The organism is Citrobacter sp. CRE-46 (assembly GCF_059615875.1).
The window spans coordinates 5170195-5227865 of record NZ_CM184341.1 but is presented as its reverse complement, the minus strand read 5'-3'; the positions used below and the strand labels follow the sequence as shown (position 1 = coordinate 5227865).

The 57671-nt window shown below is 52.5% G+C and carries 48 protein-coding genes, 3 tRNA genes and 3 rRNA genes (2 of these 54 only partly in view); 26 read left to right on the top strand and 28 right to left on the bottom strand.

Translation table 11 applies throughout. The features are described 5' to 3' along the window. From pstS to asnC, 16 genes are all read right to left on the bottom strand, one after another. On the bottom strand, window positions 1–488 hold the 5' portion of the coding sequence (gene pstS, locus AC534G_RS25325) for a phosphate ABC transporter substrate-binding protein PstS (protein WP_038635764.1). The gene continues 553 nt to the left of window position 1, outside the view; the window shows 488 of its 1041 coding nt (coding positions 1–488); it begins with the start codon at window positions 486–488; the stop codon falls past the left edge of the window. Window positions 489–822: 334 nt separating this feature from the next. Beyond that, entirely contained in the window at window positions 823–2652 is a 1830-nt protein-coding gene (gene glmS, locus AC534G_RS25320; RefSeq protein WP_038635767.1) for a glutamine--fructose-6-phosphate transaminase (isomerizing), read from the bottom strand. A 225-nt stretch (window positions 2653–2877) separates the two neighbouring features. Beyond that, entirely contained in the window at window positions 2878–4248 is a 1371-nt protein-coding gene (glmU, locus tag AC534G_RS25315; RefSeq protein WP_042311407.1) for a bifunctional UDP-N-acetylglucosamine diphosphorylase/glucosamine-1-phosphate N-acetyltransferase GlmU, read from the bottom strand. A 652-nt stretch (window positions 4249–4900) separates the two neighbouring features. Then, a complete protein-coding gene (locus tag AC534G_RS25310; RefSeq protein ID WP_003023809.1) occupies window positions 4901–5320 on the bottom strand; it encodes a F0F1 ATP synthase subunit epsilon in 420 nt (139 codons plus the stop codon). Window positions 5321–5340: 20 nt separating this feature from the next. Further along, on the bottom strand, window positions 5341–6723 hold the full coding sequence (gene atpD, locus AC534G_RS25305) for a F0F1 ATP synthase subunit beta (RefSeq protein ID WP_006687764.1): 1383 nt from the start codon (window positions 6721–6723) through the stop codon (window positions 5341–5343). A 26-nt stretch (window positions 6724–6749) separates the two neighbouring features. Beyond that, window positions 6750–7613 (bottom strand): F0F1 ATP synthase subunit gamma, encoded by an 864-nt coding sequence (gene atpG, locus AC534G_RS25300; RefSeq protein WP_006687765.1) that lies wholly within the window; start codon window positions 7611–7613, stop codon window positions 6750–6752. Window positions 7614–7663: 50 nt separating this feature from the next. Continuing rightward, the gene (atpA, locus tag AC534G_RS25295) at window positions 7664–9205 is read right to left on the bottom strand and encodes a F0F1 ATP synthase subunit alpha (RefSeq protein ID WP_003023802.1); all 1542 of its coding nucleotides are present in this window, start codon (window positions 9203–9205) and stop codon (window positions 7664–7666) included. Window positions 9206–9217: 12 nt separating this feature from the next. Beyond that, window positions 9218–9751 carry a F0F1 ATP synthase subunit delta gene (gene atpH, locus AC534G_RS25290; protein ID WP_006687767.1) on the bottom strand — a complete coding sequence of 178 codons (534 nt, stop codon included), beginning with the start codon at window positions 9749–9751 and terminating at the stop codon, window positions 9218–9220. Window positions 9752–9765: 14 nt separating this feature from the next. Then, window positions 9766–10236 (bottom strand): F0F1 ATP synthase subunit B, encoded by a 471-nt coding sequence (gene atpF, locus AC534G_RS25285; RefSeq protein WP_003023796.1) that lies wholly within the window; start codon window positions 10234–10236, stop codon window positions 9766–9768. A 59-nt stretch (window positions 10237–10295) separates the two neighbouring features. Continuing rightward, window positions 10296–10535 (bottom strand): F0F1 ATP synthase subunit C, encoded by a 240-nt coding sequence (gene atpE, locus AC534G_RS25280; protein WP_003023794.1) that lies wholly within the window; start codon window positions 10533–10535, stop codon window positions 10296–10298. A gap of 46 nt (window positions 10536–10581) precedes the next feature. Next, window positions 10582–11397 carry a F0F1 ATP synthase subunit A gene (gene atpB, locus AC534G_RS25275; RefSeq protein WP_006687768.1) on the bottom strand — a complete coding sequence of 272 codons (816 nt, stop codon included), beginning with the start codon at window positions 11395–11397 and terminating at the stop codon, window positions 10582–10584. A gap of 7 nt (window positions 11398–11404) precedes the next feature. After that, on the bottom strand, window positions 11405–11785 hold the full coding sequence (gene atpI, locus AC534G_RS25270) for a F0F1 ATP synthase subunit I (RefSeq protein ID WP_042311402.1): 381 nt from the start codon (window positions 11783–11785) through the stop codon (window positions 11405–11407). A 614-nt stretch (window positions 11786–12399) separates the two neighbouring features. After that, on the bottom strand, window positions 12400–13023 hold the full coding sequence (gene rsmG / locus AC534G_RS25265; RefSeq protein WP_110496392.1) for a 16S rRNA (guanine(527)-N(7))-methyltransferase RsmG: 624 nt from the start codon (window positions 13021–13023) through the stop codon (window positions 12400–12402). 102 nt (window positions 13024–13125) lie between these two features. Beyond that, on the bottom strand, window positions 13126–15015 hold the full coding sequence (mnmG, locus tag AC534G_RS25260) for a tRNA uridine-5-carboxymethylaminomethyl(34) synthesis enzyme MnmG (protein ID WP_038635780.1): 1890 nt from the start codon (window positions 15013–15015) through the stop codon (window positions 13126–13128). Window positions 15016–15387: 372 nt separating this feature from the next. Continuing rightward, window positions 15388–15837: an FMN-binding protein MioC gene (mioC, locus tag AC534G_RS25255; protein WP_038635783.1), complete on the bottom strand. Its 450-nt coding sequence runs from the start codon at window positions 15835–15837 to the stop codon at window positions 15388–15390. Between the two features lie 88 nt (window positions 15838–15925). Next, a complete protein-coding gene (gene asnC, locus AC534G_RS25250) occupies window positions 15926–16384 on the bottom strand; it encodes a transcriptional regulator AsnC (protein ID WP_003023780.1) in 459 nt (152 codons plus the stop codon). A 151-nt stretch (window positions 16385–16535) separates the two neighbouring features. Here asnC and asnA point away from each other — a divergent pair, with 151 nt between their 5' ends. Continuing rightward, window positions 16536–17528, top strand: a complete 993-nt coding sequence (gene asnA, locus AC534G_RS25245; protein WP_069323645.1) for an aspartate--ammonia ligase — start codon at window positions 16536–16538, stop codon at window positions 17526–17528. Window positions 17529–17531: 3 nt separating this feature from the next. Here the strand turns inward: asnA and viaA are convergent, their stop codons facing one another. Both viaA and ravA read right to left on the bottom strand, forming a co-directional pair. After that, the gene (viaA, locus tag AC534G_RS25240; RefSeq protein ID WP_110496390.1) at window positions 17532–18983 is read right to left on the bottom strand and encodes an ATPase RavA stimulator ViaA; all 1452 of its coding nucleotides are present in this window, start codon (window positions 18981–18983) and stop codon (window positions 17532–17534) included. After that, window positions 18977–20473: an ATPase RavA gene (gene ravA / locus AC534G_RS25235; RefSeq protein ID WP_038635792.1), complete on the bottom strand. Its 1497-nt coding sequence runs from the start codon at window positions 20471–20473 to the stop codon at window positions 18977–18979. Before ravA ends, viaA begins: the two co-directional genes overlap by 7 nt. 329 nt (window positions 20474–20802) lie before the next feature. Here ravA and kup point away from each other — a divergent pair, with 329 nt between their 5' ends. From kup to rbsR, 7 genes are all read left to right on the top strand, one after another. Further along, window positions 20803–22671, top strand: coding sequence for a low affinity potassium transporter Kup (gene kup / locus AC534G_RS25230; RefSeq protein WP_042311390.1), 1869 nt, complete (start codon window positions 20803–20805; stop codon window positions 22669–22671). 192 nt (window positions 22672–22863) lie between these two features. Next, complete coding sequence (gene rbsD, locus AC534G_RS25225; RefSeq protein ID WP_038635798.1) at window positions 22864–23283, top strand: D-ribose pyranase; 420 nt, start codon at window positions 22864–22866, stop codon at window positions 23281–23283. A gap of 7 nt (window positions 23284–23290) precedes the next feature. Continuing rightward, window positions 23291–24796, top strand: a complete 1506-nt coding sequence (rbsA, locus tag AC534G_RS25220; protein ID WP_016157825.1) for a ribose ABC transporter ATP-binding protein RbsA — start codon at window positions 23291–23293, stop codon at window positions 24794–24796. A 5-nt stretch (window positions 24797–24801) separates the two neighbouring features. Continuing rightward, window positions 24802–25767 (top strand): ribose ABC transporter permease, encoded by a 966-nt coding sequence (gene rbsC, locus AC534G_RS25215; RefSeq protein WP_003023762.1) that lies wholly within the window; start codon window positions 24802–24804, stop codon window positions 25765–25767. A gap of 24 nt (window positions 25768–25791) precedes the next feature. Beyond that, the gene (gene rbsB / locus AC534G_RS25210; RefSeq protein WP_006687780.1) at window positions 25792–26682 is read left to right on the top strand and encodes a ribose ABC transporter substrate-binding protein RbsB; all 891 of its coding nucleotides are present in this window, start codon (window positions 25792–25794) and stop codon (window positions 26680–26682) included. Between the two features lie 140 nt (window positions 26683–26822). Beyond that, a complete protein-coding gene (gene rbsK / locus AC534G_RS25205; protein ID WP_038635803.1) occupies window positions 26823–27752 on the top strand; it encodes a ribokinase in 930 nt (309 codons plus the stop codon). A 3-nt stretch (window positions 27753–27755) separates the two neighbouring features. Further along, window positions 27756–28748, top strand: a complete 993-nt coding sequence (gene rbsR / locus AC534G_RS25200; protein ID WP_087857265.1) for a ribose operon transcriptional repressor RbsR — start codon at window positions 27756–27758, stop codon at window positions 28746–28748. Here the strand turns inward: rbsR and mdtD are convergent. Next, entirely contained in the window at window positions 28714–30141 is a 1428-nt protein-coding gene (mdtD, locus tag AC534G_RS25195; RefSeq protein ID WP_038635809.1) for a multidrug transporter subunit MdtD, read from the bottom strand. The genes rbsR and mdtD overlap by 35 nt on opposite strands. 1 nt (window position 30142) lies before the next feature. Further along, window positions 30143–30847: a FadR/GntR family transcriptional regulator gene (locus tag AC534G_RS25190; protein ID WP_038635812.1), complete on the bottom strand. Its 705-nt coding sequence runs from the start codon at window positions 30845–30847 to the stop codon at window positions 30143–30145. A gap of 454 nt (window positions 30848–31301) precedes the next feature. Between AC534G_RS25190 and AC534G_RS25185 the strand changes: the two genes are divergently transcribed. From AC534G_RS25185 to AC534G_RS25160, 6 genes are all read left to right on the top strand, one after another. Then, window positions 31302–32841 (top strand): 16S ribosomal RNA (locus tag AC534G_RS25185). A gap of 85 nt (window positions 32842–32926) precedes the next feature. Then, window positions 32927–33002: transfer RNA gene (locus tag AC534G_RS25180), tRNA-Glu, on the top strand. A 209-nt stretch (window positions 33003–33211) separates the two neighbouring features. Further along, window positions 33212–36116 (top strand): 23S ribosomal RNA (locus tag AC534G_RS25175). 98 nt (window positions 36117–36214) lie between these two features. Continuing rightward, window positions 36215–36330 (top strand): 5S ribosomal RNA (gene rrf / locus AC534G_RS25170). Together the 16S, 23S and 5S rRNA genes with 3 tRNA genes alongside form the textbook arrangement of a ribosomal RNA operon. Before the next feature lie 54 nt (window positions 36331–36384). Continuing rightward, a tRNA-Asp gene (locus AC534G_RS25165) sits at window positions 36385–36461 on the top strand. 52 nt (window positions 36462–36513) lie between these two features. Next, window positions 36514–36589, top strand: a tRNA-Trp gene (locus AC534G_RS25160). A 99-nt stretch (window positions 36590–36688) separates the two neighbouring features. On the opposite strand, the gene hdfR is transcribed toward AC534G_RS25160, so the two are convergent. Then, window positions 36689–37534 (bottom strand): HTH-type transcriptional regulator HdfR, encoded by an 846-nt coding sequence (hdfR, locus tag AC534G_RS25155; protein WP_087856748.1) that lies wholly within the window; start codon window positions 37532–37534, stop codon window positions 36689–36691. A 106-nt stretch (window positions 37535–37640) separates the two neighbouring features. Here hdfR and maoP point away from each other — a divergent pair, with 106 nt between their 5' ends. Next, the gene (gene maoP, locus AC534G_RS25150) at window positions 37641–37979 is read left to right on the top strand and encodes a macrodomain Ori organization protein MaoP (RefSeq protein ID WP_003018025.1); all 339 of its coding nucleotides are present in this window, start codon (window positions 37641–37643) and stop codon (window positions 37977–37979) included. Window positions 37980–38003: 24 nt separating this feature from the next. Here the strand turns inward: maoP and AC534G_RS25145 are convergent, their stop codons facing one another. Next, on the bottom strand, window positions 38004–39524 hold the full coding sequence (locus AC534G_RS25145; RefSeq protein WP_110496388.1) for a YifB family Mg chelatase-like AAA ATPase: 1521 nt from the start codon (window positions 39522–39524) through the stop codon (window positions 38004–38006). Window positions 39525–39876: 352 nt separating this feature from the next. Here AC534G_RS25145 and ilvL point away from each other — a divergent pair, with 352 nt between their 5' ends. The 6 genes from ilvL to ilvA all read left to right on the top strand — a co-directional run bounded on the left by ilvL (window position 39877) and on the right by ilvA (window position 46527). After that, entirely contained in the window at window positions 39877–39975 is a 99-nt protein-coding gene (ilvL, locus tag AC534G_RS25140) for an ilv operon leader peptide (protein WP_001311244.1), read from the top strand. Between the two features lie 139 nt (window positions 39976–40114). Next, window positions 40115–41761: an acetolactate synthase 2 catalytic subunit gene (ilvG, locus tag AC534G_RS25135; protein WP_110496386.1), complete on the top strand. Its 1647-nt coding sequence runs from the start codon at window positions 40115–40117 to the stop codon at window positions 41759–41761. Then, entirely contained in the window at window positions 41758–42021 is a 264-nt protein-coding gene (ilvM, locus tag AC534G_RS25130) for an acetolactate synthase 2 small subunit (RefSeq protein WP_038634609.1), read from the top strand. Before ilvG ends, ilvM begins: the two co-directional genes overlap by 4 nt. A 17-nt stretch (window positions 42022–42038) precedes the next feature. Further along, window positions 42039–42968, top strand: coding sequence for a branched-chain amino acid transaminase (locus tag AC534G_RS25125; RefSeq protein WP_003829030.1), 930 nt, complete (start codon window positions 42039–42041; stop codon window positions 42966–42968). A 158-nt stretch (window positions 42969–43126) separates the two neighbouring features. Then, window positions 43127–44977 (top strand): dihydroxy-acid dehydratase, encoded by a 1851-nt coding sequence (gene ilvD, locus AC534G_RS25120; RefSeq protein WP_110496384.1) that lies wholly within the window; start codon window positions 43127–43129, stop codon window positions 44975–44977. Between the two features lie 5 nt (window positions 44978–44982). Beyond that, entirely contained in the window at window positions 44983–46527 is a 1545-nt protein-coding gene (gene ilvA, locus AC534G_RS25115; RefSeq protein WP_038642902.1) for a threonine ammonia-lyase, biosynthetic, read from the top strand. Between the two features lie 62 nt (window positions 46528–46589). Here ilvA and fabV read toward each other — a convergent pair whose 3' ends face one another. Together fabV and ilvY are read right to left on the bottom strand one after the other, a co-directional pair. After that, on the bottom strand, window positions 46590–47783 hold the full coding sequence (gene fabV, locus AC534G_RS25110; RefSeq protein WP_038634603.1) for an enoyl-ACP reductase FabV: 1194 nt from the start codon (window positions 47781–47783) through the stop codon (window positions 46590–46592). A 175-nt stretch (window positions 47784–47958) separates the two neighbouring features. Beyond that, a complete protein-coding gene (gene ilvY, locus AC534G_RS25105; protein WP_038634600.1) occupies window positions 47959–48861 on the bottom strand; it encodes an HTH-type transcriptional activator IlvY in 903 nt (300 codons plus the stop codon). 275 nt (window positions 48862–49136) lie between these two features. Between ilvY and ilvC the strand changes: the two genes are divergently transcribed. Next, window positions 49137–50612, top strand: coding sequence for a ketol-acid reductoisomerase (ilvC, locus tag AC534G_RS25100; RefSeq protein ID WP_069325102.1), 1476 nt, complete (start codon window positions 49137–49139; stop codon window positions 50610–50612). Window positions 50613–50743: 131 nt separating this feature from the next. Here ilvC and ppiC (AC534G_RS25095) read toward each other — a convergent pair whose 3' ends face one another. Together ppiC (AC534G_RS25095) and ppiC (AC534G_RS25090) are read right to left on the bottom strand one after the other, a co-directional pair. After that, window positions 50744–51025: a peptidylprolyl isomerase PpiC gene (gene ppiC / locus AC534G_RS25095; protein WP_003017999.1), complete on the bottom strand. Its 282-nt coding sequence runs from the start codon at window positions 51023–51025 to the stop codon at window positions 50744–50746. 49 nt (window positions 51026–51074) lie between these two features. Beyond that, entirely contained in the window at window positions 51075–51356 is a 282-nt protein-coding gene (gene ppiC, locus AC534G_RS25090; RefSeq protein WP_038634595.1) for a peptidylprolyl isomerase PpiC, read from the bottom strand. A 194-nt stretch (window positions 51357–51550) separates the two neighbouring features. Between ppiC (AC534G_RS25090) and AC534G_RS25085 the strand changes: the two genes are divergently transcribed. From AC534G_RS25085 to rep, 4 genes are all read left to right on the top strand, one after another. Then, window positions 51551–52255, top strand: coding sequence for a Crp/Fnr family transcriptional regulator (locus tag AC534G_RS25085; RefSeq protein WP_110496382.1), 705 nt, complete (start codon window positions 51551–51553; stop codon window positions 52253–52255). A 25-nt stretch (window positions 52256–52280) separates the two neighbouring features. Further along, complete coding sequence (locus AC534G_RS25080) at window positions 52281–53030, top strand: nucleoside phosphorylase (protein WP_038634590.1); 750 nt, start codon at window positions 52281–52283, stop codon at window positions 53028–53030. Continuing rightward, window positions 53030–53758, top strand: a complete 729-nt coding sequence (gene pnuC, locus AC534G_RS25075) for a nicotinamide riboside transporter PnuC (RefSeq protein ID WP_038634587.1) — start codon at window positions 53030–53032, stop codon at window positions 53756–53758. The genes AC534G_RS25080 and pnuC overlap by 1 nt, the downstream gene beginning before the upstream one ends. 103 nt (window positions 53759–53861) lie before the next feature. Next, complete coding sequence (gene rep / locus AC534G_RS25070) at window positions 53862–55886, top strand: DNA helicase Rep (protein ID WP_110496380.1); 2025 nt, start codon at window positions 53862–53864, stop codon at window positions 55884–55886. A 37-nt stretch (window positions 55887–55923) separates the two neighbouring features. On the opposite strand, the gene gppA is transcribed toward rep, so the two are convergent. Further along, on the bottom strand, window positions 55924–57405 hold the full coding sequence (gene gppA, locus AC534G_RS25065) for a guanosine-5'-triphosphate,3'-diphosphate diphosphatase (protein ID WP_110496378.1): 1482 nt from the start codon (window positions 57403–57405) through the stop codon (window positions 55924–55926). Window positions 57406–57538: 133 nt separating this feature from the next. Next, window positions 57539–57671 carry the 3' end of an ATP-dependent RNA helicase RhlB gene (gene rhlB, locus AC534G_RS25060; RefSeq protein ID WP_110496376.1) on the bottom strand. Its footprint extends 1136 nt past the window's final position, so 133 of the gene's 1269 nt are visible here — the last part of the coding sequence; its start codon lies beyond the right edge, outside the window; the stop codon is at window positions 57539–57541.

The window sequence follows — 57671 nt, the reverse complement described above, 5'->3', positions numbered from 1 at the left end:
CCGTCAGCACGACGCACAACGGCGATGTTCTGCGAAGGCAGTTTCAGACCCGGGTTCAGTTTGGTGATGGCTTCATCATCCCACTTCTTAATTTTACCGAGGTAGATGTCGCCCAGCGTTTTACCGTCAAGCACCAGCTCGCCGGATTTCAGGCCAGGGATATTCACCGCCAGCACCACACCGCCGATCACGGTCGGGAACTGGAACAAGCCTTCTTGATTGAGTTTTTCGTCAGACAGCGGCGCATCTGAGGCACCGAAATCAACGGTATTCGCAGTGATTTGTTTTACACCACCGGAGGAGCCGATACCCTGGTAGTTTACTTTGCTACCAGTCTCTTTCTGATAGGTATCTGCCCATTTGGCATACACTGGCGCAGGAAAAGTTGCACCTGCACCTGTCAGGCTCGCTGCGGCAAAGGCAGAGAACGCGCTCATGGATAAGGTCGCGGCGACAACAGTTGCGACAGTGGTACGCATAACTTTCATAATGTCTCCTGCACGGTTTTCGTAAATTGTTGTTTGAGTTGCTACTGTGAGCAAAATAGGACAAACAGGTGACAGTTAAATGTACGAAATATGACAGTTTTATGACAATGAAAAATAATGCGCCAGGAACAATTAAAAACAGTATAAAAACAAAAGGTTAATTGATTATGTGACAATCATATTTCGGCAAAATTTTCTTTTTATGACACTGAAAACAGTAGCTGAAGATGACGGTTTGTCACATAAAACAGGCGGGATAATTGATTAAAAACAGAACAAGCTTAAAAAAATGCCCCGCTTTAAGCAGGGCATTTTCAGTTCAGCGGGGTTCGGCTTATTCCACGGTAACCGACTTCGCCAGGTTACGCGGCTGGTCCACGTCGGTGCCTTTAATCAGCGCCACGTGATACGCCAGCAGCTGCAGCGGAACGGTGTAGAAGATCGGTGCAATCACCTCTTCCACATGCGGCATCTCGATGATGTGCATGTTTTCGCTACTGGTAAAGCCAGCATCCTGATCGGCAAAGACGTACAGTTGACCGCCGCGGGCACGAACTTCTTCAATGTTGGATTTCAGTTTTTCCAGCAGTTCGTTGTTCGGTGCGACCACGATAACTGGCATATCGGCATCGATCAGCGCCAGCGGACCGTGCTTCAGTTCGCCTGCGGCATAAGCTTCAGCGTGAATATAAGAGATCTCTTTCAGCTTCAGCGCGCCTTCCAGCGCAATCGGATACTGATCGCCACGGCCCAGGAATAGCGCATGGTGCTTATCAGAGAAACCTTCCGCCAGAGCGGCAATGCGTTTGTCCTGGGAGAGCATCTGCTCAATACGGCTCGGCAGCGCCTGCAGACCATGAACGATCTCTTGCTCAATAGACGCATCCAGACCTTTCAGACGAGACAGCTTAGCCACCAGCATCAGCAGAACGGTCAACTGAGTGGTAAAGGCTTTCGTCGAGGCCACACCGATTTCGGTACCGGCATTGGTCATCATCGCCAGGTCGGATTCACGCACCAGAGAGGACCCCGGTACGTTACAGATAGCCAGCGAGCCCAGATAACCCAGCTCTTTAGACAAACGCAGACCCGCCAGGGTATCCGCCGTTTCACCAGACTGGGAAAGGGTGATCATCAGGCTGTTACGACGCACGGCAGATTTGCGATAGCGGAATTCAGAGGCGATTTCGACATCACAAGGAATACCGGCCAGCGACTCAAACCAGTAGCGGGACACCATACCGGAGTTGTATGACGTGCCACAGGCGATAATCTGGATATGCTCAACCTGAGACAGCAGCTCATTAGCACGCGAACCCAGCTCGCTTAAATCCACTTCACCGTGGCTAATGCGCCCGGTCAGCGTATTTTTAATCGCATTCGGTTGTTCGTAGATCTCTTTCTGCATGTAGTGGCGATAAATACCTTTTTCGCCCGCGTCATATTGCAGATTCGATTCGATATCCTGACGTTTCACTTCCGCGCCAGACTTGTCGAAAATAGAGACCGAACGACGGGTCACTTCCGCGATGTCACCCTCTTCCAGGAAGATAAAGCGACGGGTTACCGGCAGCAGCGCCAGCTGATCGGAAGCAATAAAGTTTTCACCCATACCCAGACCAATCACCAGCGGGCTACCAGAACGAGCCGCCAGCAGCGTTTCCGGGCTACGGGTATCCATGATCACCGTCCCGTAGGCACCGCGCAGTTGCGGAATAGTACGCAGTACGGCTTCACGCAGCGTCCCACCCTGTTCCAGCTCCCAGTGCACCAGGTGAGCAATCACTTCGGTATCGGTTTCAGAAACAAAGGTGTAACCACGCGTTTTCAGCAGTTCACGCAGCGGTTCATGGTTTTCAATGATGCCGTTATGCACCACGACAATGTGTTCAGAAACATGGGGATGCGCGTTCGCTTCTGAAGGTTCTCCGTGGGTCGCCCAACGGGTATGAGCGATACCGGTACCGCCATGCAGCGGATGTTCTTCCGCTGCAGCAGTCAGCATCTGCACTTTACCCAGACGACGCAGGCGAGTCATATTGCCTTCAGCATCGACAACGGCCAGACCAGCAGAGTCATAACCACGATATTCCAGACGACGTAAACCTTCGAGAAGGATTTCAGCTACATCACGCTGCGCGATAGCGCCAACAATTCCACACATATTTTTTGATTCCGAATTTAGGCATTGTGCCTGTCGTTGTCGCTGACCTGTATTTGCCCTTTCCGGGCGCCCCGAGCCTTGTAGAGAGTGGGGTTATTTTTATGGTACTGCTTGTTGAGCGGAGGATTATGTTATCCCCTCGTCTCTGGTCTGCCTGATGGCGCTCACGCTTATCAGGCCTACAGAACGTCACCGCACGCAGGCCGCCATCCGGCAAAAACTGAATTACTTTTTCTTCACCGGGCGCTGCCAGCCTTGTTTATGGACCTGAGGCACACGGCTTAATACCAGTTCGTTATCGGCAACATCGCGAGTTACGGTCGTCCCCGCCGCGATGGTGGCGCCTTTACCCACGGTGACAGGTGCCACCAGCTGAGTATCGGAACCGACAAACACATCATCGCCAATAATGGTTTTAAATTTATTCGCGCCATCGTAGTTGCAGGTGATCGTACCGGCGCCGATGTTTACGTTATCGCCAATTTCCGCATCGCCCAGATAGGTCAGGTGACCCGCTTTAGAGCCTTTACCCAGACGCGCTTTTTTCATTTCGACGAAGTTACCCACGTGTGCGCCTTCCTGCAGCTCTGCACCCGGGCGCAGACGCGCGAAAGGACCGATGGTGCATGCTGCTTCCAGATGCGCATCTTCCACCACGCTGTACGGACTTAGCTCACAACCATCACCAATCACGCTGTTTTTGATGATGCAGCCAGCGCCAATCTTGACGCGATCCCCAACGGTTACGTTACCTTCAATGATAACGTTAGTATCAATTTCGACATCGCGCCCGTGAATAAGCGTACCGCGAAGATCAAAACGTGCCGGATCGCGCAGCATCACGCCCGCCAACAGCAGTTTTTCTGCCTGCTCGGACTGATAAACACGCTCCAGACGAGAGAGCTGAAGACGGTTGTTCACCCCTTCCGTTTCACTGATTCGTGCCGGATGTACCGCAGCAATTTCGCGCCCTTCCTGATATGCCATCGCAATGATATCGGTGATGTAGTATTCACCCTGCACGTTGTTGTTGGTCAGTTTGGACAGCCAGCGCTTCAGGTCTGCGCCGTTGGCAATCAGGATGCCGGTGTTGATTTCCTGGATTTGACGCTGCTCGTCAGTGGCATCCTTATGTTCAACAATGCCTGTGACTTTACCGTTATCACGCGTAATTCGCCCATAACCCGATGGGTCGTCCAGTTTAACCGTTAACAAGCCGATTCCCCCCTGCGGTTTAGCATCACGCAGGCGACGTAGTGTTTCGGTGGAGATCAGCGGCACATCGCCATAGAGCATTAAAATGTCTTCGTCATCACTAAAGAATGGTGCCGCCTGTTGCATTGCATGACCGGTACCCAACTGCTCGGCCTGCAGTACCCAGTTCAGGTTGCCATCTTTCAGCGTCTGCTTAAGCAAATCACCACCGTGTCCGTAGACCAGATGTACGTGAGTCGCGCCTAATTCGTTAGCGGCATCAATGACATGCTGCACCATCGGTTTTCCTGCGAGGGTATGCAGCACTTTAGGGAGATCGGAATACATACGCGTGCCTTTGCCTGCGGCAAGGATCACGACGCTCATAGCATTATTCAACATACACGTCCTGACTGTAATTTGAGAACGAATTTATACCGTTTCACATTGAAAATACTACATTTTTTTCATCGTGAAATGGACCGAAGATAAAACGTTCAATCGGGGAAATTCCCCATCTGATAACTGTCTATTTTCGTCTATATCTACGTGTTTTGTCTCCCCAAAACCAGCTGTCTGCTCTTATTAAAGCCTTAGGTGGATGTTTTTGCTATTTTTTTGCCGCATAAATAAAGAATGACATTAGCGAAGGTATGATTTTAGGCATGCAATTCAGTGGGAAGCAGAAAAGGTAAACACGACAATACAATGTGAAAGAAAAGAGCAGGAGGGGGGGAATTTAACAAATGGCGCTAGCTGATAAACTGCATTACGCATCGCGCCACAGAACAGGCAGGGAAGACTAAAAACTCATATTGCTGAACAGGGCGATGATTTTGTTGATCAATTTCATGTTGGTATCTCTTTTTTATCTGAGTTTATTATGTGATATACATCACAAAAAAGAGTCTACGCCTCAATTTTTGACCAATCAATATTTTTTTGATCTAAATCACGAAATAATAAAACTGCTTTTTATTTCCATTTTTCCTGAAACAAAGCGAAAAAAAAGCCAGCCTGGAAACCAGACTGGCCTTGTGTTTTCAAGCCGGTGTTACATCGCTTTTTTGGTCAACTCGATAACGCGTAGTTTCGCGATCGCTTTGGCCAGTTCCGCAGATGCCTGAGCGTAATCCACGTCACCATGAGAGCTCTTGATATGCTCTTCAGCCTTACGCTTCGCTTCCAGGGCTCTCGCTTCATCGAGATCCTGTCCGCGAATCGCGGTGTCAGCCAGTACGGTCACGCTGCCAGGCTGCACTTCGAGAATGCCGCCGGACAGGTAGATAAACTCTTCATGACCGAACTGTTTAACGATGCGGATCATACCAGGCTTAATGGCGGTGAGCAGCGGAGCGTGACCCGGGAAAATACCCAGTTCACCTTCACTACCCGTTACCTGGATTTTTTCGACCAGACCAGAGAACATTTGTTGCTCTGCGCTGACGACGTCCAGGTGGTAAGTCATTGCCATATCACCCTCCGATTAAGGCGTTAAAGTTTTTTGGCTTTTTCCACAGCTTCTTCGATGGAACCAACCATGTAGAACGCCTGCTCTGGCAGGTGGTCGTATTCGCCTTCCATGATGCCTTTAAAGCCACGGATGGTGTCTTTCAGGGAAACGTATTTACCTGGAGAACCGGTGAATACTTCCGCAACGAAGAACGGCTGGGACAGGAAGCGCTGGATCTTACGCGCACGTGCTACCACCAGTTTATCTTCTTCAGACAATTCATCCATACCCAGGATGGCGATGATGTCTTTCAGTTCCTGATAACGCTGCAGCAGGGACTGTACGCCACGCGCGGTGTCGTAGTGTTCCTGACCAACAACCAGCGGATCCAGCTGACGGCTGGTGGAATCCAGCGGGTCAACGGCCGGGTAGATACCCAGGGATGCGATCTGACGGCTCAGTACCACGGTTGCATCCAGGTGAGCAAAGGTGGTTGCTGGGGATGGGTCAGTCAAGTCATCCGCAGGTACGTATACCGCCTGAACGGAGGTGATAGAACCGGTTTTGGTAGAGGTGATACGTTCCTGCAGAACACCCATCTCTTCCGCCAGGGTCGGCTGGTAGCCTACCGCTGATGGCATACGACCCAGCAGTGCAGATACTTCAGTACCGGCCAGGGTGTAACGGTAGATGTTATCAACGAACAGCAGAACGTCACGACCTTCGTCACGGAACTTCTCAGCCATGGTCAGACCGGTCAGAGCAACGCGCAGACGGTTTCCCGGCGGCTCGTTCATCTGGCCATATACCAGGGATACTTTGTCCAGAACGTTGGAGTCGGTCATTTCGTGGTAGAAGTCGTTACCCTCACGAGTACGTTCACCAACGCCCGCAAACACTGAGTAACCGGAGTGTTCGATCGCGATGTTACGGATCAGCTCCATCATGTTTACGGTTTTACCTACACCTGCACCACCGAACAGACCAACTTTACCGCCCTTCGCGAATGGACACATCAGGTCGATAACTTTGATGCCGGTTTCCAGCAGTTCCTGAGAACTGGACAGTTCTTCATAGGTAGGCGCTGCGCGGTGGATAGCCCAACGCTCTTCTTCACCGATATCGCCTTTCATGTCGATCGGGTGACCCAGGACGTTCATGATACGACCCAGGGTTGCTTTACCTACCGGGACTTCGATCGGGTGCTCAAGGTCTTTAACTTCCAGACCACGACGCAGACCGTCGGAAGAACCCATGGCGATGGTACGTACGATACCGCCGCCGAGCTGCTGCTGAACTTCCAGCACCAGGCTCTCTTTACCATTCATAACCTCAAGAGCATCGTACACGCGCGGTACGGCATCCTGAGGGAATTCGACGTCAACCACGGCGCCGATTACCTGGACAATTTTTCCAGTAGCCATCTTGAATCCTCTACGAATTAACCTGGTTATACCGCGGATGCACCACCGACGATCTCGGTGAGTTCCTGAGTAATGCTGGCCTGACGAGCTTTGTTGTATACCAACTGCAGCTCTTTAATCAGGCTGCCGCCATTGTCGGTCGCGGCTTTCATCGCCACCATACGTGCGGCCTGCTCGCTGGCCAGGTTTTCTACCACGCCCTGATAAACCTGAGACTCGACATAACGACGCAGCAGGGTATCCAGCAGCGCTTTCGGGTCTGGCTCATACAGGTAATCCCAGGATTTACGCTTCAATTCATCATCATCTGATGCCGGCAGAGGCAGCAGTTGGGTGATGGTTGGCGTCTGAGACATGGTGTTAATAAATTTGTTGCTGACAACGTACAGTTTGTCCAGACGACCTTCGTCGTAGGCCTGCAGCATCACTTTAACCGGACCGATCAGTTCGGACAGGGAAGGGTTATCCCCCATGCCGGTTACCTGAGCAATCACATTACCGCCAACGGAGTTAAAGAAAGACACGCCCTTAGAGCCGATCATTGCGATATCGCACTGAACGCCTTTATCGGACCATGTTTTCATATCCGCCAGCAGCTTTTTGAACAGGTTAATGTTCAAGCCACCGCACAGACCACGGTCGGTCGACACCACCAGGTAGCCCACACGTTTAACGTCGCGTTCTTCCAGGTAAGGGTGCTTATATTCCAGATTACCATTCGCAAGGTGACCAATCACTTTGCGCATGGTCTCTGCATAAGGACGGCTGGCCGCCATGCGATCCTGCGATTTACGCATTTTGGAAGCGGCGACCATCTCCATCGCTTTAGTGATCTTCTGCGTGTTCTGGACGCTTGCGATCTTACTACGTATCTCTTTTGCGCCGGCCATGAGCTTCTCCTCAATGCCTTGCGGTCCGTCCTAAGACAGACCGCCAGACGTTACCAGGACTGGGTTGCCTTGAAGGAATCGAGGATAGCTTTCAGCTTGCCTTCGATTTCATCGTTATAGCCACCGGACTGGTTGATCTCTTGCATCAGCGGAGCGTGGTCACGGTCGACGTAAGCCAGCAGAGCGGCTTCGAAGCTACCGATTTTCGCCAGTTCCACATCTTCGAGGTAACCGCGTTCAGCCGCAAACAGCACCACACCCTGCTGTGCAACAGACATTGGCGCATACTGTTTCTGCTTCAGCAGTTCAGTTACTTTCTGACCGTGGCTCAGCTGCTTACGCGTAGCTTCATCCAAGTCGGAAGCGAACTGAGAAAACGCGGCCAGTTCACGATACTGCGCCAGCGCGGTACGAATACCACCGGACAGTTTCTTGATGATCTTGGTCTGCGCTGCGCCACCTACACGAGATACGGAGATACCCGGGTTAACTGCCGGACGAATACCGGAGTTGAACAGGTTGGTTTCCAGGAAGATCTGACCATCGGTAATAGAAATTACGTTGGTCGGAACGAACGCAGAAACGTCACCCGCCTGGGTTTCGATAATCGGCAGAGCGGTCAGGGAGCCGGTTTTACCTTTAACTTCACCATTGGTGAACTTCTCTACGTATTCCGCGTTTACGCGGGATGCGCGTTCCAGCAGACGGGAGTGGAGGTAAAATACGTCGCCCGGGAATGCTTCACGTCCTGGCGGACGACGGAGCAGCAGGGAAACCTGACGGTAAGCAACAGCCTGTTTAGACAGGTCATCGTAAACGATCAGTGCATCTTCACCGCGGTCACGGAAGTATTCGCCCATTGCGCAACCGGCATATGGCGCCAGGTATTGCAGTGCAGCAGATTCAGACGCGGTCGCCACCACAACGATGGTGTTGGACAGTGCGCCGTGTTCTTCCAGTTTACGAACCACGTTAGAAATGGTGGACGCTTTCTGGCCGATAGCCACGTACACACATTTGATGCCGGAATCACGCTGGTTGATGATGGCATCGATAGCCATCGCGGTTTTACCGGTCTGACGGTCACCGATGATCAGCTCACGCTGGCCACGTCCGATTGGGATCATGGCATCAACAGATTTATAACCGGTCTGCACTGGCTGGTCGACGGACTGACGTTCGATTACGCCCGGTGCGATAACTTCGATTGGCGAGAAGCCATCGTTATCAACCGGACCTTTACCGTCGATCGGGGAACCCAGAGTGTTCACTACACGACCCAGCAGGCCACGGCCAACCGGAACTTCCAGAATACGACCCGTACACTTAACCTTCATGCCTTCGGCGAGGTCAGCGTATGGCCCCATCACAACAGCACCTACGGAGTCGCGCTCCAGGTTCAGTGCGATAGCGTAACGGTTACCCGGCAGGGAAATCATCTCACCCTGCATACAATCGGCCAGGCCGTGAATGCGGATAACACCGTCACTTACAGAAACAATAGTACCTTCGTTGTGAGCTTCGCTCACAACATTGAACTGAGCAATGCGCTGCTTGATCAGTTCGCTGATTTCGGTGGAATTCAGTTGCATGCTCCAGTCCCCTTAAGACTGCAAGACGTCTGCAAGGCGCTCAAGACGGCCGCGTACGCTGCCATCAATGACCATATCACCCGCTCGGATGATTACGCCTGCCATTACAGACTTATCGATTTTGCAATTCAGCTTAACTTTGCGTGACAGACGTTTTTCCATCGCTGCACTAATCTTCGTAAGCTGTTCATCACTCAGTGCATTGGCAGAAGTGACTTCTACCTCAGAGATAGCCTCACTGGCTGCACGCAGATGAATAAACTGCTCAAGAACATCCGGGAGCGCATTCAGACGGTTATTTTCAGCCATTACCCTAATCAGGTTTTGGCCGCTTTCGTCCAGCTGCTCACCGCACACGGCGATAAACGACTCAGCGAGCGTTTCTGGCGCCAATGCGCCAGAGAGAAGCTCTGCCATTTGTTCGTTTTTCGTCACCTCAGCGGCGAAAGTCAGCATATCCTGCCAACGGTCTACGCTTTGGTGCTCAACGGCAAAGTCAAAAGCTGCTTTGGCGTAGGGGCGAGCTACCGTAATAAATTCAGACATCAGCCCCTCCCTCCTTACAGTTCAGCGACAAGTTTGTCCACGATGTCGCTATTAGCAGCTTCATCCACGGAACGTTCGATGATCTTCTCGGCGCCAGCAACAGCCAGGATAGCAACTTGCTTACGCAGCTCTTCGCGAGCACGTTTACGCTCGGCTTCAATTTCCGCCTGCGCCTGTGCCACGATTTTAGTACGTTCCTGCTCTGCTTCAGTTTTAGCTTCGTCCAGGATCTGAGCACGGCGTTTGTTCGCCTGCTCGATGATTACCTGAGCTTCCGCCTTCGCTTTTTTCAGCTGGTCGGTCGCGCTGGCCTTTGCAAGGTCAAGATCCTTATGTGCTCGTTCTGCAGAAGCAAGGCCGTCAGCAATTTCTTTTTGACGTTTTTCGATGGCAGCCATTAACGGCGGCCATACGTACTTCATGCAGAACAGAACGAACAGGACAAACGCGATGGCCTGGCCGAGGATTGTTGCGTTAAGATTCACAGCACAATGCCTCTATCTAGTTAACGTTCTGATATTGCTCTTAATTCAAGCAACGCTTACTACGCGACAGCAAACATCACGTACAGACCCAGACCTACAGCGATCATTGGGATTGCATCCACCAGACCCATAACGATAAAGAACTGAGTACGCAGCAGAGGAATCAGATCCGGTTGACGCGCTGCGCCTTCCAGGAATTTACCCCCGAGGATGCCGATACCGATCGCAGCACCGATTGCCGCCAGACCCATCATCACAGCGGCAGCAATGTACAGCAGATCCATATTCAGGTTTTCCATGACAGTCTCCAGTTTGTTTCAGTTAAAACGTAGTAGTGTTGGTAAATTAATGCTCTTCAGATGCCATCGACAGATAGACAATCGTCAGAACCATAAATATGAAGGCTTGCAGCGTGATAATCAGTATGTGGAAAATGGCCCACGGCACATTCAGAATCCACTGTGACCACCACGGCAACAGACCAGCAATCAGAATGAAAATCAGCTCACCAGCGTACATGTTACCGAACAGTCGCAGACCAAGAGAGATTGGTTTGGACAGCAGGCTTACCCCTTCAAGGATTAAGTTGATAGGGATGAACGCCCAGTGATTGAACGGCTGCAGCGTCAACTCTTTCGCGAAGCCACCGATGCCTTTCATTTTGATGCTGTAGAACAGAATGAGGATAAATACGCCCAGCGCCATCGACAGGGTGATGTTCACGTCAGCGGACGGAACCACACGCAGAGCCGGCAGACCAAAGATATGCTCACCGATGTACGGCAGCAGGTCGATAGGCAGCAAATCCATAAAGTTCATCAGGAATACCCAGACGAAAATCGTCAGGGCCAGCGGAGCAATCAGCTTGCTTTTGCCATGGTACATGTCTTTCACGCTGCCATGCACAAAGCCGATTACCAGCTCAATCGCGGTCTGAAATTTACCTGGAACGCCGCTGGTCGCCTTTTTGGCAACACTACGAAACATTAACAGGAACAACAGACCCAGAACCACCGAGAAGAAAATGGAGTCAATATTGAGCGTCCAGAAGGTGGCTGGGGGGTTGTGCGGATCCACCAGCGAGAATGTACGTAGGTCCAACTGAAGGTTATTCAGATGGTGTCCTATGTAATCCTGCGGCGTCATATTTTCTGAAGCCATGATGCCTTTACCCTTTGTTGTTAATTACAGCCGGCGCCAGTATCTGAACCACCAGCACCAAAACCCACGTAACGATCAGCGGCACGAATACCGCTTTCAAAACAGCCAACGCCACAACCAGCAACACCAGCATCGCTAACACCTTGAAGGCTTCGCCGAAAGCGAACGTCCAGGCAACCCGACCTTTCGCTGGTGTATGCACCTGGTGACGCCAGGCGAATATCATAAACAACACATTGGGCAGTAACACTGCCAATCCCCCGCACAGTGCGGAGATGCCCCAAAAGGGGTCTTTGAGGCTAAACAGCAATCCACTTGCTATTACCGCCAGAAGCTGTGTGAGCAAAAGCTTACGAGCAACGTTTCGACTCAAGAGCGACATAGACATCACGTGTTTACTCCTGCTCCCTTCGAGGTATGCCGCGTGTCGTATAAAACGTTCTTTATGGCTTAGAGTCAAGCATCAAAAAGCGGACAAATTATACGGTGCGCCTTCGTGATTTCAAACAATAAGTAGCTAAAAAGTGAATAAATGTTTAAATATTTTTCGTTGTCCCACATTTATTACTTTTTGGCAAACTGTGAACGATCATGCAAAACTGCAAATGCCGCGAAAACACTGGCGTTAAAGCGTGCACCAGATCACATATTGAACATATTCCCCTTCGCATAATTTATTTACGTGGCAAATGGTGCCATTTCATCTTTTTGATATTTAAGCGTAAAAAGCGCCACTATTTCAAAAACAACGCCTAACAACAAAAGAACCATCGATTGACATTTATAATAAAAAATTAACACAAGCGGTGATTCTTAGGTTCTATTTTTAGCAGACTGATATTTTCACAGTTGACTTGTTTCGCTTTTAACAAAAAACGGTACGTTATAGTTATGATGCAAAACCGTAAGGTAGAGGTGAAATGCAACAGCATTTCACCTCACTACTCTCTATAACTTTTAACACCGGGGTAGCCGTTTTTTCTCTATTTTTTTTGATAAAAATTAAATTTTTTTTGGTTTAATAACCACCAAATGACGTTCACCATCCAGTTGTGGAACGCGTAATTTTTCGACTGACTCGACGCTGAATTCTGCAGGCAACGAGGCGATTTCCTCTTCAGGCAATTGACCTTTGAGCGCATAAAAGCGTCCGTTCTGGCCCGGCAAGTGATGACACCAGCTCACCATATCATTGAGGGACGCGAATGCACGGCTGATCACCCCATCAAATGGCGGCTCTGAAGGAAATTCTTCAACCCGACTTTGCACAGGCGTAATGTTAGTAAGACCAAGCTCATGCTGCACCTGACGTAAGAAACGGATGCGTTTTCCCAGGCTATCCAACAGTGTGAAATGCGCTTCAGGCCGCACGATAGAAAGTGGAATTCCCGGCAGACCCGGTCCCGTGCCAACATCAATAAAGCGCTCGCCCTTCAGATAAGGCGCGACAACAATGCTGTCCAGAATATGGCGCACCAACATTTCGTTGGGATCCCGCACCGACGTCAGGTTGTATGCTTTATTCCATTTGTGCAGCATATCGACATACGCAATCAGCTGATTTTTCTGGTGATCGGTAAGAGAAATACCGGCATCAGCCAGCAGACGAGAGAGTTTGTTGAGCACGGTCGTTACCTGTTAATAATCAAATGCCCGATGCGCTATCGCTTATCGGGCCTACAAATTTGTAGGGCGGACAAGCGAAGCGCTCCCGCCAAATTAGTGTTATCAAGCGCTGCGGCGCAGCATACCTTGTTTTTTCAGCCATACCAGCAGAATGGAGATGGCGGCAGGCGTTACGCCAGAAATGCGCGATGCCTGGCCGATCGATACCGGTTTGTGATCGTTCAGTTTGGCGATGACTTCATTCGACAAGCCCGAGACCTGGCGATAATCCAGCGTTGCAGGCAACAGGGTATTCTCATTACGCTGTTGTCTTTCGATTTCTTCCTGCTGACGAGCGATATATCCTTCGTATTTCACCTGAATCTCAACCTGTTCCGCGGCCTGAGCATCATCCAGCGCCGGCGCGAATGCAGATAAAGAGGTCAACTGAGCATAGGTCATATCCGGGCGACGCAGGAGATCTTCACCGCTGGCCTCACGAGATAAAGGTGTTGCCAGGTGAGCATTCACTTCGGCTGCAGATTCCGCTAACGGGTTTACCCAGGTTGATTTGAGACGCTGACGTTCTTGTTCAATGCGCTCCAGCTTTTCGTTGAAGCGAGCCCAACGCTCATCGTCCACCAGACCCAGTTCACGCCCAATTTCGGTCAGACGCAGGTCGGCGTTATCTTCACGCAGCATCAAGCGGTATTCAGCACGTGAGGTAAACATGCGGTACGGTTCTTTGGTTCCCAGCGTGCACAGATCGTCGACCAGCACGCCAAGGTAAGCCTGATCGCGACGCGGTGCCCAGCCGTCTTTCTCAGCAGACAAGCGTGCGGCGTTGAGACCTGCCAGCATCCCTTGGGCGGCGGCTTCTTCGTAACCGGTTGTACCGTTAATCTGGCCTGCAAAGAACAAGCCCTGGATGAATTTGCTTTCCAGAGTGGGTTTCAGGTCGCGCGGATCGAAGAAATCGTACTCAATCGCATAGCCAGGGCGAACGATACGGGCGTTTTCCATCCCCTGCATGGATCGGACAATTTGCATCTGTACATCGAACGGCAGGCTGGTGGAGATGCCGTTCGGGTAAATTTCGTTAGAGGTCAGTCCTTCCGGTTCGAGGAAGATCTGATGCTGGTTGCGATCGGCAAAGCGCATCACTTTGTCTTCGATCGACGGGCAGTAGCGCGGGCCGATACCTTCGATTACGCCGGCATACATTGGGCTACGATCGAGATTATTACGGATCACGTCATGGGTTTTCTCATTGGTATGCGTGATGTAACACGGCATCTGGCGCGGATGCTGGGAAGCGTCGCCCAGGAATGAGAAGACCGGCATCGGGTTGTCGCTGTTTTGTTGACCCAGTACGCTGAAATCGATAGTACGTGCATCAATACGCGGTGGCGTACCGGTTTTCAGGCGGCTGACGCGCAGCGGTAGTTCACGCAGACGGCGTGACAGCGGAATAGACGGCGGATCGCCAGCACGGCCGCCGCTGTAGTTGTCCAGACCAATATGGATTTTGCCGTCGAGGAAAGTCCCCACGGTTAATACGACCGCTTTGGCACGGAACTTCAGTCCCATTTGGGTTACGGCACCCACGACACGATCGTTTTCAACAATCAGATCTTCAACCGCTTGCTGGAAGATCATCAGGTTGGGTTGATTCTCCAGCGCGGTGCGTACTGCCTGACGATAGAGCACACGATCGGCCTGAGCTCGGGTAGCGCGAACGGCTGGCCCTTTGCTTGCGTTTAGTATCCTAAACTGGATACCTGCGTGGTCGATCGCTTTTGCCATCAATCCACCAAGCGCATCCACTTCTTTTACCAGGTGTCCCTTCCCAATACCGCCAATCGCCGGGTTGCAGCTCATCTGCCCCAGTGTGTCGATATTGTGTGTCAAAAGCAGGGTCTGTTGTCCCATTCGCGCCGCGGCCATTGCGGCCTCGGTGCCTGCATGACCCCCGCCAATGATGATGACGTCAAAAGGATCCTGATAAAACATGGTAATTGCCTCGCATAACGCGGTGTGAAAATGGATTGAAGCCCGGGCCGTGGATTCTACTCAACTTTAGTCGATCGAGAAAGACCTGGGATCCTGGGTATTAAAAAGAAGATCTTTTTATTTAGAGATCTGTTTTATTGTGATCTCTTATTAGGATCGCCCCTCTCTGTGGATAAGGACGATCCTTTGAATAAGATCAACAGGTTGCTGAGGATCATTAGCTGTGAATGATCGGTGATCCTGGTCCGTATAAGCTGGGATCAGAATGAAGGGTTATACACAACTCAAAAACTGAACAGCCGTTATTCTTTGGATAACTACCGGTTGATCCAAGCTTTTAACCAGAGTTATCCACATAAAAAAGTATGATCTTTACAAATCTCTGAGCAATGGATGCCAGGATCCCAGCCAAATTTCAGCCGGATCTTCCGGAATTTCATGTTCCAGCACGTTGATCTTAAGCGTTTCGCCGATCTGTTTTGCCCCACAGGCTTTCAGTTCTGCTTCCAGCTTGTCGATTGCGCCGCAAAAAGTGTCATATTCACGACTGCCGATGCCGATTGCGCCGAAGTTTACTTGCGACAGGTCCGGTTTTTGTTCGCGTAACGCATCATATAAAGGCTGCAGGTTGTCAGGAATGTCTCCAGCACCGTGTGTGGAGCTGATAATCAGCCAGATCCCTTCAGCCGGAACCTCATCCAGCATTGGTCCATGCAGTATTTCGCTGGAAAAACCGGCGTCGTCCAGCTTTTCAGCCAGATGTTCTGCTACATATTCCGCACTGCCAAGCGTGCTGCCGCTGATAAGAGTGATGTCTGCCATGCTCGCCCACCTTTATAAAGAAGGCGCATTGTACGCTGTGAGCGAGCTGGGATCTACCTGTGGAAAAATGTGGGATTAAAAAAAATGATCATGGCTTGATGGTACGCATGATCGGGTTCTGCAGGACGATCAGGGTTTCAGTGGACTGAATTTCATCAATTGTTTGGATCTTGTTGATAAGTACCTGTTGCAGCGCGTCGATCGACTTGCACATCACCTTAATAAAGATGCTGTAGTGGCCGGTGGTGTAATAGGCTTCGGTCACTTCGTCAAGGCTTTCCAGTCTGGCCAGCGCTGACGGATAGTCCTTCGCGCTTTTCAGAATGATGCCGATAAAGCAGCCGACGTCATAACCCAACTGTTTGGGACTGACATCAATACGCGCACCGGTGATGATCCCGGCCTGCTTCATCTTTTCTACGCGAACGTGAATTGTCCCCGGACTAACGCCAAACTGTTTGGCCAATTCTGCGTAGGCGGTGCGAGCATTTTCCATCAGGGCATCAAGAATGCCGCGGTCCAGATTGTCGATCTGATAATTTTCCATAGTTTTTTCTTATGTAGATTAATGATTCTTTTTATTTTAGACGTTAGTTTTAACGAATCAAAATCGAAGTCGGCTTTTTGTTTGTTGATTATTGAATATTACCTCCATTCTGTTGCTTAATCATAGGCAACAGGACACAGGAGTACACATAATGAAAACCGCTTACATTGCCAAACAACGTCAAATTAGCTTCGTAAAATCTCATTTTTCTCGTCAGCTGGAAGAGCGTTTAGGTCTGATCGAAGTTCAGGCTCCGATCCTCAGCCGCGTAGGAGATGGCACGCAAGATAACTTGTCGGGCTGTGAAAAAGCGGTGCAGGTGAAGGTTAAAGCATTGCCGGACGCTCAATTCGAAGTGGTTCATTCACTGGCGAAGTGGAAGCGTCAAACGTTAGGACAACACGACTTTAGCGCAGGCGAAGGGTTGTACACGCACATGAAGGCCCTGCGTCCCGATGAAGATCGCCTCTCCCCACTGCACTCAGTGTATGTTGACCAGTGGGACTGGGAGCGCGTGATGGGCGACGGCGAGCGTCAATTCTCCACTCTGAAAAGCACGGTAGAGGCTATCTGGGCGGGAATTAAGGCCACCGAGGCTGCGGTTAGTAAAGAGTTTGGTCTGGCACCGTTCCTGCCAGAGCAGATCCACTTTGTTCATAGCCAGGAGCTGTTATCTCGTTATCCGGATCTTGACGCGAAAGGTCGTGAACGTGCGATCGCGAAAGAACTGGGCGCAGTATTTCTGGTAGGGATCGGCGGCAAGCTCAGTGACGGTCACCGTCACGATGTACGCGCGCCGGATTATGATGACTGGAGCTCAGCGTCTGAGCTGGGTCACGCCGGTCTGAACGGTGATATTCTGGTGTGGAACCCGGTTCTGGAAGATGCGTTTGAGCTGTCTTCGATGGGGATCCGTGTGGATGCCGACACCCTTAAACACCAGCTTTCATTGACCGGTGATGAAGATCGTCTGAGTCTGGAATGGCACCAGGCGCTGCTGCGTGGTGAAATGCCGCAGACAATCGGTGGCGGCATTGGACAGTCGCGTTTGACCATGCTGCTGCTGCAATTACCGCACATTGGTCAGGTGCAGTGTGGCGTGTGGCCGGCACAGGTACGTGAAAGCGTTTCTTCCCTGCTGTAATAATTAACGCCGCCAGCGTCTGAGCAGGCGGCTTCGCATCCCGGTATCAAAGCGCCAGATATGATCGAAAATGCGCATGATGCCGGGTTTGCCGTGTGCTGACATCGCCACCGCATGAAAACGATGCTGGTGCACCCGCTGTAATTCACCCACTTTATTGACGACCTCATCGGGCAATCGCTGAGCGATAAAATCAGAGATCACCACCGCATCGGCATCAAACCATTCCCGGCCCTGCATGCGCTCAATAATGGCGCGAAAGCAGCTGGCAATATCGGTACCGCCGCGAAAACGCTGGCTTAAAAAACGGATCGCTTGTTCAATGCCTTCCGGACCAGACAGCTCATAGCGCACCACTTCTGTTGAAAACAGCATAATGAAACAGCGCCGGTTATCGGCCAGGGCGACGCGCATTAGCGCCAGGCAAAAGGCTTTTGCACATTGCTCATTAAAACCGCCCATTGATCCCGACGTATCAACGCAAACAATAAACGGTCCGCGCGGCTGCTCGTCAAAATCCTGATGCACCACCGGACGTTCCGTTACTTTCTCGCGCCATGCCTCGCCGTGCAGACGATAGGTCAACAGCTGCTTTTCCACCAGCCGTCGGTAGAACTCGTATTCCAGTTCAGTAATGCCCAGTGTGGCCAGTTCCGGCGGCAACAGGCGCAGGATGTCGTCGCTTTGCTGGATGCCATCCACCTGTTCCGGGACGGTGGCGGGTTCCCGCACAAGGGTACGGAAGGTCTCCATGGGCGCATCTTTACGCGGCACAGATTTGGCCTCTCTGGAACGGCCTAACTGTTCAGCCAGACGCTGGAGTTCGGGTTGTTGCGTCAGGAATTCGCCATATTTCACCATCAGTTGATAATCGCCGCGCTTGATTTGACCTGCGCTCATATCCCATAACCGGCCTGCGGCGTTGTCGTTTTCTGCCAGAACGGGTTCCAGTTGCCCGCTGAGGGTCATCCGTTCCTGAACTTCACTAAGTAAATGTTCACGCTCATCTTCCAGCAGTTGCTGATTCAGCGTTGTAGTTTGCACCACCAGACTCAGGCGCCAGCGCTGGAGAAAAAGCGTATGCAGGGCGGGCGTAAAGGTACTGTTGTCATCAACCAGTTGCTGCGCTTGCCCGGCCCACGGCGAATGGAGGCGGTGTAATAGCGCCAATATTTGCGGGAGCTGGACCATAAACTGCGCATGAGAGAGGAGCTGGCTTTGTTGGTAACAAATGACCTCTTCCGTCAACTCCGGCGGTACATGGGTATCTTTAAGGCGGCCGCGCAGTGACTCGCGCCAGCGGGGAATATCGTCAGTAATCGCTTTTTTAAGGCGAGGAAACTTTTTAAAAAACACCACCATCTTTGGAGAAGCCAGCAGGGCGACGATCATCTCTTCGATCATCGCCTCTTCACTGACTGCCAGCATGATATTGAGCGTATCAAGGGTTAGCATTGTTGCGCCTGGCGGATTTGTGCCCCGACATCCTGCAGGCTGGCCTCAATGCGGCCTAACCAGTCGCTATGAATAAACAGACATTTTTGCTGTTCGCTGAATGCACTGTGCTGCTGGTGCCACTCGTTATCAAGTGCTTCAAGCTGCTGTTTTATCTCATCAGGCATACTCTCTTGCGATGCACCGGGCAGCGCCAGACGAGAGCCTTGCAAACTGACGTCGCGCACAACCAGGTGCTGTGCGCTATCGACTTCCATGTTCAGCGTTTGGGCGAAGCCGATCCCGTTTAATTTTCCGCGGATCTCACCGCCTTTGGTTAGCCACTGTTCCAGCGCTCCCCGTTCGAAAGCAATATGGATAACTTCCATATCATGCAGTTTTAAGGGTTTTTGCAGCAGTAATGTCACGACTGAAGAAGTGGCTTCCGGCGGTAAATCATAATGAGGACGACGGCTGAACATGCCGCCCTGACGGATCACCGTGAATGCCGTTTTGTCGCTTTGCTGCTGCTGGAGCTGGATACGGCGCTGCACAATGCTGGCCAGACGCGTCAGCATGGCTTGCTGCTGCCAGGCGTGTCCGGTCATCAAAATTTCAAGCTGCTGTTGCATCAGATTCAGGCTTTGCGCGTCGTACCACAGGCAATCTTTCAACAGGATCAGGTCGATAGGCACGACCGCATCACGTCCGCTGAAGAAGGCGCTGGCCTGGAGTAAGCGGATAGCTTTTTTCCAGCGGCGATCGGATACATAGGGGGCATTCGGTAATGCGTCTAGCTGTTGGCGCAGTGTGAAAATAAGCTCAAAGACGCGATCGGGAAGCTTGATGGCGCCAATGTCCTTTTGCCACTGGTAATACTCTTCATCTGTCACCTGTAACGACGCCGGGACAGGGTTGTCACTTTCATCCTGCTGGCTTAACAGCATGGAGCGGAAGTTGGCCTTGTCCTGAACTTTATCCAGCCACAGGCGGATCAGCATACGGTCGTACAGGGCTTCCAGGCTGCTGTCTGCTTCAGGCAGTTCGTTGGAGGCTGCCACCAGCAGACGCATCGGGATTTTCTCTTCATGCGCGCCGTTACGAAAATGCCGTTCGTTAATAGCGGTCAACAGGGTGTTGAGAATGGCCGGGCCTGCTTTCCAGATTTCATCGAGAAAGACAATTTCAGCTTCGGGTAAATAGCCCGCCGTTAAGCGTTCATAGCGACCTTCGTCTTTCAGCGCCTGGATAGACAGCGGCCCAAACACTTCTTCCGGCGTAGAGAAGCGCGTCATCAGGTATTCGAAAGCGCGGGCGTTTTGAAAAGCAAACTTCAGTCGACGGGCAATTAAGCTTTTTGCGATCCCTGGAGGACCTAATAAGAATACGCTCTCGCCGCTTAGAGCAGCCAGCAGGCAAAGGCGAATGGCGTGGCTACGTTCATAAAGTCCCTTTTCCAGCGCATTGCTCAGACGGGAAATTCTTTCCGCTAATAAATGTGGGTGAGCCATAATGAAGTGGCGTCCTTTCGCCAAATGTGCTGCATAAACTGCGAGTATAGATGCTTCACACCAGTGCAGTAATAGACTGAAGGTGCGCTTATTTTTCTTTGAGCCAGATTAATCTGGTCTCATTTAGGGGTACGATTTTATGATTAATCGTGCATACTGTGCGCCTTTTTGTGGGCCAAGGGACGACGCACACATTTCTTATATATACACCATATCAATCATACTGCACCAAGGCGGCAATGGAGTTTTCTTCTGGGATGGGGGGAATAACGAATGCAACCCACACGGAGTGGCTTGAATGATGATGTGTATAAACGAAAGACGAGTCTATGAGCACTGATAATAAACAATCATTGTCTGCGATTACCCTTGCGGCCATTGGGGTTGTCTACGGTGATATTGGTACCAGCCCACTTTATACGCTTCGTGAATGTTTGTCTGGCCAGTTTGGTTTTGGCGTTGAACGTGATGCTGTGTTTGGTTTTCTCTCGCTGATTTTCTGGCTGCTGATCTTTGTTGTCTCCATTAAATATCTGACGTTTGTCATGCGTGCGGATAACGCCGGGGAAGGTGGGATCCTGACGTTGATGTCATTGGCCGGGCGCAATACCTCGGCGCGAACAACCTCGATGCTGGTCATCATGGGGTTGATTGGCGGCAGCTTCTTCTATGGTGAAGTGGTGATTACGCCAGCCATTTCAGTGATGTCGGCGATTGAAGGTCTGGAGATTGTTGCACCGCAGCTGGATACCTGGATTGTTCCGCTCTCGATTATCGTGCTGACCCTGCTGTTTATGATTCAAAAACACGGTACCGGCATGGTTGGTAAACTGTTTGCGCCGATTATGCTGCTGTGGTTCCTGACGCTCGCGGTATTAGGCGTGCGCAGTATTATTGGTAATCCGGAGGTACTGCAGGCGCTAAATCCGTACTGGGCGGTGCATTTCTTCCTCGAATTCAAAACGTTGTCCTTTATTGCGCTGGGCGCTGTAGTGCTGTCGATTACCGGTGTTGAAGCACTGTATGCGGATATGGGGCACTTCGGTAAGTTGCCGATTAGACTGGCATGGTTCTCGGTGGTATTGCCTTCGCTGGTGCTGAACTATTTTGGTCAGGGGGCGCTGCTGTTAAAGCATCCTGAAGCGATCAAAAACCCGTTTTTCCTGCTGGCGCCGGACTGGGCATTGATACCACTCCTGATCCTTGCCGCGCTGGCAACGGTTATCGCTTCGCAGGCGGTAATTTCCGGTGTCTTCTCGCTGACGCGTCAGGCCGTGCGTCTGGGGTATTTGTCGCCGATGCGGATCATTCATACTTCGGAAATGGAATCGGGTCAGATCTACATTCCTTTCGTTAACTGGATGCTCTATTTTGCGGTGGTTATCGTGATTGTGAGCTTTGAACACTCCAGTAATCTGGCCGCGGCGTACGGGATTGCGGTAACGGGGACAATGGTACTGACATCTATTCTGTCTACCACCGTGGCGCGCAAAAACTGGCACTGGAATAAATACTTCGTCTTCCTGATCCTGGTGGCGTTCTTGTGCGTCGATGTTCCGTTGTTCTCCGCGAACCTCGATAAACTGATTTCCGGCGGTTGGCTGCCTCTGACGCTGGGTCTGGTGATGTTCACCATCATGACTACGTGGAAAAGCGAGCGTTTCCGTCTGCTGCGTCGCATGCATGAGCACGGCAACTCTCTGGAGGCGATGATTGCCTCTCTGGAGAAATCCCCACCGGTACGCGTGCCGGGAACGGCGGTATATATGTCGCGTGCGCTGAACGTCATCCCGTTTGCGCTTCTGCATAACCTCAAGCATAACAAGGTGCTGCATGAACGCGTGATTCTGCTGACGCTGCGTACGGAAGATGCGCCATACGTGCACAACGTGCGTAGGGTGCAGATTGAGCAGTTATCGCCCACCTTCTGGCGCGTAGTGGCCAGCTACGGCTGGCGTGAAACGCCGAACGTTGAGGAAGTGTTCCATCGCTGCGGTCTGGAAGGCTTAAGCTGTCGGATGATGGAAACCTCCTTCTTTATGTCGCACGAGTCGCTGATTGTCGGCAAACGGCCATGGTATTTGCGTCTGCGCGGCAAGCTATATCTGCTGCTACAGCGCAATGCGCTGCGCGCGCCGGACCAGTTTGAAATCCCACCAAACCGGGTTATTGAGCTCGGTACTCAGGTAGAGATTTAAGGCAATCGACGCCCTCTTTCATCGCGAAAGGGGGCGTTTTGTTTTGTCCCTCCCAGTTTTCATTTCATCAAGTGATAATCCTTGCGAAACGTTTCGATGGCGATCACATTTTCGTAACGTCGCGGTGGTTTTCTGTCCATTCTTCGCACTACACTTATCTTCAGCGAAACGTTTCGCTAGTGGGGAAAGAAAATGAAGAAAGGCACGGTACTCAACTCTGAAATTTCAACGGTGATCTCCCGTCTGGGACATACCGATACGCTGGTGGTGTGTGATGCCGGTTTACCCATCCCGAATAGCACAACGCGTATTGATATGGCATTAACCCAGGGCGTACCTTCTTTTATGCAGGTACTGGATGTGGTTACACGTGAAATGCAGGTCGAGGCGGCCATTCTCGCGACGGAAATTAAACAACATAATCCGCAACTCCACGAAACGTTGCTCAGCCACATTGAGCAACTGCAACAACACCAGGGAAACACCATAGAAATTCGTTACACCACGCATGAACAATTCAAAAAACAAACCGCAGACAGTCAGGCGGTAATTCGCAGCGGAGAGTGTTCTCCGTATGCGAATATCATTCTCTGTGCTGGCGTCACGTTCTGAGGCCATCATGAACGCATTACTGCAACTCAAAGGGATCGATAAAGCGTTCCCGGGCGTAAAAGCGCTATCCGGCGCTGCGCTGAATGTCTATCCAGGCCGCGTAATGGCGCTGGTGGGCGAAAACGGCGCGGGCAAATCCACCATGATGAAAGTGCTGACCGGGATCTACACCCGTGATGCTGGCTCTTTATTGTGGCTGGGGAAAGAGACCACCTTTAATGGCCCGAAATCCTCTCAGGAAGCCGGAATCGGTATCATCCACCAGGAATTGAACCTGATCCCGCAACTCACTATCGCTGAGAACATTTTTCTTGGCCGTGAGTTTGTGAATCGCTTTGGCAAAATTGACTGGAAGAAGATGTACGCCGAAGCCGATCTGCTGCTCGCCAAACTCAATCTGCGCTTTAAAAGCGACAGGCTGGTCGGTGAGTTGTCGATTGGCGATCAGCAAATGGTCGAAATTGCTAAAGTGCTGAGCTTTGAATCGAAGGTCATCATTATGGATGAGCCGACGGATGCGCTCACCGATACCGAAACCGAATCCCTGTTCCGCGTTATCCGCGAGCTGAAATCGCAGGGGCGCGGCATTGTCTATATCTCCCACCGTATGAAAGAGATCTTCGAAATCTGTGATGACGTGACCGTCTTCCGTGACGGGCAGTTTATTGCCGAGCGTGAAGTCGCAACGCTGACCGAAGACTCACTGATTGAAATGATGGTGGGACGTAAGCTGGAAGATCAGTACCCGCGTCTGGAAAAAGCGCCGGGCGATATTCGCCTGAAGGTCGATAATCTGTGCGGCCCAGGGGTAAACGATGTTTCGTTCACGCTGCGTAAAGGCGAGATCCTTGGCGTATCGGGGCTGATGGGCGCCGGACGTACCGAGCTGATGAAAGTGTTGTATGGCGCATTGCCGCGCACCAGCGGCTACGTCACGCTTGATGGGCATGAAGTTGTCACCCGTTCGCCACAAGATGGCCTTGCAAACGGCATCGTCTATATTTCTGAAGACCGTAAACGTGATGGCTTAGTGCTGGGCATGTCGGTGAAAGAGAACATGTCATTGACCGCGCTGCGCTATTTCAGCCGCGCAGGTGGAAGCCTGAAGCATAAAGATGAGCAGCAGGCGGTAGGTGATTTTATTCGTCTGTTCAATGTTAAAACGCCATCGATGGAACAGGCTATCGGCCTGCTCTCGGGCGGTAACCAGCAGAAAGTGGCCATTGCGCGCGGTCTGATGACCCGACCAAAAGTCCTGATCCTCGATGAACCAACACGCGGCGTCGACGTTGGGGCTAAGAAAGAAATTTATCAGCTTATCAACCAGTTTAAGGCCGATGGGCTGAGCATCATTCTGGTCTCCTCTGAGATGCCAGAAGTATTGGGTATGAGCGATCGTATTATCGTTATGCATGAAGGGCATCTCGGCGGTGAATTCACTCGCGAGCAGGCCACTCAGGAAGTATTAATGGCTGCCGCTGTGGGCAAGCTTAATCGCGTGAATCAGGAGTAAAAAAGATGACTACCCAGGCTGTTTCTGGTCGCCGTTATTTCACTAAAGCATGGCTTCTGGAGCAAAAGTCGCTCATCGCTCTGTTAGTGCTGATCGCGATTGTTTCCACCATGAGCCCCAACTTTTTTACCGTTAATAATCTGTTCAACATTCTCCAGCAAACGTCGGTAAACGCCATCATGGCCGTCGGCATGACGTTGGTCATCCTGACGTCGGGTATCGATCTGTCCGTCGGTTCCTTGCTGGCGCTTACCGGTGCGGTGGCAGCGTCCATTGTCGGTATTGAAGTCAATGCGCTGGTGGCCGTTGCCGCTGCTTTGGCGCTCGGCGCTGCCATTGGCGCAGTAACCGGGGTCATTGTCGCGAAAGGCCGCGTGCAGGCGTTTATCGCCACGTTGGTGATGATGCTGCTGCTGCGCGGTGTGACCATGGTGTACACCAACGGCAGTCCGGTAAATACCGGGTTTACTGACAATGCCGATCTGTTTGGTTGGTTTGGTATTGGTCGTCCGTTAGGCGTGCCTACGCCTGTGTGGATCATGGGGATTGTCTTCCTGGCGGCGTGGTACATGCTGCACCATACGCGTCTGGGGCGTTACATCTATGCGCTGGGCGGTAACGAAGCGGCGACGCGTCTGTCCGGTATCAGCGTGAGTAAAATCAAAATTATCGTTTACTCCCTGTGCGGTCTGCTGGCATCGCTGGCGGGCATCATTGAAGTGGCTCGTCTCTCCTCTGCGCAGCCGACGGCAGGTACTGGCTATGAGCTGGATGCTATCGCTGCGGTGGTGTTAGGCGGTACCAGCCTGGCGGGCGGTAAAGGACGTATTGTTGGGACGCTGATCGGCGCATTAATTCTCGGTTTCCTCAATAATGGTTTGAATTTGTTAGGTGTATCCTCCTATTACCAGATGATCGTCAAAGCGGTGGTGATTTTGCTGGCGGTACTGGTAGACAACAAAAAGCAGTAACAACGATTACAGGACATCTTAAATATGAACATGAAAAAACTGGCTACCCTGGTTTCTGCTGTTGCGCTGAGCGCCACCGTGAGCGCGAATGCGATGGCGAAAGATACCATTGCGCTGGTGGTCTCCACCCTCAATAACCCGTTCTTTGTGTCTCTGAAGGATGGCGCGCAAAAAGAGGCGGATAAGCTGGGCTATAACCTGGTGATTCTGGATTCACAGAACAACCCGGCGAAAGAGCTGGCTAACGTTCAGGACTTAACGGTTCGTGGAACTAAAATACTGCTGATTAACCCGACTGACTCTGATGCCGTTGGTAACGCTGTTAAGATGGCTAACCAGGCGAAGATCCCGGTTATTACCCTGGATCGTCAGGCGACAAAAGGTGATGTGGTCAGCCACATTGCGTCTGATAACGTGCTGGGCGGTAAAATTGCGGGTGATTACATCGCGAAGAAAGCAGGTGAAGGCGCGAAAGTTATCGAACTGCAAGGGATTGCCGGTACTTCAGCGGCGCGTGAGCGTGGCGAAGGTTTCCAGCAAGCCGTTGCGGCACACAAATTTAACGTACTGGCCAGCCAGCCGGCAGACTTCGACCGCACTAAGGGTCTGAACGTCATGCAGAACCTGCTGACTGCACATCCTGACGTGCAGGCCGTATTTGCCCAGAACGATGAAATGGCGCTGGGTGCGCTACGCGCACTGCAAACCGCGGGTAAATCTGATGTGATGGTGGTTGGATTTGACGGCACGCCAGATGGCGAAAAAGCAGTAAATGATGGCAAACTGGCTGCGACCATTGCTCAGTTGCCGGATCAGATCGGCGCGAAAGGCGTGGAAACTGCGGATAAGGTTCTGAAAGGCGAGAAGGTTCAGGCTAAATATCCGGTTGATCTGAAGCTGGTCATCAAGCAGTAACACCGATTCAGGTCGCTCGCGACCTGATGGAGACATAAATACGCCATCCCAGGGCCTGGTTCTGAAGATGAAAGCGTAAAAAGAAAAGCAGGGCACGCGCCACCCTAACCCGGTGGCGCACTTTACTGGACACTCCGAACATGAAAACCGCAGGCAACCTCGTTGTTCTTGGCAGCATCAATGCCGATCACATCCTCAACCTTAAATCTTTCCCAACGCCTGGTGAAACCGTAACCGGTAGCCATTATCAGGTCGCATTTGGCGGAAAAGGCGCTAATCAGGCTGTTGCTGCGGGTCGTAGTGGCGCGAACATCGCGTTTATTGCCTGTACGGGTGACGACGATATTGGCGAAAGTGTGCGTAAACAGTTGGCCAAAGATAATATCGATATTGCGCCGATCAGCGTCATTTCGGGGGAATCGACCGGCGTGGCACTGATTTTTGTGAATGGTGATGGCGAGAACGTTATTGGCATTCACGCCGGAGCGAACGCAGCCCTTTCTCCTGCACTGGTGGAAGCGCAGCGCGACCGCATTGCGCATGCCTCCGCCTTACTGATGCAGTTAGAGTCGCCGATCGAAAGCGTGCTGGCTGCGGCAAAAATTGCGCAGCAAAATAAGACTACGGTCGCCCTTAACCCGGCTCCGGCGCGTGAACTTTCTGACGAACTGCTGGCGCTGGTGGATATTATTACCCCGAATGAAACCGAGGCTGAGAAGCTGACGGGGATCCGTGTTGAAAACGATGAAGATGCGGCCAAAGCGGCGCAGGCATTACACGCGAAAGGGATCCATACTGTATTGATTACTTTAGGTAGTCGCGGAGTGTGGGCCAGCGTGAATGGTGAAGGTCACCGAGTGCCTGGTTTTAAAGTGGACGCCGTTGATACCATCGCTGCCGGGGATACCTTTAACGGCGCGTTAATTACAGCGTTACTGGAAGAGACACCGCTGCCTGAAGCGATCCGTTTTGCCCATGCAGCTGCGGCGATTGCGGTTACCCGTAAAGGTGCGCAGCCTTCCGTTCCATGGCGCGAAGAAATAGAAGCGTTTTTAAGTCAACAGAGGTAACGCTTGGCTACAATGAAGGACGTCGCCCGCCTGGCGGGTGTTTCTACGTCGACGGTTTCTCACGTCATTAATAAAGATCGCTTTGTCAGTGAGTCTGTCACTGACAAAGTTGAAGCGGCAATTAAAGAGCTTAACTATGCGCCCTCCGCACTGGCGCGCAGTCTCAAGCTAAACCAGACCCGCACCATTGGCATGTTAATCACTGCCAGTACCAATCCTTTTTATTCCGAGCTGGTTCGTGGCGTTGAACGTAGCTGTTTTGAACGCGGTTACAGCCTGGTGTTATGCAATACCGAAGGCGATGAACAGCGAATGAACCGCAATCTGGAAACGCTGATGCAAAAACGGGTGGATGGCTTGCTGCTGCTCTGCACCGAAACGCACCAGCCTTCCAGAGAGATAATGCAACGCTATCCTTCTATTCCTACCGTAATGATGGACTGGTCGCCCTTTGATGGCGAAAGCGATTTGATTCAGGATAACTCTCTGTTAGGCGGGGACTTAGCCACTCAGCATCTTATCGATAAAGGTTTTACGCGCATAGCCTGTATTACCGGGCCGCTGGATAAAACACCGGCGCGTTTACGTCTGGAAGGATATCGGGCGGCCATGAAGCGAGCGGGCTTGCCGGTCCCGGAAGGTTACGAGATCACCGGTGACTTTGAGTTCGGCGGTGGTTTTGAAGCTATGCAAACGTTGTTGTCACATAAACAGCGACCGCAGGCCGTTTTCACCGGGAACGACGCAATGGCCGTCGGAGCGTATCAGGCATTGTATCAGTCAGGATTGCGCATTCCGCAGGATATGGCGGTGGTGGGTTATGATGATATCGAACTGGCACGCTATATGACGCCGCCGCTGACGACCATCCATCAACCCAAAGATGAATTGGGCGAACTGGCCATCGATGTGTTAATCCACCGGATGGCGCAGCCCGCATTGCAGCAACAACGCCTGCAACTTACTCCTGTTTTGATGGCGCGGGGGTCGGTTTAGGCTTGTGTCGATCTTTGATCAGGTTACGTCCGTCTTTGGCTTTTAGCAGCATAAACATTAGCGCAGAGACAATAGTGATCGCGCCCATGGTTATAAAGGTGTAATGGAACTGTTCAACCGTATTAGTACCTTCCATACCTTCATAGATACGCAGGACGGCTGCGCTGATAGCGACCCCTAAACTGATCGACAGTTGCTGCGTAACGGCCAGCACGCTGTTACCGCTGCTGGCGTTCTCATCGGTCAGGTCCGCCAGAGTGATGGTATTCATTGAGGTAAACTGGGTGGACATCGCCATACCTAAAATAAACAACGGCAGGATCAGCATCCAGACCGGCATAGCAGGGGATTGCAAAGCGAATTGCGCAATCATCAGTCCGATAAACACCGTAACACCCACCAGTGTCGTTCTGTAGCCGAGTCGGCGTAGCACCTGCGTCACCATTGATTTTGCCAGTATTGATCCCAGCGCCGTTGGCGCCATCATGCAACCCGCAATTAACGCCGGATATCCAAAGCCTACCTGTAGCATCAGCGGCATTAAGAACGGCACACATCCTGTACCCAGACGCGTGGCAAGGTTTCCAGCGATCCCAACGGAAAAGGTTCTGGTCTTAAATATGGGAAGCGATATCAGCGGCGTTGGGTGACGACGCGCGTGACGAATGTAGGCAAGCAGCAACAGAATACTGGTCACAATAATGCTGAGTGCGACCCAGGTAGCGACAAGCTTCTCACCAAACAGCTCAACACCACTGGAAAACAACACCAGGCTCAGGCCAAAGAGGAAGAAACCTGTCATATCAAAGCCGCGGCGCGGCGTGGTGAAGTTCGGCATATATTTACGTGCATAGAAGATACCCGCCACGCCAATGGGAATATTAATCAGGAAAATCCAGTGCCAACTGGCCCACGTGACCAGAACCCCGCCCAATACCGGACCTAAAATCGGGCCCACAAGCCCAGGCATGGTCACGAAGTTAAGTACAGGGAGTAATTCGCTGCGCGGGTAAGCTCGCAATAAAGCCAGACGGGCAACAGGCATCATCATCGCGCCGCCGATGCCCTGAATGACGCGGAAAACCACCAATTCACTTAAGGAACTGGATAGCGCACAAGCCAGTGAGCCCAGCGTAAACAGGCTTACGGCAATCATAAAGACGCGTCGGGTACCGAACCTGTCTGCCAGCCATCCACTCACCGGGATCAGCATGGCGACCGTCAGGGTATAACTGATAATAGCCGACTGCATGGCGAGTGGAGAGCGGTTAAGGCTGTGCGCTATTGCGGGTAAAGCGGTATTGAGGATAGTGGCGTCTAATGCCTGCATAAAAAAGGCCATGGCTGCTATCCACGGCAGCCCGGCCATACTGCGAGATTTCTTTTCTGACATATTATTTATCCGGTAGCACGTTCGGTGCTATCAGCAATGCCTGACAGGCGGTGAAGGCGCGATCGCCATCGCTATCTTCTATCGCATCGACAATGGCCTGATGCAAATCCAGCTTCACCACATCGTTATAGGTAATAGAGGTAAAGTAGGTCTGGTAGACGGAATGGAATAGTGATGCAAAGGAGATAAGGAACGGATTCGCACTCATTTCATAGATGTGCTCATGCCAGGCGATATCAACTTCTATCCAACGCTCGCGCCGGAAATTTCTTTTCAGCTCGACCATCTCTTCCATCAGTGTATTGAGATGCGCTTTTTGTTCTGCCGTACCGATAGTCGCCGCCAGTAAACAGGCCTGAGGCTCCAGACTGATGCGCATCACCAGAAAATGTTTTATGACCTGAGGGAAATTATCTTCCGTCATCCACCAGGTAAGCAGCTCCTGGTCGAGGAAGTTCCAGTTTGCCTGAGGCATGACGCGAGTGCCAATACGCGGGCGCGGTAATACCATACCTTTTGCCGTTAACGTTTTTACCGCTTCTCTTACTGCGGTACGACTCACGCCAAACTGATCGCCCAGCTCTATTTCACCGGGCAGGATAGCTCCCGGCGCATATTCACCTTTTAAGATTCGCTGAGCTAACTTTTCGGCCAGAACGTAGGACAGATTCTTCTGTGCGGCTAGCTGTTGGGCATTTAAAGGCATGAATGTTATTCCTTACTCTTTCTCTTATTCATTAGTATGCCACCAGGTAGTGTGATTGCGGCTGCAAAAACGGCAAATTGCTTATTTTATGGCATGTTAATGGTTGTTTTGGTGAAAAAATGTGCATTCGGAAAGTTATTTTGAATTTCCCCTTGTCAGCCTGAAATAACTCCCTATAATGCGCCTCCACTGACACGGAACAACGGATTACATGCCGCCGGGTCAGCGGAGAAAAGCGTAAATAAACACTTGACTCTGAAGCGGGATAGCGTAATATGCACACCCCGCGCCGCTGAGAAAAAGCGAAGCGGCACTGCTCTTTAACAATTTATCAGACAATCTGTGTGGGCACTCGAAGATACGGATTCTTAACGTCGCAAGACGAAAAATGAATACCAAGTCTCTGAGTGAACACGTAATTCATTACGAAGTTTAATTCACGAGCATCAAACTTAAATTGAAGAGTTTGATCATGGCTCAGATTGAACGCTGGCGGCAGGCCTAACACATGCAAGTCGAACGGTAGCACAGAGAGCTTGCTCTCGGGTGACGAGTGGCGGACGGGTGAGTAATGTCTGGGAAACTGCCCGATGGAGGGGGATAACTACTGGAAACGGTAGCTAATACCGCATAATGTCGCAAGACCAAAGAGGGGGACCTTCGGGCCTCTTGCCATCGGATGTGCCCAGATGGGATTAGCTTGTAGGTGGGGTAACGGCTCACCTAGGCGACGATCCCTAGCTGGTCTGAGAGGATGACCAGCCACACTGGAACTGAGACACGGTCCAGACTCCTACGGGAGGCAGCAGTGGGGAATATTGCACAATGGGCGCAAGCCTGATGCAGCCATGCCGCGTGTATGAAGAAGGCCTTCGGGTTGTAAAGTACTTTCAGCGAGGAGGAAGGCGTTGTGGTTAATAACCACAGCGATTGACGTTACTCGCAGAAGAAGCACCGGCTAACTCCGTGCCAGCAGCCGCGGTAATACGGAGGGTGCAAGCGTTAATCGGAATTACTGGGCGTAAAGCGCACGCAGGCGGTCTGTCAAGTCGGATGTGAAATCCCCGGGCTCAACCTGGGAACTGCATCCGAAACTGGCAGGCTAGAGTCTTGTAGAGGGGGGTAGAATTCCAGGTGTAGCGGTGAAATGCGTAGAGATCTGGAGGAATACCGGTGGCGAAGGCGGCCCCCTGGACAAAGACTGACGCTCAGGTGCGAAAGCGTGGGGAGCAAACAGGATTAGATACCCTGGTAGTCCACGCCGTAAACGATGTCGACTTGGAGGTTGTGCCCTTGAGGCGTGGCTTCCGGAGCTAACGCGTTAAGTCGACCGCCTGGGGAGTACGGCCGCAAGGTTAAAACTCAAATGAATTGACGGGGGCCCGCACAAGCGGTGGAGCATGTGGTTTAATTCGATGCAACGCGAAGAACCTTACCTACTCTTGACATCCAGAGAACTTAGCAGAGATGCTTTGGTGCCTTCGGGAACTCTGAGACAGGTGCTGCATGGCTGTCGTCAGCTCGTGTTGTGAAATGTTGGGTTAAGTCCCGCAACGAGCGCAACCCTTATCCTTTGTTGCCAGCGATTCGGTCGGGAACTCAAAGGAGACTGCCAGTGATAAACTGGAGGAAGGTGGGGATGACGTCAAGTCATCATGGCCCTTACGAGTAGGGCTACACACGTGCTACAATGGCATATACAAAGAGAAGCGACCTCGCGAGAGCAAGCGGACCTCATAAAGTATGTCGTAGTCCGGATTGGAGTCTGCAACTCGACTCCATGAAGTCGGAATCGCTAGTAATCGTGGATCAGAATGCCACGGTGAATACGTTCCCGGGCCTTGTACACACCGCCCGTCACACCATGGGAGTGGGTTGCAAAAGAAGTAGGTAGCTTAACCTTCGGGAGGGCGCTTACCACTTTGTGATTCATGACTGGGGTGAAGTCGTAACAAGGTAACCGTAGGGGAACCTGCGGTTGGATCACCTCCTTACCTTAAAGAAACGTTCTTTGCAGTGCTCACACAGATTGTCTGATGAAAAGTGAATAGCAAGGCGTCTTGCGATTGAGACTTCAGTGTCCCCTTCGTCTAGAGGCCCAGGACACCGCCCTTTCACGGCGGTAACAGGGGTTCGAATCCCCTAGGGGACGCCACTTGCTGGTTCGTGAGTGAAAGACGCGCACCCTGATATCTCAAAACTCATCTTCGGGTGATGTTTGAGATATTTGCTCTTTAAAAATCTGGATCAAGCTGAAAATTGAAACGACACACTGTGTCTGTTCTCCGTAATAAGAACAGATAAAAGGTGTGTTCGAGTCTCTCAAATTTTCGCAATCAGAAGTGAAACATCTTCGGGTTGTGAGGTTAAGCGACTAAGCGTACACGGTGGATGCCCTGGCAGTCAGAGGCGATGAAGGACGTGCTAATCTGCGATAAGCGCCGGTAAGGTGATATGAACCGTTATAACCGGCGATTTCCGAATGGGGAAACCCAGTGTGATTCGTCACACTATCGTTAACTGAATACATAGGTTAACGAAGCGAACCGGGGGAACTGAAACATCTAAGTACCCCGAGGAAAAGAAATCAACCGAGATTCCCCCAGTAGCGGCGAGCGAACGGGGAGCAGCCCAGAGTCTGAATCAGCATGTGTGTTAGTGGAACGGTCTGGAAAGTCCGACGGTACAGGGTGATAGTCCCGTACACAAAAACGCATGTGCTGTGAACTCGAAGAGTAGGGCGGGACACGTGGTATCCTGTCTGAATATGGGGGGACCATCCTCCAAGGCTAAATACTCCTGACTGACCGATAGTGAACCAGTACCGTGAGGGAAAGGCGAAAAGAACCCCGGCGAGGGGAGTGAAAAAGAACCTGAAACCGTGTACGTACAAGCAGTGGGAGCACCTTCGGGTGTGACTGCGTACCTTTTGTATAATGGGTCAGCGACTTATATTCTGTAGCAAGGTTAACCGTATAGGGGAGCCGAAGGGAAACCGAGTCTTAACTGGGCGTTAAGTTGCAGGGTATAGACCCGAAACCCGGTGATCTAGCCATGGGCAGGTTGAAGGTTGGGTAACACTAACTGGAGGACCGAACCGACTAATGTTGAAAAATTAGCGGATGACTTGTGGCTGGGGGTGAAAGGCCAATCAAACCGGGAGATAGCTGGTTCTCCCCGAAAGCTATTTAGGTAGCGCCTCGTGAACTCATCTTCGGGGGTAGAGCACTGTTTCGGCTAGGGGGTCATCCCGACTTACCAACCCGATGCAAACTGCGAATACCGAAGAATGTTATCACGGGAGACACACGGCGGGTGCTAACGTCCGTCGTGAAGAGGGAAACAACCCAGACCGCCAGCTAAGGTCCCAAAGTCATGGTTAAGTGGGAAACGATGTGGGAAGGCACAGACAGCCAGGATGTTGGCTTAGAAGCAGCCATCATTTAAAGAAAGCGTAATAGCTCACTGGTCGAGTCGGCCTGCGCGGAAGATGTAACGGGGCTAAACCATGCACCGAAGCTGCGGCAGCGACACTATGTGTTGTTGGGTAGGGGAGCGTTCTGTAAGCCGTTGAAGGTGGCCTGTGAGGGCTGCTGGAGGTATCAGAAGTGCGAATGCTGACATAAGTAACGATAATGCGGGTGAAAAACCCGCACGCCGGAAGACCAAGGGTTCCTGTCCAACGTTAATCGGGGCAGGGTGAGTCGACCCCTAAGGCGAGGCCGAAAGGCGTAGTCGATGGGAAACAGGTTAATATTCCTGTACTTGGTGTTACTGCGAAGGGGGGACGGAGAAGGCTATGTTGGCCGGGCGACGGTTGTCCCGGTTTAAGCATGTAGGCGGAGGTTCCAGGTAAATCCGGTACCTTTTAACGCTGAGGTGTGATGACGAGGCACTACGGTGCTGAAGTGACAAATGCCCTGCTTCCAGGAAAAGCCTCTAAGCATCAGGTAACACGAAATCGTACCCCAAACCGACACAGGTGGTCAGGTAGAGAATACCAAGGCGCTTGAGAGAACTCGGGTGAAGGAACTAGGCAAAATGGTGCCGTAACTTCGGGAGAAGGCACGCTGATAGGTAGGTGAAGTGATTTACTCATGGAGCTGAAATCAGTCGAAGATACCAGCTGGCTGCAACTGTTTATTAAAAACACAGCACTGTGCAAACACGAAAGTGGACGTATACGGTGTGACGCCTGCCCGGTGCCGGAAGGTTAATTGATGGGGTTATCCGTAAGGAGAAGCTCTTGATCGAAGCCCCGGTAAACGGCGGCCGTAACTATAACGGTCCTAAGGTAGCGAAATTCCTTGTCGGGTAAGTTCCGACCTGCACGAATGGCGTAATGATGGCCAGGCTGTCTCCACCCGAGACTCAGTGAAATTGAACTCGCTGTGAAGATGCAGTGTACCCGCGGCAAGACGGAAAGACCCCGTGAACCTTTACTATAGCTTGACACTGAACACTGGTCCTTGATGTGTAGGATAGGTGGGAGGCTTTGAAGTGTGGACGCCAGTCTGCATGGAGCCGTCCTTGAAATACCACCCTTTAATGGCTGGTGTTCTAACGTGGGCCCGTAATCCGGGTTGCGGACAGTGTCTGGTGGGTAGTTTGACTGGGGCGGTCTCCTCCCAAAGAGTAACGGAGGAGCACGAAGGTTAGCTAATCCTGGTCGGACATCAGGAGGTTAGTGCAAAGGCATAAGCTAGCTTGACTGCGAGAGTGACGGCTCGAGCAGGTGCGAAAGCAGGTCTTAGTGATCCGGTGGTTCTGAATGGAAGGGCCATCGCTCAACGGATAAAAGGTACTCCGGGGATAACAGGCTGATACCGCCCAAGAGTTCATATCGACGGCGGTGTTTGGCACCTCGATGTCGGCTCATCACATCCTGGGGCTGAAGTAGGTCCCAAGGGTATGGCTGTTCGCCATTTAAAGTGGTACGCGAGCTGGGTTTAGAACGTCGTGAGACAGTTCGGTCCCTATCTGCCGTGGGCGCTGGAGAATTGAGGGGGGCTGCTCCTAGTACGAGAGGACCGGAGTGGACGCATCACTGGTGTTCGGGTTGTCATGCCAATGGCACTGCCCGGTAGCTAAATGCGGAAGAGATAAGTGCTGAAAGCATCTAAGCACGAAACTTGCCCCGAGATGAGTTCTCCCTGAGACTTAAAGTCTCCTGAAGGAACGTTGAAGACGACGACGTTGATAGGTCGGGTGTGTAAGTGTAGCGATACATTGAGCTAACCGATACTAATGAACCGTGAGGCTTAACCTTACAATGCCGAAGGTGTTTTGGCGGATTTGAGAAGACAGATTTTCAGCCTGATACAGATAAGATTAACCGGCGAAAAGCGGGTTAATAAACAGAATTTGCCTGGCGGCTGTAGCGCGGTGGTCCCACCTGACCCCATGCCGAACTCAGAAGTGAAACGCCGTAGCGCCGATGGTAGTGTGGGGTCTCCCCATGCGAGAGTAGGGAACTGCCAGGCATCAAATTGCAGTAAGCCGGGATGGAAATCCGGGTGGTGACAAAGAAATTCGGTGGAGCGGTAGTTCAGTTGGTTAGAATACCTGCCTGTCACGCAGGGGGTCGCGGGTTCGAGTCCCGTCCGTTCCGCCACTTATTAGAAAATTAAGCCTGCTACTAAGCAGGCTTAATGATAAAAAAATTTAGGGGCGTAGCTCAGTTGGTAGAGCACCGGTCTCCAAAACCGGGTGTCGCGAGTTCGAGTCTCTCCGCCCCTGCCAGAAACAATCCTTAGCATCCTTGCTAAGGATTTTTTTTATCTGCAATTTGAGCTGTGCCTTTCTGCTGTATTACTTCCGGCATCCTTGCCAGTGCTTTCTTTAATCTTCCAGAATACTTGTTCTTAGCAGATCGCAAATAAGTGCATGTTTGTCGCTGTTTTGCAGCCAGACTGCATATAAAGGACGTGAGAGCGTTGTGCTGTCGGTAACCGTGTGTAGATCGCTTTTGGCTTTAGCCCAGTTAACGGGCAACCAACTAAAGCCCTTAAGAACAGAAAGTTGCTGCCTGGCCAGTTCTGCCGAACTGGTGGTAAGTACCGGCACTTCATCCCCCGCGATCAGTCCTGCTTCGTGTTGTTGAAAATCGGGTCCCCATTCCAGGCGTAGGTAATTCAGTTCATCTTTGGTTTGTGAAGGTGAACTGCAATAGAGCGCCAGCGTGAAATATCCCAACAGTTGGCTGCTAAATTCGTCCATTTTTGGCGTTTCGGTGGTGATCAACAGATCAAGCTGTCGTTCATGTAGCTGCTTTACTAACGACTGCCGTTGAGCGATTCTCGCTTCAAACTGCAGGCTGGTTTGTGGTTCTTGTGACTGATACAAACGCCTTAACCAGTCATTAAGCATACATTCCCAAAGGGATGCGCTGGCACCAATTGAAAACTCGTTATGCCGCGAGGTATTCGCGACCTCCTTGCGCGCTGCTTGCCATGTGTTCATCAGCGTTTCAGCGTAAGGCAATAATTTCTCACCCGCCGCGGTTAAACGGATATTGTTTCTGTGTCGGGTGAACAGATTTACACCCAATTGATTTTCCAGTTGTCTGATCCGAAAACTAACCGCCGATTGGGTCAGATAGAGCGCTTCAGCAGCCCTGCCAAAGTGGCGTGTCCGGCTAACCTCCAGGAAAGTTTTTAACAATTCCGTATCCACAACTCGCTCCATAAAATTATTTGTCGTGATGATTTAAATCTTTTGTTTGACGCTCTGTCAAGCGTAACTAATACTCCGCGCCATAAATAGCTCGGCCAAAGAATTAGGAGCGTGCAGGATGGCGGAAAGCTTTACGACGACTAATCGATATTTCGACAATAAATATTATCCCCGCGGATTCTCCCGTCATGGTGATTTCACCATTAAAGAAGCACAACTGCTTGAGCGTCACGGTTATGCTTTCAATGAGCTGGATCTGGGCAAACGTGAGCCGGTAACGGAAGAAGAAAAACTGTTTGTTGCGGTATGCCGTGGTGAACGTGAACCGGTTACCGAAGCCGAACGCGTGTGGTCTAAGTATATGACGCGTATTAAGCGTCCAAAACGTTTCCATACGTTGTCTGGTGGGAAACCTCAGGTGGAAGGTGCAGAAGACTACACCGAATCTGATGATTAATAAAAAAGGGCGAAAGCCCTTTTTTTATGCCAGTAGTTTCTGCAAATGAATGAGTAACCTGTCTATCGCCCTATACCCAACGGCCTCCTGCAAGTGCTGACGGGTAATATGATCACATTGCTCGAGATCCGCAATGGTTCGGGCGACCTTTATCAATCGCAGCCAGGCGCGGATAGACAATCCGAGATGCGCTAATGTCTCTTCAAGCCACTGCGCATCATCACTGCGAAGTCGGCAATATTCATGTATATCCTGACTGTCCAGATGCGCGTTTAACTTATTTTGCCGCCGATACTGACGCTCTTGTGCGGAGATAACGCGTTGCTTCACCGTTGCGCTATCTTCCCCTTTCATCGCACTCTGGCTGAGTATGCCGGGCGGAGGCAAAGGGATTTCGAGGGAGAGATCGAAACGGTCAAGAAACGGTCCTGATAATCGATTGAGGTAACGCAGCGTCTGCTCTGGGGGGCAGCGGTTATGGTTCCCCTGATAATGACCCGTTGGGCTTGGATTCATTGCAGCAATGAGTTGAAAGCGTGCAGGGTAGGTTATTTTAGCCCGAGTGCGGGATAAATGGATCTGCCCGGACTCGATAGGTTCACGCAGGGCATCCAACGTGCGTCGCTCAAACTCAGGTAATTCATCCAGAAATAGTATGCCGTTATGCGCCAGAGAGATCTCTCCCGGCGCAGGTATAGACCCGCCACCTACCATGGCGGTTAATGAAGCACTGTGATGCGGTGAACGAAAGGGGCGCTGCTTCCACTGTTTTTGTATCGTAGTGGAATTGACCAGGCTGAGTATCGCAGCACTTTCTAGTGCCTCATCGTTGCTAAGCGGCGGGAGTAGTCCTCTGAGGCGACTGGCCAGCATGGTCTTTCCCGTCCCCGGAGGGCCGATAAGCAGCAGGTTGTGACCGCCAGCCGCAGTGAGCTCCAACCCGCGTTTGCCTTGTTCCTGACCGATGACATCGCTCAGATCATCGGCTAATGGCTCTGGCGTGAAGTCTGCAGATAACGGTCTGTCTAAATCATGCTTCCCTTCGAGAAATGCGCATACGGACTGTAGGTGATCGGCAATCAGACACCCTTCACCATGTATCAGTCCAACTTCAGCGGCATTCTCTTTTGCGACAATAATTCTCCTGCCTGCTCGTATGGCTTCGGTTGCGCTTGAAATCGCTCCTGGAACGCCGCGTAGCGTGCCTGTAAGCGCTAATTCGCCTACCAGCTCGTAGGTATCGAGATTATGGGCTGTAAGCTGCTCAGAAGCGGCCAGAAGCGCAACTGCGATAGGTAAATCATATCGCCCTCCTTCTTTGGGAAGATCGGCAGGAGCGAGGTTAATGGTTATCTTCTTCGCCGGGAATTCATACCCACTATTAATAATCGCACTGCGAACCCGATCGCGGGCCTCTTTCACCGTTGTTTCTGGCAATCCCACCATGGTTAAACCAGGTAGACCATTGCTGATATGTACCTCAATGGTAATGGCTGGCGCATTCACGCCAAGCGCGGCGCGTGTATGAACAATCGATAGTGACATAACCCCTCCTGATGAAGGCATTATGCGGTAATGCATCACGGCAAAATTTAACTTTATCGCGGATTTTAGGTGCTGATTCACGTATTTTTCTGCAAATTAAATCTTTTGCATGAAACTAGGGATAACGCTCGCAAACGTATTTATGAGGTGTTGTCGCGGGGGAGTGTGTGCTCAAGCATGACCTGAAACGTGAAATATTTTCATTTTTTAATTTTTTATATAAAAAACAAGGCGATTTATCAAAACCGTTACCGGGGTCAGAAAAACGAATAAAAAAAATTCTTGTGTTATTTGCAAATTCTATGGTAACTCTTTAGGTATTCCTTCGAACAAGATGCAAGAAAATATAAAAATGACAGCCCTTCTACGAGTGATTAGCCTGGTCGTGATTAGCGTGGTGGTGATTATTATCCCACCGTGCGGGGCTGCACTTGGACGAGGAAAGGCTTAGAAAACAAGCCTTAACGAACTAAGACCCCCGCACCGAAAGGTCCGGGGGTTTTTTTTGACCTTAAAAACATACACGAGGAGCAGAAAGTGAACGGTAGCATAAAATTCTGTTTCTCAAGATTTACGGCGGGGATGTAACTATGAATGGGGCACAGTGGGTGGTGCATGCGTTGCGTGCACAAGGGGTTCAAACCGTCTTTGGTTATCCCGGTGGCGCAATTATGCCGGTTTATGATGCGTTATATGACGGCGGCGTAGAACACCTGTTGTGTCGACATGAGCAGGGCGCGGCGATGGCGGCGATTGGTTATGCTCGTGCTACGGGTAAAACCGGTGTTTGTATCGCTACGTCCGGCCCAGGCGCGACCAACCTGATCACCGGTCTTGCCGATGCGCTGTTAGATTCTGTCCCCGTTGTGGCGATCACCGGCCAGGTTGCATCACCTTTCATCGGAACGGATGCGTTCCAGGAAGTGGACGTTCTCGGTATGTCTCTGTCTTGCACCAAGCACAGTTTCCTGGTGCAGTCACTGGAGGAACTGCCGCGCATCATGGCAGAAGCTTTCGACGTGGCGAACTCTGGTCGTCCGGGCCCCGTTCTGGTCGATATCCCAAAAGATATCCAGTTAGCCAGCGGTACGCTGGAACCGTATTTCACGACCGTCGGAAACGTAGAGACTTTCCCACATGCTGACGTTGAGCAGGCGCGTAAAATGCTGGCTCAGGCGCAAAAACCCATCCTGTACGTAGGTGGTGGCGTGGGTATGGCGCAGGCGGTCTCTGCCCTGCGTGAGTTTATCGCGCTTACCCAAATACCGGTCGCTTGCACGCTGAAAGGCCTGGGCGCAGTAAACGCGGACTACCCGTACTATTTGGGCATGTTGGGAATGCACGGTACTAAGGCGGCGAATTTCGCGGTGCAAGAGAATGATTTACTGATCGCAGTGGGCGCACGTTTTGATGACCGGGTAACCGGTAAGCTGAATACTTTCGCGCCTAACGCCAGCGTCATCCATATGGATATCGACCCGGCGGAAATGAATAAGCTGCGTCAGGCACACGTCGCGTTGCAGGGCGATTTAAATTCGCTGTTGCCGGCATTACAACAACCGCTGAAGATCGACGCATGGCGTCAGTCCTGTGCAGAGCTGCGCGCAGAACATGCCTGGCGCTATGATCATCCGGGTGACGCTATCTACGCGCCGCTGTTGTTAAAACAGCTGTCTGAACGCAAACCAGCAGATAGCGTGGTGACGACGGATGTTGGTCAGCATCAAATGTGGTCCGCGCAGCATATGACCTACACCCGCCCGGAAAATTTCATCACCTCCAGCGGTTTGGGTACGATGGGCTTTGGCCTGCCAGCTGCTGTTGGCGCGCAGGTGGCTCGTCCGAACGATACGGTAATCTGTATCTCCGGTGACGGTTCTTTCATGATGAATGTACAAGAACTGGGCACCGTAAAACGCAGGCAGTTGCCGCTGAAGATAGTCTTACTCGACAACCAGCGCTTGGGCATGGTGCGACAATGGCAGCAGCTGTTTTTCCAGGAACGTTATAGCGAAACCACCCTTACCGATAACCCCGATTTTCTCATGTTGGCCAGCGCCTTCGGCATACCTGGTCAGCACATCACCCGTAAAGACCAGGTTGAAGCGGCACTCGACACCATGCTGAACAGCGAGGGGCCATACCTGCTTCATGTCTCAATCGACGAACTTGAGAATGTCTGGCCTCTGGTGCCGCCTGGCGCCAGTAACTCAGAAATGCTGGAGAAATTATCATGATGCAACATCAGGTCGCCGTTGAGGCTCGTTTCAACCCGGAAACGTTAGAACGTGTTTTACGCGTGGTACGCCATCGTGGTTTTCAGGTGTGCTCCATGAATATGGCAGCCGCCAGCGATGCGCAGAATATAAATATCGAATTGACCGTTGCCAGCCCCCGGTCGGTCGACTTACTGTTTAGTCAGTTAAGTAAGCTGGTAGACGTTGCACATGTTGCTATCTGCCAGAGCACAACCACATCACAACAAATCCGCGCCTGAGCGCAAAAGGAAGAAAAATGACGACGAAAAAAGCTGATTACATTTGGTCTAATGGCGAGATGATTCGTTGGGAAGACGCGAAGGTTCACGTGATGTCCCACGCTCTGCACTACGGTACTTCTGTATTTGAAGGCATCCGTTGCTACGATTCTCACAAAGGGCCGGTGGTGTTCCGTCATCGTGAACATATGCAGCGTCTGCGTGATTCAGCCAAGATCTACCGTTTTCCGGTCTCTCAGAGCGTTGATGAACTGATGGAAGCCTGCCGCGAAGTGATCCGCAAAAACAACCTGACCAGCGCCTATATTCGTCCGCTGGTATTTGTTGGCGATGTCGGGATGGGCGTTAACCCGCCAGCGGGTTACACCACTGATGTGATCATCGCCGCGTTCCCGTGGGGGGCATACCTCGGCGCAGAAGCGCTGGAACAGGGGATCGATGCGATGGTTTCTTCCTGGAACCGCGTTGCGCCGAACACCATCCCTACGGCTGCTAAAGCGGGCGGTAACTATCTGTCTTCGCTGCTGGTGGGTAGCGAAGCGCGTCGTCATGGTTATCAGGAAGGTATTGCGCTGGACGTGAATGGCTACATTTCCGAAGGCGCGGGCGAGAACCTGTTTGAAGTTAAAGATGGCATTCTGTTTACCCCGCCATTTACCTCTTCCGCGCTGCCGGGTATCACCCGTGATGCCATCATTAAACTGGCGAAAGATCTTGATATCGAAGTGCGTGAGCAGGTGCTGTCCCGTGAATCGCTGTACCTGGCCGACGAAGTGTTTATGTCCGGTACCGCGGCGGAAATCACGCCAGTACGCAGCGTAGATGGTATTCAGGTAGGCGAAGGCCGCTGCGGCCCGGTCACCAAACGCATCCAGCAGGCCTTCTTTGGCCTCTTCACCGGTGAAACGGAAGACAAATACGGCTGGTTGGATTCAGTAAACCAATAACAATATTAATATTTCCCCAAAATAATTCACGTTGCAGGAAGACGGCAACGCAGCAAGTCCCAGGAGCTTATTGTAGTAAGTGACTGGGGTGAGCGAGGCAGCTAACGCACCTGCGGCGTGAAGTATGCAGGGGAAAGACAGACGGGAGTTAATCAAGCATGCCTAAGTATCGTTCTGCCACCACCACCCACGGCCGCAATATGGCGGGTGCCCGCGCACTGTGGCGCGCCACCGGGATGACCGACGCCGACTTCGGCAAGCCGATTATCGCTGTGGTGAACTCCTTTACCCAGTTCGTGCCGGGTCACGTACACCTGCGCGATCTCGGTAATCTGGTTGCCGAACAAATCGAAGCCTCAGGCGGTGTGGCGAAAGAGTTCAACACCATCGCGGTGGATGACGGTATCGCTATGGGCCACGGGGGCATGCTTTATTCACTGCCGTCCCGCGAGCTGATCGCCGACTCCGTTGAGTACATGGTTAACGCCCACTGTGCCGACGCGATGGTCTGCATCTCCAACTGCGACAAAATCACCCCCGGGATGTTAATGGCCTCGCTGCGCCTGAATATTCCGGTGATCTTCGTCTCTGGCGGTCCGATGGAAGCCGGGAAAACCAAGCTTTCCGACAAAATCATCAAGCTTGACCTGGTTGACGCGATGATTCAGGGTGCAGACCCGAAAGTCTCTGACTCGCAGAGCGAGCAGGTTGAACGTTCCGCCTGTCCGACCTGCGGCTCCTGCTCCGGGATGTTCACCGCCAACTCGATGAACTGTCTGACCGAAGCGCTGGGCCTGTCACAACCGGGCAACGGCTCGCTATTGGCGACTCACGCCGACCGTAAAGAGCTGTTCCTCACCGCAGGTCAACGCATCGTTGAGCTGACCAAACGTTATTACGAGCAGGATGATGCCTCGGCGTTGCCGCGCAACATTGCCAGCAAAGCAGCGTTTGAGAATGCCATGACGCTGGATATCGCCATGGGTGGTTCCACTAACACCGTTCTGCATCTGCTGGCGGCGGCGCAGGAAGCGGAAATCGACTTCACCATGAGTGATATCGACAAGCTGTCTCGTAAAGTGCCGCAGCTGTGTAAAGTGGCGCCAAGTACGCAGAAATACCATATGGAAGACGTTCACCGCGCCGGCGGCGTCTTGGGCATTTTAGGCGAGCTGGATCGTGCTGGGCTGCTGAACCGCAACGTGAAAAACGTCCTTGGTCTCTCTCTGCCGCAGACGCTGGAGCAGTACGACATCGCCGTGACCCAGGATGAGGCGGTCAAAAAAATGTTCCGCGCTGGTCCGGCGGGCATCCGCACCACCCAGGCGTTCTCGCAGGATTGCCGTTGGGATACGCTGGATGACGATCGCGCCGAAGGCTGTATCCGCTCGCTGGAGCACGCTTACAGCAAGGATGGCGGTCTGGCGGTGCTGTACGGCAACTTCGCGGAAAATGGCTGTATCGTAAAAACCGCAGGTGTTGACGACAGTATTCTCAAATTTACCGGCCCGGCGAAAGTCTACGAAAGCCAGGACGAGGCGGTTGAGGCTATCCTCGGCGGTAAAGTGGTCGAAGGCGACGTGGTGGTGATTCGCTACGAAGGGCCGAAAGGCGGGCCGGGCATGCAGGAAATGCTCTACCCAACCACGTTCCTGAAATCAATGGGCCTCGGTAAAGCCTGTGCGCTGATCACCGATGGCCGCTTCTCCGGCGGCACCTCCGGCCTGTCTATCGGCCACGTTTCTCCGGAAGCGGCCAGCGGCGGCAACATCGCGATCATCGAAGACGGCGATATGATTGCTATCGATATCCCTAATCGCGGTATTCAACTGCAACTGAGCGATGCGGAAATCGCCGCCCGTCGTGAAGCGCAGGAAGCCCGCGGCGATCAGGCGTGGACGCCGAAGAACCGTGAGCGTCAGGTCTCCTTTGCCCTTCGCGCCTATGCCAGCCTGGCCACCAGCGCCGACAAAGGTGCGGTGCGCGATAAATCGAAGCTGGGAGGTTAATGACCATGGCGGATTCACAACCCCTGTCCGGTGCCCCTGAGGGCGCCGAGTATCTCAGAGCGGTGCTGCGTGCGCCGGTATACGAAGCGGCGCAGGTAACGCCGCTACAAAAAATGGAAAAACTCTCTTCGCGCCTCGATAACGTGATTCTGGTCAAGCGCGAAGACAGACAGCCGGTGCACAGCTTCAAGCTGCGCGGGGCCTACGCGATGATGGCAGGCCTGACTGAAGAGCAAAAAGCGCATGGCGTCATTACCGCATCGGCAGGTAATCACGCCCAGGGTGTGGCTTTCTCCTCTGCGCGATTAGGCGTGAAGGCGCTGATTGTGATGCCGGTGGCGACCGCGGATATCAAAGTCGACGCCGTTCGCGGCTTCGGCGGTGAAGTTCTGCTGCACGGCGCGAATTTTGATGAAGCTAAAGCCAAAGCGATTGAGCTTTCCCGGCAGCAGGGCTTTACCTGGGTACCGCCGTTTGATCACCCGATGGTGATTGCCGGGCAGGGCACGCTGGCGCTGGAGTTACTTCAGCAGGATGCTCACCTTGACCGCGTGTTTGTGCCGGTGGGTGGTGGCGGGTTAGCGGCGGGCGTGGCGGTGCTGATTAAACAGCTGATGCCGCAGATCAAAGTGATCGCTGTCGAAGCCGAAGATTCAGCCTGCCTGAAAGCGGCGCTGGATGCCGGTCATCCGGTGGATCTGCCACGCGTAGGTCTCTTTGCTGAAGGTGTGGCGGTCAAACGCATCGGCGATGAAACCTTCCGTCTGTGCCAGGAGTATCTCGACGACATTATCACAGTCGATAGCGACGCTATCTGCGCGGCAATGAAAGACCTGTTTGAAGATGTACGCGCGGTGGCGGAACCTTCCGGGGCGCTGGCGCTGGCGGGGATGAAGAAATACATCGCCCAGCACAATATTCGCGGCGAACGTCTGGCGCATGTGCTGTCCGGCGCTAACGTGAACTTCCATGGTCTGCGCTACGTTTCCGAACGCTGCGAGCTGGGCGAACAGCGCGAGGCGCTACTGGCGGTGACGATTCCGGAAGAGAAGGGCAGCTTCCTAAAGTTCTGCCAACTGCTGGGCGGGCGTTCGGTGACCGAGTTCAACTACCGCTTTGCCGACGCCAAAGATGCCTGCATCTTCGTGGGCGTGCGGCTGAGCCGTGGCGTTGAGGAGCGCAAGGAAATCCTTAGCCTACTCAAAGACGGCGGTTACAGCGTAGTGGATCTGTCAGACGATGAAATGGCCAAGTTGCATGTGCGCTATATGGTCGGCGGCCGTCCTTCTAAGCCGTTGCAAGAGCGCCTTTATAGCTTTGAGTTCCCGGAATCGCCGGGCGCGCTGCTGAAGTTCCTCTACACCCTGGGAACGCACTGGAATATCTCGCTATTCCACTACCGTAGCCACGGTACCGACTATGGCCGTGTACTGGCGGCGTTTGAACTGGGCGAGAATGAACCGGACTTTGAAACCCGGCTCAATGAACTGGGCTATGAGTGCCACGACGAGACGAATAACCCGGCGTTCCGCTTCTTCCTCGCGGGCTAACGGCGGCCATAAAAAAAGGGTTCATGGAGACATGAACCCTTTTTTACATCTGAATCAGAGAATTACAGCGTGATCACTTCGAATTCGACTTCGGTGTTCACGTCCGCATCGTAATCCACACCGTCGAGGGCAAAACCGAACAGGTTCAGGAATTCCTGCTTGTAACCTGCATAGTCAGTTTCCTGCGTCAGGTTTTCGGTGGTGATCAGCGGCCACAGGTCGCGGCAGGCTTGCTGAATATCGTCACGCAGTTCCCAGTCATCCATACGGATGCGTTGGTTGTCATCCAGCGCCACTTTATCGCCGTACAGGCTGGTGGTCATCAGACGGTTGATCTGCTCGATGCAACCTTCGTGAATGCCTTGCTCTTTCATCAGCTTGAAGACCATGGAGATGTACAGCGGCATCACCGGAATAGCAGAAGATGCCTGCGTGATAACCGATTTCAGGACGGCAACGTTAGCGGAACCGTTGAGCGGTGCCAGCTGCTTACGTAGTTCACCCGCCGCGCGGTCGAGGTCTTCTTTCGCTTTGCCCAGCGCGCCGTGCCAGTAGATTGGCCAGGTCAGGTCGGTACCGATGTAAGAGTAAGCCACGGTTTTCACGCCGTCAGCCAGCACGCCTGCTTCGCTCAGCGCACCCATCCACAGTTCCCAGTCTTCACCGCCCATGACGGTAACGGTGTTCTGAACTTCTTCTTCGGTCGCCGGCTCAATGCTGGCGGTGATGATCTGATCTTTGTTGGTATCAATCGCTTTAGAGGTGTAAACCTCGCCGATCGGCTTCAGCGCAGAACGAACGATTTCGCCGGTTTTCGGCATTTTACGCACCGGGGACGCCAGTGAGTAAACCACCAGGTCGATCTGGCCCAGATCTTCTTTGATCAGTTTGATAACTTCATCGCGGCACTCGTCAGAGAACGCGTCGCCGTTGATGCTTTTGGAGTACAGACCTTCACGTTTGGCAGCCTCATCGAAGGCGGCAGAGTTATACCAGCCCGCGGAACCTGGTTTGGTTTCCGTGCCCGGTTTTTCAAAAAATACGCCGATAGTGGCGGCACCGCTGCCAAAGGCGGCGGAAATTCTGGATGCCAGGCCGTAACCGGTGGAAGCACCGATCACCAGCACGCGGGAAGGACCGTTCTCAATTTTCCCGTTTTGCTTAACGTACTCGATCTGTTTTTCCACATTGACTTTGCAGCCAGTCGGATGGGTCGTTGTACAGATGAATCCACGAATTTTTGGTTTGATTATCATAATGATGGCTAATTAAGTTTGTATTTTCGCTGTCAAGTGCGCAATGACACCGTCTGTTCTGGCTTGCTTAACGACATGGTTAACAAGCCCCCCACATCTATTATGGCACGGGACATTATACAGAAAAGGAGTGCCAATACTGAATCTACCACTGATTTTAGGCCAGACGCTGGCGCTACTCGGCGATTTTACGCTCCAGCACAATCTTCCAGAAGGCATCGATCAGCGGCTCATGCAGCCGCTTTTTCGGCGCGCAGACGCCCAGTTCAAACGGCGTTTTTTCGTCGCTGCGCTCTAAAATCATCACGCGATTGCGCACCGGCTCCGGGCTGTTTTCCAGCACAACTTCCGGCAGCAGCGCCACGCCGCAGCCTAGCGCTACCATCGAGACCATCGCCTCATGGCCGCCGACGGTGGCGTAAATCTGCGGGTTACTGATTTTGTGGCGACGGAACCACAGCTCAATACGACGGCGCACCGGCCCCTGGTCAGCCATGATAAACGGCACGGTTGACCAGTCGGGCTTATCGACGGAAACCTGATTGCGCACCGGGCAGGGCAGCGCCGGGGCGATCAGCACCACCGCCAGATTCTCCAGCATGGAAAACGCCACCGCGCCGGGCAGCGTTTCCGGCTTACCGGCAATCGCCAGATCGGCCTCGCCGGTGACCACTTTGTCCATGGCGTCGGCGGCGTCGCCGGTGGTGAGCTTAATTTCGACGGAGGGATGCTCGGCGCGAAAACGATCGAGGATCGGCGGCAGATGGCTATAAGCCGCCGTCACCGAACAGAAAATGTGCAGTTCACCAGAAAGTGATGGCCCCTGCTGATCGAGGGTGTGGCGCAGTTGCTGATACTGCAACAACGTTTGCTGGGCAAATACCCGCAGTTCTTCCCCTGCTTCGGTCAGCGTGACCGTGCGGTTATCACGCACAAACAGCGCCTGACCGAGGTCCTCTTCCAGCCGCTGAATTTGCCGGGAGAGCGTGGAGGGGCTGACGTGCATCGCCCGCGCGCTGCGGCCAAAGTGGCGGCTTTCCGCCAGATGCAGGAAGGTTTTCAGATCGCGTAAATCCACCTATTTCACCTCACGGTTCTATATTGCATAAATTGCAACGTAACGTTGTGAATATATCAATTTCCGCAATAAATTTCCTGTTGTAATGTGGGTACATTCTCGCAAAAGCGAACCGAACAATATACTCGTCGTCTTTCAAGTTGCAGGCACGTTAGCTGCGTCAGCTCACCCCAGTCACTTACTTGAGTAAGCTCCCGGGGAATCGCTGTCTTGCCGCCTTCCTGTAACTCGAAATCCATAGAGTAACGACACACAACATCACGGAGTACACCATCATGGCTAACTACTTTAATACACTGAATCTGCGCCAGCAGCTGGCGCAGCTGGGTAAATGCCGCTTTATGGGCCGCGACGAATTCGCCGACGGCGCGAGCTACCTTCAGGGTAAAAAAGTGGTCATCGTCGGCTGTGGCGCTCAGGGTCTCAACCAGGGCCTGAACATGCGTGACTCCGGTCTGGATATTTCTTATGCCCTGCGTAAAGAAGCCATTGCTGAGAAGCGTGCTTCCTGGCGTAAAGCGACCGAAAACGGTTTTAAAGTGGGTACTTATGAAGAGCTGATCCCGCAGGCTGACCTGGTGGTTAACCTGACGCCGGACAAACAGCACTCCGACGTGGTGCGTTCCGTACAGCCGCTGATGAAAGATGGCGCGGCGCTGGGCTACTCCCACGGTTTCAACATCGTCGAAGTGGGCGAGCAGATCCGTAAAGACATCACCGTAGTGATGGTGGCGCCGAAGTGTCCGGGTACCGAAGTGCGCGAAGAGTACAAACGTGGTTTCGGTGTTCCGACGCTGATCGCCGTTCACCCGGAAAACGATCCGAAAGGCGAAGGTATGGCGATTGCTAAAGCCTGGGCTGCGGCCACCGGCGGTCACCGTGCGGGCGTACTGGAATCTTCTTTCGTGGCGGAAGTGAAATCTGACCTGATGGGCGAGCAGACCATCCTGTGCGGCATGCTGCAGGCCGGTTCTCTGCTGTGCTTCGACAAGCTGGTGGCAGAAGGCACCGACCCGGCTTACGCCGAAAAACTGATTCAGTTCGGCTGGGAAACCATCACCGAAGCGCTGAAGCAGGGTGGTATCACCCTGATGATGGACCGTCTGTCTAACCCGGCGAAACTGCGTGCTTACGCGCTGTCTGAACAGCTGAAAGAGATCATGGCGCCGCTGTTCCAGAAGCATATGGATGACATCATCTCCGGCGAATTCTCTTCCGGCATGATGGCTGACTGGGCCAACGACGATAAGAAACTGCTGACCTGGCGTGAAGAGACCGGCAAAACCGCGTTCGAAACCGCGCCGCAGTATGAAGGTAAAATCGGCGAGCAGGAGTACTTCGATAAAGGCGTGCTGATGATTGCGATGGTGAAAGCGGGCGTTGAGCTGGCGTTCGAAACCATGGTCGATTCCGGCATCATCGAAGAATCTGCTTACTACGAATCACTGCACGAACTGCCGCTGATTGCCAACACCATCGCCCGTAAGCGCCTGTATGAAATGAACGTCGTTATCTCCGATACCGCAGAATACGGTAACTACCTGTTCTCTTACGCTTGCGTACCGCTGCTGAAAGAGTTCATGACCACGCTGCAGACCGGCGATCTGGGCAAAGCGATTGCCGAAGGCGCGGTAGACAACGCGCAGCTGCGCGACGTGAACGACGCAATTCGCGGTCATGCTATCGAGAAAGTGGGCCAGAAACTGCGTGGCTATATGACTGATATGAAGCGCATTGCAGTAGCTGGATAAGAGGCTGCTGGAATCGCTGGATGGCGGCGTGAACGCCTTATCCGGCCTACAATAAAGTGACCATTACGTAGGCCGGATAAGTGTATCGCCATCCGATAAAAAAGCCCGGTGTTTAAACACCGGGCTTTTTATTAGTTGCGGTACAGCACTTTAATGATGTGGTAACCGAACTGGGTGTGCAGCGGGCCGGTTGGCTCCAGCACCGGGCAGGAGAAGACCACTTTGTCGAACGCCGGCACCATCTGGCCCTGACGGAATTCACCTAAATCGCCGCCGCGTTTGCCCGATGGGCAGATGGAATGCTTCTTCGCCAGCTTGCCGAAGTCGGCGCCGTTTTTAATCTGCTCCAGAAGATCCAGTGCCAGTTTCTCTTCTTTTACAAGGATATGCACTGCTGCTGCTGTTTTTGCCATGATCGTGCCTTCAAAAGGGAATATATAAGGCTGGCGATTTTAGCATGGCTTATCGGCGATACAGCACCTTGATGATGTGATAGCCGAATTTGGTTTTGACCGGCCCGTAAGGTTTAAGCAGTGGGCAGCTAAACACGGCGGCATCAAATGGCCCGACCATCATCCCCTGTTTGAACTCACCCAAATCGCCGCCGTTGCGCCCGGATGGGCAGCGAGAGTAGCGTTTTGCCAGGTGATCGAAGCTAATACCGCGATCCAGCTTGCTCAGGATCTCCAGAGCAAGTTTTTCTTCTTTTACCAGGATGTGCAGGGCTGCCGCGCTCTTAGCCATTATTTTGTTCTCATGTCTCAAAGATATCTCGTTACTTTATCATCCGCCTTCGCCGTGAACATATACTCTTCGCCATCACGGGACAGATGTCTCGCCTGATGTATGGAAGCGAGAGATGAGCGACATTTTTATCTGTCCTGTTCCTTCTTGTCACGGACAGCCGTCCTGTCCCTACCGCTGTGGAGCGAGATAACATGGATACAATGAAAAAACCTGAATTTTCAGTCGTCTGGCTTTCCGGGCTTAGTGATATTGTTCGCGATCCACAGCTTTATGAATTACTGAAATATTGCCCTCTGGAAATCATGCAGCAATGGCGCTTTGAAGAGATCCCGCGTGGAGACTTTATTTGCCGGCAGGGGGAAATATGTCAGCGCTTTTCGCTGATTATTGCCGGCGAAGTGGATGTGTTCTATGAGGCTGAAGATGGACGTCGTTATCGTCAGGCCCGCTACCGGAAAGGCGACATGCTGGGTGAGCTCGAGATCTTTGAGTCACGTCATTACATCTGTTCGGTGGTGGCGGTAGGGCATGTGCAGCTCCTGAGTTTGTCGCAGGAATATTTTTGCCGCTGGCTGGCCTTAGATAACCATTTTAACCAGCGGATGCTGCGCTTCTTTAGTCAGCAATATTATCAGCTGTCAAAAAAGGCCAGCAGCGACAATCTTTACTCGCTGCATCAGCGAGTATGTCACGCGTTATGGCTGCGTTATCAACAAGATGGCACCAACGCAATCTTGCTGGATAAGCTAAACCTCAGCGAGGAGCTGGCGGCGACGACCCGTAGTATTAATCGTATTTTACATGATCTGAAAGCGTTACAGATTATTGATACCGATGGTGAAAGCATTGTGTTGTTAGTCCCTGAAAAGTTAAAGCAGGAGGCTGATATCGGATAACCGCAAGAGTGAAGGAGGCGCGAGAATGTCGCTGCAACCCCATATCCAGTTAAGCAAGGAGATGACCGGCGCACGCTATGCGCTGCTGCCGGGCGATCCGTTGCGGGTGGACCGCATCGTCAATTTTCTTGATAACCCAGAACAGCTTGGTCAAAACCGGGAGTTTCGCGCCGCGCGAGGTTGGTATCAGGGCGTCGAGATTTTGGTGCTCTCTACCGGGATCGGCGGGCCGTCTACGGCGATTGCCATTGAAGAACTGCGCCAGATCGGCCTAACAACCCTGATTCGTATCGGTAGCTGTGGGGCGTTGCAGGATAATCTTGCGCTCGGTGACGTGATTATCGCCCATGCCGCAGTAACGGATGACGGGACCAGCCGTACCTATGCGCCAGCAGGCTATCCGGCCTGCGCCGACCCGCAGTTAACCTGGGAACTGATGGCGCAGGCTCGCCAGATGAATATCCCCGCCGTGTGCGGCCTGGTGCGTAGTCACGACAGTTTTTATACCGATCGGGAAGCAGAACTGGATGCGCAGTGGTCGGCGCTCGGCGTTCTGGGCGCGGATATGGAGAGCGCCGCTCTGATGACTATCGGCGCGCTGCGAGGGTTACGTACGGCGTCATTACTCAACGTGGTGGTTGCCCACAACGGTTGTCTGGATAGCAGCATCAATGATTATGTCCAACAGGACGCGTTGTGCCAGCAGGGCGAAGAACGGCAAATTGCCCTGGCGCTCCGCGCCATTTATTCCGTCAGCCAGTCAGGAGGTCAGTGATGGACTTTTTTAGCATTAACAATGTGATGGTCAACATTCCTCTCGGCGAAGGCGGGTATGCGCTATCGTGGATTGAAGCCATTGGTACCGTATTTGGTCTGTTATGTATCTGGTGTGCCAGCCGGGAAAAAATCATCAATTACCTGTTTGGCTTGATTAACGTCACGTTGTTTGCGGCGATTTTCTTCCAGATTCAGCTCTATGCCAGCCTGCTGCTGCAGGTGTTTTTCTTCGCCGCTAACATTTACGGCTGGTATGCGTGGAGCCGGCAAAACGAGGCGCAGGAAGCTGCGCTCAAAGTACGTTGGCTTTCCCGCCAGCAAACCCTGGTACTGGGCGGCGTATGCGCGGTGGCGATAGTTCTGATGACGCTGTTTATCGACCCGGTGTTTTCGGCGCTCACTCGCATCATGATTGCTCTGCTGCAAACATTTGGTATGCAGGTCGCTATGCCTGACCTCCAGCCCGATGCCTTCCCGTTCTGGGATTCCACCATGCTGGTGTTGTCGATTGCGGCCATGGTACTGATGACGCGTAAATATGTTGAAAACTGGCTGCTATGGGTACTTATCGATGTTATTAGCGTGGTTATATACGCGGTGCAGGGCGTTTACGCCATGTCGCTTGAGTATGTCCTCCTGACTGCGATTGCTGTCATGGGAGCGTACGGCTGGATCAAAAGTGCGCAGCGAAATGGCTATACACCGCTTGCCGCGACGGTCTCCTGATTGACCCGATTTTCTGGCTACCCGTAGGGGTAGCCAGTTACTCTTTCTCCCCCTCTTTCTGCTACAATCCACCTCCCCGTGTTTACAGATTGAGCAATCCTCTATGCGTTTGAACCCCGGACAACAACAAGCCGTCGAATTCGTCACCGGACCTTGCCTGGTGCTGGCGGGAGCTGGTTCCGGTAAGACACGTGTTATCACCAATAAAATCGCGCATCTGATTCGTGAATGTGGCTACCAGGCACGACATATTGCGGCCGTAACCTTTACCAATAAGGCTGCGCGCGAGATGAAAGAGCGCGTGGCGCAAACGCTGGGGCGTAAAGAAGCACGTGGGTTGATGATCTCCACTTTCCACACACTGGGACTGGATGTCATTAAGCGCGAATATGCGGCGCTGGGGATGAAGTCGAACTTCTCGCTGTTTGACGATACCGACCAGGTGGCCCTGCTTAAGGAACTGACCGAAGGGCTAATTGAAGACGATAAGCTTATTCTCCAACAGCTGATCTCGACAATCTCCAACTGGAAAAACGATCTGATGACCCCGGCGCAGGCGGCAGCCAGCGCGAAGGGCGAACGCGATCGTATTTTTGCCCACTGCTATGGTTTGTATGACGCCCATATGAAGGCGTGTAACGTTCTCGATTTTGACGATCTGATCCTGCTCCCGACGCTGCTGCTTCAGCGCAATGAAGAAGTGCGCGAGCGCTGGCAGAATAAAATCCGCTATCTGCTGGTGGATGAATATCAGGATACCAACACCAGTCAGTACGAGCTGGTGAAGTTGCTGGTGGGGAAACGGGCACGCTTCACCGTCGTGGGCGATGACGATCAGTCGATATACTCCTGGCGCGGCGCGCGTCCGCAGAACCTGGTGCTGCTGAGCAAAGACTTCCCGGACTTGCAGGTGGTTAAACTGGAGCAGAACTACCGCTCCTCCGGGCGCATTCTCAAGGCGGCGAATATTCTCATCGCTAATAACCCGCATGTGTTTGAAAAGCGACTCTTTTCTGAGCTGGGCTATGGTGCGGAGCTTAAGATATTGAGCGCCAATAACGAAGAGCATGAAGCGGAGCGCGTCACCGGTGAACTGATCGCCCATCACTTCGTCAATAAGACGCAGTATAAGGACTATGCGATTCTGTATCGCGGCAACCATCAGTCGCGGGTGTTTGAAAAATTCCTGATGCAGAACCGCATCCCGTACAAAATTTCCGGCGGTACCTCGTTCTTCTCTCGTCCGGAGATTAAAGACTTGCTGGCCTATCTACGCGTACTCAGCAACCCGGATGACGACAGCGCGTTCCTGCGCATCGTTAATACGCCGAAGCGCGAGATTGGCCCGGCGACGCTGCAGAAATTGGGTGAATGGGCGATGACGCGTAATAAAAGCCTGTTTACCGCCAGTTTTGACATGGGCCTGAGCTCGACGCTGACCGGACGCGGATATGATTCACTGACCCGTTTTACGCACTGGTTGGGTGAAATTCAGCGCCTGGCAGAGCGTGAGCCCGTTGCGGCCGTGCGCGATCTTATCCACGGCATTGATTACGAGTCCTGGCTGTATGAAACCTCGCCGAGTCCGAAAGCGGCAGAAATGCGCATGAAGAACGTCAACACGCTGTTTAGCTGGATGACAGAGATGCTGGAAGGCAGCGAGCTGGAAGAGCCAATGACCCTGACCCAGGTGGTTACTCGTTTTACCCTGCGTGACATGATGGAGCGCGGAGAGAGCGAAGAAGAACTGGATCAGGTGCAGTTGATGACGCTGCATGCTTCGAAAGGGCTGGAGTTCCCGTACGTGTTTATGGTGGGAATGGAAGAGGGATTTTTGCCGCACCAGAGCAGCATTGATGAAGACAATATCGATGAAGAGCGTCGTCTGGCTTACGTAGGGATTACTCGCGCGCAGAAAGAGCTCATCTTTACCCTGTGTAAAGAACGCCGTCAGTACGGTGAGCTGGTACGCCCGGAACCGAGTCGTTTCCTGTTAGAACTGCCACAGGATGACGTTATCTGGGAACAGGAGCGTAAAGTGGTAAGCGCTGAGGAACGGATGCAAAAAGGGCAGGCCAGTATTGCCAATATTCGGGCGATGATGGCAAAGGCGAAAGCGAAGCCGTAGACCGGATAAGCGCAAGCGCCTTCCGGCAAATCAACGATTAACGTACTTCCAGCGGCCAGTGGACATAGCTTTGCCACTCGCTTTCCTGAACGATGAGCTCTTTACCTAGCGGGTGATGTTCCAGCCAGCCTTCAGGCAGTATGACCGTCAAGTGCTCATCTCTTGCATCCAGCTGAATTTCCGGCACCAAATCATCGCGGCGACGGCTGGCGAAAATAATCGCCAGACGCAGCAAACGGCAAAGGTGCTCCGCGATGCGCGGTGGCACGGCGTTTTGCTGATGGAGCGAAGAGAGATCGACCGGATTGGTCTGGTTGAGTAACAACGTGGCTAACAGTTTTTTCTGCGCCGGCGTAAAACCTGGAAGATCGAGATTGCGCACCAGATAAGCCGCATGCTGTGGTGCCTGTTTAAAATCAACGCTCAACCCAATTTCATGCAGCTGGCAGGCACTAATCAGCAGTTCACGGCTAATTGCTTCCAGATGCCACTTATTTTCGACTTGATCGAGGAATTTCGTTGCTAACATGGCAACGCGATGCGCTTGCTCTGTATCGACCATGAATCGACGCTGGATATTACGTAACGTGCGGCTGCGAATATCCTGATCCACCGCCAGATGTAGCATGCCATAGACCAGCCCTTCACGTAATGCGCCGCCAGCAAGGGTCATGCACTGAATATTCAGTTCGGTGAAAATGGCAATCAGGATCGCCAGCCCGCTGGGGAAAACCAGCGCACGTTCCAGCGTTAAGCCTTCAATTTCCAGCTCTTCCAGACGGCCACAATGAATGGCTCGCTGCTTTAGCTGCTGAAGTTTCGCCAGCGTGATACGCTCATCCATGCCTTGCGCCATCATGATTTCCTGCAACGCCTGGACGGTACCAGAAGCACCAACGCAGACTTTCCAGCCATGAAAACGCAGTTTGTCAGCGACCGGACGCAGCACTTCGCGCGCAGCCTGCTCGGCCTGGTCGAAGTTTTCCTGCGCCAGATTACGATCGGTAAAATACCGTTCGAGCCAGGTGACGCAGCCCATTGACAGGCTAAACAAGGAAGTCGTTTGTGCGCCGGAGCCGGTAACCAGTTCAGTGCTGGCGCCGCCAATATCAACGACCAGACGCTGATCGGCCCCGCCGGTAGTGTGGGCTACACCCTGATAAATCAGTCGTGCTTCTTCTTCGCCGCTAATGACCTGGACAGGACAGCCGAGGATATCTTGCGCTTTAGCGATAAACTCATCGGCATTTACGGCGATGCGTAATGTTGCCGTGGCAACCACGCGGATTTGCGGTTGAGGTATATCCTGCAGGCGTTCAGCAAACAGGCGCAAACATTGCCAACCGCGCTCCATCGCCTCTGCGGAGAGAACGTAGTCGCTATTGAGTCCAGCGGCCAGACGCACTTTGCGTTTAATACGCGTGAGCGTCTGGATGCTTCCCGCCACCTCGCGTACGACCAGCATATGAAAACTATTGGAGCCGAGATCGATTGCCGCATACAACGAGGTAGAGTTCATACACTTCATCCTTCAACCTGTATCTGTGTTGGCTGCGTTCTCTCACCCGAATCACTTACAGTAAGCTCATCGGGATTCGTTTTCTTGCCGCCTTGATAAAGGCTGAATGATTTTGTGTATGGCATAACTTTTCTTAACCTGAACGACGACGATTACGCGGAGCGCCACCGGTACGACGTGGGCCATTACCTGTACGCGGGCGTGTCAGGCGCAGCGGCTTCGGCAGATCGGTCATTAGCGCATCCGGGTTGTACTTGCTGACCGGA

Excerpts from the sequence above, each read along its gene's own strand:
- atpH (WP_006687767.1), bottom strand. The coding sequence starts at position 9,751 with ATGTCTGAATTTATTACGGTAGCTCGCCCCTACGCCAAAGCAGCTTTT.
- viaA (WP_110496390.1), bottom strand. The coding sequence starts at position 18,983 with ATGCTAACCCTTGATACGCTCAATATCATGCTGGCAGTCAGTGAAGAG.
- rep (WP_110496380.1), top strand. The coding sequence starts at position 53,862 with ATGCGTTTGAACCCCGGACAACAACAAGCCGTCGAATTCGTCACCGGA.
- ilvL (WP_001311244.1), top strand. The coding sequence starts at position 39,877 with ATGACAGCCCTTCTACGAGTGATTAGCCTGGTCGTGATTAGCGTGGTG.
- mnmG (WP_038635780.1), bottom strand. The coding sequence starts at position 15,015 with ATGTTTTATCAGGATCCTTTTGACGTCATCATCATTGGCGGGGGTCAT.
- mdtD (WP_038635809.1), bottom strand. The coding sequence starts at position 30,141 with ATGTCAGAAAAGAAATCTCGCAGTATGGCCGGGCTGCCGTGGATAGCA.
- rbsB (WP_006687780.1), top strand. The coding sequence starts at position 25,792 with ATGAACATGAAAAAACTGGCTACCCTGGTTTCTGCTGTTGCGCTGAGC.
- fabV (WP_038634603.1), bottom strand. The coding sequence starts at position 47,783 with ATGATAATCAAACCAAAAATTCGTGGATTCATCTGTACAACGACCCAT.
- AC534G_RS25145 (WP_110496388.1), bottom strand. The coding sequence starts at position 39,524 with ATGTCACTATCGATTGTTCATACACGCGCCGCGCTTGGCGTGAATGCG.
- atpI (WP_042311402.1), bottom strand. The coding sequence starts at position 11,785 with ATGTCTATGTCGCTCTTGAGTCGAAACGTTGCTCGTAAGCTTTTGCTC.
- atpB (WP_006687768.1), bottom strand. The coding sequence starts at position 11,397 with ATGGCTTCAGAAAATATGACGCCGCAGGATTACATAGGACACCATCTG.
- glmS (WP_038635767.1), bottom strand. The coding sequence starts at position 2,652 with ATGTGTGGAATTGTTGGCGCTATCGCGCAGCGTGATGTAGCTGAAATC.
- ilvG (WP_110496386.1), top strand. The coding sequence starts at position 40,115 with ATGAATGGGGCACAGTGGGTGGTGCATGCGTTGCGTGCACAAGGGGTT.
- ilvC (WP_069325102.1), top strand. The coding sequence starts at position 49,137 with ATGGCTAACTACTTTAATACACTGAATCTGCGCCAGCAGCTGGCGCAG.
- atpG (WP_006687765.1), bottom strand. The coding sequence starts at position 7,613 with ATGGCCGGCGCAAAAGAGATACGTAGTAAGATCGCAAGCGTCCAGAAC.
- kup (WP_042311390.1), top strand. The coding sequence starts at position 20,803 with ATGAGCACTGATAATAAACAATCATTGTCTGCGATTACCCTTGCGGCC.
- asnC (WP_003023780.1), bottom strand. The coding sequence starts at position 16,384 with ATGGAAAATTATCAGATCGACAATCTGGACCGCGGCATTCTTGATGCC.
- ilvM (WP_038634609.1), top strand. The coding sequence starts at position 41,758 with ATGATGCAACATCAGGTCGCCGTTGAGGCTCGTTTCAACCCGGAAACG.
- ppiC (WP_038634595.1), bottom strand. The coding sequence starts at position 51,356 with ATGGCTAAGAGCGCGGCAGCCCTGCACATCCTGGTAAAAGAAGAAAAA.
- asnA (WP_069323645.1), top strand. The coding sequence starts at position 16,536 with ATGAAAACCGCTTACATTGCCAAACAACGTCAAATTAGCTTCGTAAAA.
- AC534G_RS25080 (WP_038634590.1), top strand. The coding sequence starts at position 52,281 with ATGTCGCTGCAACCCCATATCCAGTTAAGCAAGGAGATGACCGGCGCA.
- ppiC (WP_003017999.1), bottom strand. The coding sequence starts at position 51,025 with ATGGCAAAAACAGCAGCAGCAGTGCATATCCTTGTAAAAGAAGAGAAA.
- mioC (WP_038635783.1), bottom strand. The coding sequence starts at position 15,837 with ATGGCAGACATCACTCTTATCAGCGGCAGCACGCTTGGCAGTGCGGAA.
- AC534G_RS25125 (WP_003829030.1), top strand. The coding sequence starts at position 42,039 with ATGACGACGAAAAAAGCTGATTACATTTGGTCTAATGGCGAGATGATT.
- glmU (WP_042311407.1), bottom strand. The coding sequence starts at position 4,248 with ATGTTGAATAATGCTATGAGCGTCGTGATCCTTGCCGCAGGCAAAGGC.
- rbsK (WP_038635803.1), top strand. The coding sequence starts at position 26,823 with ATGAAAACCGCAGGCAACCTCGTTGTTCTTGGCAGCATCAATGCCGAT.
- rbsC (WP_003023762.1), top strand. The coding sequence starts at position 24,802 with ATGACTACCCAGGCTGTTTCTGGTCGCCGTTATTTCACTAAAGCATGG.
- gppA (WP_110496378.1), bottom strand. The coding sequence starts at position 57,405 with ATGAACTCTACCTCGTTGTATGCGGCAATCGATCTCGGCTCCAATAGT.
- atpD (WP_006687764.1), bottom strand. The coding sequence starts at position 6,723 with ATGGCTACTGGAAAAATTGTCCAGGTAATCGGCGCCGTGGTTGACGTC.
- pnuC (WP_038634587.1), top strand. The coding sequence starts at position 53,030 with ATGGACTTTTTTAGCATTAACAATGTGATGGTCAACATTCCTCTCGGC.
- atpA (WP_003023802.1), bottom strand. The coding sequence starts at position 9,205 with ATGCAACTGAATTCCACCGAAATCAGCGAACTGATCAAGCAGCGCATT.
- ravA (WP_038635792.1), bottom strand. The coding sequence starts at position 20,473 with ATGGCTCACCCACATTTATTAGCGGAAAGAATTTCCCGTCTGAGCAAT.
- AC534G_RS25085 (WP_110496382.1), top strand. The coding sequence starts at position 51,551 with ATGGATACAATGAAAAAACCTGAATTTTCAGTCGTCTGGCTTTCCGGG.
- rbsA (WP_016157825.1), top strand. The coding sequence starts at position 23,291 with ATGAACGCATTACTGCAACTCAAAGGGATCGATAAAGCGTTCCCGGGC.
- ilvD (WP_110496384.1), top strand. The coding sequence starts at position 43,127 with ATGCCTAAGTATCGTTCTGCCACCACCACCCACGGCCGCAATATGGCG.
- hdfR (WP_087856748.1), bottom strand. The coding sequence starts at position 37,534 with ATGGAGCGAGTTGTGGATACGGAATTGTTAAAAACTTTCCTGGAGGTT.
- ilvA (WP_038642902.1), top strand. The coding sequence starts at position 44,983 with ATGGCGGATTCACAACCCCTGTCCGGTGCCCCTGAGGGCGCCGAGTAT.
- rbsD (WP_038635798.1), top strand. The coding sequence starts at position 22,864 with ATGAAGAAAGGCACGGTACTCAACTCTGAAATTTCAACGGTGATCTCC.
- atpE (WP_003023794.1), bottom strand. The coding sequence starts at position 10,535 with ATGGAAAACCTGAATATGGATCTGCTGTACATTGCTGCCGCTGTGATG.
- AC534G_RS25190 (WP_038635812.1), bottom strand. The coding sequence starts at position 30,847 with ATGCCTTTAAATGCCCAACAGCTAGCCGCACAGAAGAATCTGTCCTAC.
- maoP (WP_003018025.1), top strand. The coding sequence starts at position 37,641 with ATGGCGGAAAGCTTTACGACGACTAATCGATATTTCGACAATAAATAT.
- AC534G_RS25310 (WP_003023809.1), bottom strand. The coding sequence starts at position 5,320 with ATGGCAATGACTTACCACCTGGACGTCGTCAGCGCAGAGCAACAAATG.